Source organism: Lentzea flava (assembly GCF_014648475.1).
GTDB lineage: Bacteria > Actinomycetota > Actinomycetes > Mycobacteriales > Pseudonocardiaceae > Lentzea > Lentzea flava.
The window spans coordinates 1-53026 of the sequence record NZ_BMRE01000018.1 but is presented as its reverse complement, the minus strand read 5'-3'; the positions used below and the strand labels follow the sequence as shown (position 1 = coordinate 53026).

The window sequence follows — 53026 nt, the reverse complement described above, 5'->3', positions numbered from 1 at the left end:
GTTGTCGAACGAGCGACCGAGTGCGACCAGCGGTGCGCCGAGGTTGCGCAGCAGCCGCGTCATCGCGGTCACGCGGCGCCCGAGCTGGTTCACGCCGGAGGTGTTGAGCTTGACGTCGAGTTCGACGTCTTTTGCTTCCAGCCGCTTGCGCAGCGCGGCCATCTCGGCTTCGGCGCGCGTGGGGTCAAGCTCCACCGGGAGCTTGATCTTGTACTTCTTCTCGATCTCTTCGAGCTTGGGCTTGAGCAGGTCGCCGGTCTCGGAGGTATCCGGAACAACGTCAACGGATACCTTGCCCACGCTGCGCTGCGCGCCGGGTCCCTTGCTCACTGGTGCGGTTCCTCCTCGGGAGTGCGGGCGGCCTTGGCTCGGGCGACCATCGCGGCGAATGCCCCGGTCTTCTTGCGGGTGGTTTTCGCCGGGCGCGGCACCGGCTCGGGTGCTTTCGGGCGGCGTGTCGAGTTCGCCGACACGAAGGCGTAGGTGTTCTGAGTGACGGCGTCGACAAGCAACGCGGCCAGGTACCGATCAGGTCCCCAGCCGCGGAACTGCTCCCCGCCGCGCATTCCCGCGGCAGTGCGGGACTCGACGGGCAGCTGCCGGATCAACGCCAGGAGTTGACGCGGGGAGAATCCCGAGCCGGCACGCAGTGCCGACACGAGATTGACGCCGTAGTACTGCAAAAGATCCGCGAAGACGCTCTCGCCGTGCTGCTCGATCAGGACGGCGAGGCTGTGGCTTCCCCCGGCTGGGTACGCTCCGCCCAGCGTTCCAGCAGCTTCATGTTGACCAGCAGGTCAGAACCGATCGCCTTGAGCAGCCGGGCGCCGCGCTTGTCGTCGGTGACGGTGGACAGGACGAACTGGCACGCGGCGAGCGTGGCGTCTTCCTGTTCCTCGGACTCGTCGGTGTCGTTGAGCGCTTCCAGTTCCTTGAGCCGGGCGATCACGGCCTGGCGTTCCTTCTTGTTGCAGCGCAGCAGATTGCGCAGCACGAACCGTTCGCCGCCCGCCTCGAACGCGACGGGAGCGAACTCGTTCTCCAGCTCCTCGTGCAGCGATTCGAGCGTGAAGACCTCAGACACTAAGCAGAACACCCTTTCAGTGGCACACAACAGGAAACGCGATCAGCCGGACTGCGCGGGCGGCGCCGGAGCGGGGTTGACTCCGGTGTCGTCGCTGATCCACTCGTAGAGGTCGCCAGGACCCTTGAGGAAGGTGGCGCGGATCGGGAGCGCGGCGAAGTTCTCCGTGTCCATCGAGATCGCGGCGTCACGGCGGATGCTGGTCTTCGCGGCGTGGAACCCGACCCGGACCCCACCGTCCACGATGATGATCAACAGGGCCTTCTCGATCGGACGGCCCGCGTTGTCCGGCACGGCGAACACTCCGGCCGTTGAGCCGGGGTTGGTGACGCTGTAGTAGAGACCCAGCGCCAGGCGGTCGAACTGCAAAAGCTGGACGGTCACATAGTCGGCAGGGACCTCGGTGACCACCTCGCGCAGCGCCGCGCGCTGCCACGAGCCGCGGATCTCGGTCGATCCGCCGTCGTAGCCGAACTCGGGCAGCTCGTCGTCCGCGGTGTGGCCGACCGATTCCCAGCCCTGCATGGTGCCGATCTCGGGATCGAAGGCCTTGACCTGGGCCGGTGTCGGCCGCGCGGTGCCGGGGTCGGCGACGAAAACAAATCCTCGGGAGGCTGTGATGACAGCCTGGTCGTTCAGTGCCAAATTGGGGTAGTCCTCAAAGTCGTGCGGGGCGAAGCCCGAGTTGAATCAAGCCCTGAATGCGCCAGGTGTCGTCCCACGGGCTGTCGAACTGCGTCGGCCCCATCGACTCTTTCCACGAACTCAAGTGCCCGTAGCGAGTCACGGTCTGGTGCTGCACCGCGGACCACAGCGCATGCCGCGCGTCGAGGTACAGATCCTCAGCAGCGACAAGGCCTTCGTCGTGATAGACGGTGAGTTCGAGGGTGGCGCGATCCAGCCAATCGGGATGGCGGCCGAAGCCGCCCAGGCGCCGGACGTTGATGTAGGGAAAGACGCGGTGATCGACATCGGCACCCCAGGAACTCACTTGAACGCCGGGAAGTGCCTGCCGCAGAAGGAGAAGGACGACGTCCTGAAGCCGTGAGATCCGGCGGGACGCCACGCGAATGCCTTCCTGTTTCTAGATGAGCCCGGCGGCGCGGTGAATGATGTAGAGGCCCTTGGCGAACACGACCTCGTCCGCTTCGGACAGGTCGACGAAGTGGCCGTACTCGATCGACACCGCGGCCTCGTCCACCAGGGACACGGATGAGTCGGTGTCACGGTGCTCCACCTCGATCTCGGCCTTGCCCGTCTTGCGGTGCGAAGCGAGATCGGCCTTGGCCTTGGCCGCGATCGTCTCGGCGGCGGTCTTCACCGCCTGGCGCACGCCGGGAAGATGCGCGATGGTGTCGGCGATGTCGTAGTAGATCTCGGCCAATCAGGTTCTCCTGATGACGTATTCGACGTGAGCGGTAGCCGGTGAGCCGTTGTAGATCCGGGCGTCACCGATCACCGACCACCAGGCCCCGCGCCACCGCACGCGCGCCTGCGCTCCGAGAATGAATGGGAACGAGCGAGGCAACCGCATCCGATAGCCGGACTCGGTCTCGAAACCCTCGTTGTCCTGTTCGGAACGCCGGGCGCTGGTGCCGGACTGTGCGAGAAGCTGAATGGTTGCCCTGGTGGTCACACCGGTGGTTCCGGCCTTGGTGATGGTGTTGCCGTCGCGATCGGTGGTGACGATTTCCTGGTACACCACAACGGTGTCCCGTCCGCGGTCCAAGAGACTCAGCCCCGCCACCCCTCGAACTCCGAGCGTCCCGGCGGAAGCCGGAACGGATCGAACGCCGGACGCAGAAGCGGGCGGATGACGTAGGCACCGCGGCGGATTCCCAGCAGCGACCACTCGTCGGCCAGAATCTCTAGCCGGCCGGACGCGACTTGCTCCGACAATGTGTAGGAGTACGAGCCGTCCGTCTCGGAGGCGAACCCAGAGGGGTTGCGCACCAGCCGAAGCACGGCTTCGGCCTCGATCATGCGCACGGTCATCACGTCGAGCCGACCGGAGGTGATCCGCGCGTCCAGATCGGGAATCCGGCTGCGGATCAGCAACTCCGCGTCGTTCAACCTGGTGTTGACGATCCGTGCTTCCTGGTCGTCCAGCTCACGGCCCAGCCGGTCCTCGACATCGTCGACGGTGGCGTAGGCCATGCGATCACGCCTCGTTCACGTCAGCCGTCGCCGACTTCGGCGGACGGCCTCGCCTGCGTGGCTGCTGTGACAGAGGCAGCGCGGGCTGCTCGTCAACCGCCTCGTCCTCGTCAGCCTGTACAGGCTCGTCGAGGTAGAGGTAACCGTTGGCGTACAGCCGTTCCGCCTTGCGAGCACTGACCAAGACGTAGACGCCGGTCGGCGACTCCATGCGAATCTGCAAAGTGAGTTCCCCCAAACAACGCACCGACGCGTGAGCGTCGGTGCTGTGCGAAACTGATGCTGTGCGCCCCATCGCGGACCTCCAGTCCACGTGGAGTTGGCGCGAAAGACGTCAGAGCCTCTACTCCAGCTCTGCTCAGACGCGAAATTCGCTGCTGTGCAAGGAAAAATTTGACCCTGCGGTGCCCGCGATCCACAATTGCGTTCATGCCCACCGGCCCGACTGTGCTGAAGCTGAACCACCTGATCGTCGGAGCGGAACCGAATCCTGAATTCGGCATCTCCAGGCGCTACATCTACGGCGACTGGATCGCGTACACCTCAAGCGATCAGCCGTTTACCCGCTTCACCGGCAGTGCCAATTGGACCTTCGAGGAGGTGAGCCGGGCCTGTGACGGGTGGCTTGAATCAACAGAATTTCAGCGATCTAGCGAGTGGGATCGGGACCTGTCGGGCGAGTACAAGTGCCGTATCAAGCGACGGCCGGAGATCAATACGTCCTGACGTGGCCAGATCTCCGGCCGATCCACCAAACTGCTGCTATGCGGCAACGGGCGTGGGCGGCGCCTGCTTGAATGCCACGAACGCGTCGGGCTCACCGAGAATCCAGCCCATCGTCACCTCGATCAGCAACGCGACCTGGTTGGTCTGCCAGAGGTTCACGGTGTTGCCCGCGCCATCCGTCAGCGTCGCCTGATCGGAGACCTTGACCCGGATTTCGTCGGCGAAGCCGTAGCGCAGCTTGGAGAAGTCGCCGCCGATGACCTTGATGCCGGAGTTGGTCGCGGCGCCGAGGTCTCCGGCGACAGCGCGGCCGTACTCGGAACGGATTCCGAGGATGTTGCCGGACTGCGCGTTGAGGTTGATCTCCGCCGGGTTGACCAGGTTGCCGTTCACATCACGCTCAGCACCATCACGGATGAGCCGAGCGCGGAAACGCGGGTCGACGGCCCACGCGGTGAAATCCTCGTCCTCGACGACGATCTCGTAGCCGGTCAGCAGCGACTCGTACACCGACGCGCGCCGGTCCGCCGGAAGCGTCACGACGTTCGGGGTGTTCGCGAGGACGTTGCTGGCCTCGATGCCCAGCAGCGGAGCACCGTTGATCGGCTGCTTTCCGTGGAACACAGCCAAGTCCACACCGCGGCCGATCGCGAAAGCGAGGTCGCCCTGCATCTTGGTGTAGAGCCCCAGCGGGTTCTTGCGCACGAACTCATCCGACGCGGTGACGATCGTCGCCAACTTGATCGGAGCGAACGTCTTGGTGTCCCACGCCGAACCGGACACCGGCTTGCGGTAACCCTCTCGGTCCTGGTTTCGGGTACCGACACCGACCTGACCGACCTCGGGCCGCGCGGTGGTGACGGGAATGCTCGTCTCGCCGTAGTCGACCTCGATGGGCGTACCCATGCGCATGACAAGCGAAGTTTCCTGCGCCTTCTCAAAAATCGGCCCCACGAGCGTCGGCGGAAGAAGATCGTCCGGCACATAAGCCAGACGTCCCTGGTGCCGCGCGGGGGTGTTCGGCGCAAGCTCATTTTCAAAAGCCAAAGCGGTGCAACGTCCTTATCTGTGAAGCTGACTGCGAATGAATGCGCCGAACGCCTCCGCGGGCGAGGCAGCCACGTCCTCGCGGCCGAGACCCTGCGAGTGGTCCACCGGCCGTTCCGGCTGCTGCGTGCCGATCACGCCGAACATCGCCTTGACCTTCTCCGCGTGATCGCGCAGCTCGTCCTCGTCGCTGCCCTTGAGCAGCGCGGCGAACTCCACAGCGGACTCACCGGGAATCCCGGCGTCCAAAGCGATCCGCAGACGCGACAACGCGAGCCGGGTTTCCCCCAGCTCCAACGCGATGTCGTCCTTGTCCGCGGTGAGCGCGGAAATGCGCTCCTCGAACTCCGCGGTGACCTCCGCGCGAGCGGTCTCGCCCGCTTCGCGGGCCGCGATCCGATACCGGGCGGCCTGGTCGTTGGCGGTGGTGATGGCGTCTCGTGCCCACTGCGGAAGCGCCTGCACGTCCTGCTCGACAGCAGGAGCCTGGTCGCCGTTCAGCGTGGTGTCGGACAAAGGAAATGCCTCCAGGGCAACAAAAAGAGCGCCCACCAGGGGCGCTCACAGAAACGGGAAAGAGGGGTTGCCAGCTAGGCCGCGGCGGCGAACCGCTCGAAATCCACGCGGCCGTTGTCGACCTCGCGGCGCAGGGCGTTGAGCGCGTCGCGGCCCCGCTTGCCCTTGGTCGTGGACTTCCACAACTGCAACGCTGCTGCGGCCTGGTCGCGGCCCGGCCAGTTCCGCGTGTCGAAAATCGGCACGACCAAACAGTCACAGCCGGTGTGCCAGCGGTGCATCAGTTCGAGCATCGCCGCTTCGGCGCGCTCACGCTCGGAATCGGTGTCGGCGTGCTCGATCTGCCGCCACAGCTCGACCGCCGTGGTCGTGTCGGTCTGCAAACCGGCCGCCCGTTGCGAGCGGTACCGGTGACTTCGGACCAGGCCGCGGGAGATCATCATCAGGCAGAACGCGCAGGTTTCCCTGCCGGTCGCGATCCGCGCCCACCCGACCGTTTTCGGGTCGTTCTCGACCGCGCGCAGCACCGTGCGGCGCGAGCCGGCAACCGCCTCCTTGGAAACGCGGTGCGCCACATCGGTCAGCACCGTATCCGTGACGCCCTCGCGGGCCACCGTGTCTTCTACCGGCTGCATCGCCTCGTCGAACCACTCCGGGTCATAGCCCGGCAGATCGATATCACGACGTTCACCGCCGTGGCGTTCGCGTTCTGCGTCGTAGTAGCGGCGGCCCAGCTCCGCGGACTCCCGCCGGGCCTGCTCGACCGCGGGATACAGCGTGGCAAGAATCGACCGCCACACCCCCGGCAGGATCACCAAGCCCCGGAACGGGAACAGCACCCGCAACACCAACGCGACCAGCGCGGCCACGATCAGCCGCTGCTCTTCGGCGTACTGGCTCGGGGTCACGCCGCCTCCGCCGCAGGTTCACGAGCCGGAAGCCGAGGACCGGAGAGCAGGGCATTGAGTTGCGCGGTCGGGTTCTGGTTGTCCCAGTCGCGCATCTGGCGCCGCTGCTCCGCGCTGTAACCCAGATCGATTCGCGCCTGCTCCAGCGGAATCACACCCATGCCGGCTGCGTAGAGCTTGCCAACCGCATCCGCCTTCGCCGAGTACGTAGGAGTCGACGGATCACGCCAGATCGTTTCCATCCGGTAGGCGTTCTTCGGAATCGCCTGGTCCATGATCAGCATGGCCACGCGCATCACCTCTTCCCACGCCGACCCGAACATCCGCGCCTTGCGCTCGGACTTCTTCACCAACCTGGATTCGCTGCTGCGGATCGCTTCCGCGGACGCAGGATTGTCGGACTGGAAGCTCAAATACTGTGGCGGCAAACCTGTGTACGACGCCACGTGCTTCGCCAACTCGCCCAAGGCCTCGACGAAGTTGCGCAACTCCGCGGCCTGGAACTGTTCCGCGCGCCCGGCCTCGTTCTCGAACGCCAAGATCCGCGCGTAGTACGCCTCCAAGACCGCGCCAGGGTTCTCCGGGTTCGCGGCGAACTCATCTTGTGCGACACCGAACAGCAACCGCTGCGGCACCGCCATGAGTTCCGCGGTCGCCTGGAGATTCATCATGATTCTCGCCGCCGCGTCCGTCATCGACCTGACCTCGGGCGTGATCTCCGAGCGGCCGACCCGGTCCGAGAGCCGTTCCCGGTTGATGATCGGAATCACCGGCACGACACCGAGCTGGTGCCGCACCCGCGACTCGATCCGCCACCGCGCGGCACCGGACCTGCGGACGAAGTAAATCGTCTCGTTCGGCAGGTACAGCGTCGCCGCGTCCTGCGTCGGGTCCAGCTCGTCCACATACAGCCGAAGTGCGCGGCGCACCTTGCGGGTACGCGGGTCGATGTCGGCGACCATGCTGGTCGGTGACTCGACGCGGATCACCGGCATGTCCGGGTCGTCGAGCTTGCCCGGCGCGGAGATCGTCACATAAGAGACGCCGTGAATCAGCGCTTCCAGATGCGCCAGGCTCGACTCCACGTCGAGGTTGTTCGCCTGCCACCACGACCACAACCGCTCGTCGGTGTAGGACTCCCCAGCGAGCCGGAAACCCTCGACGTCCAAGCGCTCTTCCAGCGCGTCCACATACACACGGGGCCAGCCGATCGCGGATACCAGCATCCGCATCTCCGGCGGAGTGCCGACACCGATCGCTTTCAGCCGGTGCTCGGACTCGTAATACGCGGAGTTCTCATCGTGTGCCGGCTTCGCCAGGGACAGGCGGTTAGAGAGCGCGTCGACGTGTCTTTCCAGTACGTCGGCTATTTCAAGATCACCACCTTGCGTCCCCTGCCCTTCTTGCTCATCAAAAAGTCCATGCGTGCCGCGTAGGCGAGCACCGCGCACACCGCGGCGTCGATCTTGCGATCGCTGTCCTTGGTGACCTTGCCGATCGACACGCCGTGCTGGTTCGGGCGACGGTGCGCGTTGAGGATGTGCTGCCGCAGAATCGGCGACCCGTCGTGCACGACCTCGCCTTCCAGCACCGCGTCAAGAAAACGCTCAGCGTCGAGCGTGAAACCCTTGACGTTGCTGCGCATGTCGTAACCGACCGCGTGTTTCGGTGTCGCCTTGACCTTCAGCCTGCGACCGAACTTCACCGCCCACTGATCGACGTAGCTCTCGAACTCGCGCACATCGGCGCGCATCGCCACCACGTCGTAGCGGCCGAACATCCACTCGACCGTGCGGGCCACGTCCTCGCGCGGGATCTCGCCGCCGTAGCGGTCCGGATTCCACGCCCGAACAAGGAACAAGGCGCCATCCTCGACCCGGCACGCCACCAGGGCGGTCCAGTCGCGGCCCTTGCTGCCGTCGAACCCGAGCGTGATCCGATCCTGCCGCGAAAGCGGCCGAAGACCAGGGTCGTGGCAGAAATCCCACTCGTACGGCGCGATCCAGCTGTCCTCACTCGCGAGGACCTGGTTCAAGAACTTGCGACGCGACTCCGTGATCGGGTTACGGATGTCCAGAATGGACGCGATCAGCGTCTCGATATCGAGCCATACGGCGTCCCCGCGGGCGATCTCCAACCCGGCGCGCAACTGCGCGACTCCGGCCTCGAACCCCTCGGGGTCGGTGTCCGGCGGCGGGATCTCGGAGACCGGCGTGTCCGCCGGGGCCTCGATCGAGTCGTACAACAGGCCGGTGTCGATCGCCTGGCCGGCAAGCACTTTCTGGAATGCGTCCCAGTCGCGTTCCGCGTCGGACTCCAGGCCCGGCACGTGCGCGTTGCAAATGCTCAGCACGCGACAGCCGCCGTAGGCGGCCTTGTCCACGTTTCCGGCGATCACACCGGCCATCGCGTGACCGTTGTTCGCCTCAACCCACCACTGGGTCTCGTTCTTGATCACCATCGTCGGGCGCTTGCCTTCCAAGGCAAACGGCGACGCGGTGACCGCCTCGATCTGCCCGCCCGCGCGGGTGTAGATCACCGTCTTGTTGACGTCGAGGCCATAGTCCTCACGCAACTCCCGGCTGATCATCGCCGGGAACAGCGACATCGTGTTCTTCGTCTGGTCGAGGCTGACCGCGGCAACCTGCACCCAGGCCGCGGAACGCGTCTTGCCGACCGGCTCACCGTCAACACCGAAGTGCGAGAACTCCACCGGCCCGCACAACTCGACGAGCGCCAGGCACGCGGCGATCGGGTCCTTGCCCCAGCCCTTGAGCCTGCGCAACACCGCCTTGCGGTAGATGAACCGGCCGCGCGAGTCGACGGCGTACCACCACACGATCCAGCGCGCTTGCTCGTCGGTCGGCAAGAACGGCTCACCCGCGCGAGGCCCGGAAGGCTGCCGCACGTACTTGTAGAGCCAGTTCAAGATCGCCCAGCCGAGCGAGCGCTGCGGCAGATACCAGCCGCCGGACTTCCGGCGTCGCCAAGTCGGCCCGATGATGTGGCTGGGAGCCGGTACCAGGTCGGATTCCTCCACCGGCACCGTGCTCCCTATTTACTCGTCGTCAAAGTCCTCGTCGTGCTCGTCGCCAGGCGCGAAGCCAAACGGCAATTCCTCGCTCAGCTCGAATTCGCCATCGGTGTTGTCCACGAACTCTGGATCGAATGCGTCATCGCGAGTGATCGCGAGGGTGAAGAGGCGGATGCCGAGGATCTGCAACTCAATGGTCATGTCGACATCCCTCTCTCCAGGTTGGTGGGCAGCCAAGTAAGTGCTGCGTGACCAACGCTTCCAGCACATGTGACCACCGTCACAGGCTTGAAGATGGGCGTGCATTGGTCTAGTCGAACTGCGCGATATTTTTGCGCGGAATTTTGGGCGCCGCAGGTCGTAGAGAAGTCGGGGGCGCAACAAGGGGGCTTGTGTTGTAAGCCGCCTTACGACTTTACCCAGCACTGGTTTGGCTGCGGCGCAGTTCTATTGTGCTAGCATAGACAGCGCGGTCTGGAAACAATCGCGCTGTCGTGCATACTCGGCCGCATGACCGCTTTTGTCGAGGCCGTGTCGTCATGGCCCGCAGTCGCCGCCGTGGCGGTGGTGTTCCTGTCCGTCGCGTTGATCGTGTTCGTGGCGTGCAAGTCCACCGGCAAGTCTCGCGTGCGGATCTTTAAGGGCCTGGTCGAGATCGAGCACGAAGGCAACCCCGAGAACACGAACGGCGTCGCTCGTCAGTAACCAACGTACCCGCGGCCGGCTCGCATCCCGACCACACCAGGGACCCGACTCTCCGAGCCGTACCGCCCCCGCGCGTAGCGGACGCCCGCGATGATGCTGTCGACCGGATGGTAAATCTCGTTGTAGCCAGCCAAATGCCAACGCTCGAACGTCGGATCGATCGCCTGAATCAGGCCCTTCGACGGCGTCCCGGCGTAGAAGTTCGAGTCCCACAGGTTGATCGCACACGGATCACCGCTGGACTCCTTCTCGATGATCAGCAGCACTGCGGCACGGTCGGTGATCGCCCGTTCGCCATTCCACGCCAACGCGGCTGACGCCTGGTCGATCCACCGCTCCCGCGACTCGTACGACGCGACACCGCACGCGGGCATCGGGTCCCGCGGCGGAGGCAGCGGCGGTGCCGGGGCCGGTGGCACGGGGACCGTCGTCGACGAGGTCACCGGAGGTACCACCGGCCTCAGCGGGGCCACGGCGGGCAGCTCGGCCGCCGGGACGGCGACGAGCACCGGAGCGGACGAGCCGAGGAGCAGCACTAGTACGGCCGCGACCGCAGGCACGCGCGCGGTCACTTCAGCAGTTCCGCCCAGTCGTCCCACCAGACCTGACCCCAGTACTGGGTGTGCGGCATGTGGTCCCGCTGCCACGCGGCGACCGAGTCCACGGTCTCCTGCTCGTACAGGCCGTCCGCCCACGACGGGTAGCCCGGCGCGTATCCCTTGCGCTGCAACGCCTGCTGGATCAACTTGACCCACGGACGCTCGTGCTCGTAGTAGCCGCCGTGCGACTGCTCCGGGCCGTCCTTGTGGCCGAAGTACTCCGAGCGAGGAAGGGGGAACGCCGGTACAGACGGCGCAGAACCGCCGCCACGCCCCAGCACCAGCCGATCCCAATCCCGCGGACCGCAATCACCCGTGACCGGGAAGCCAACCGACCGCTGCCACGCCACCATTGCGTCGGTAGTCGGCTGCTCCCAGATCCCGTCAGCCCAACCGGGATGCGCGGGCGCCTTTCCAGCGCGCTGCAACGCCTGCTGAACCTGCCGGACCCACACCATTTCCTGTGCGTTGATCCCGCCGTGCTCGTTGTCCGGCCCCTGGATGTCGCCGAAGTAGTGCCCGCTGGCAAGCGGGAACTCGACTGCCGGAGTCGGCACCGGACCCGGCGCCGGAACGTTGCCACCCGCGACTCGCGGAATGATCACGTTCTGCGTCTGCGGAATCCGCTGTGGACCCGGACACGTCCGCGGACCACCCGCCCACTCGGTCGGAAACTGGTTGTGCCAACCGATTCCCGAGCCGTACGGACCGTTCGCGACGCGCTTCGGGATGCCGTGCACATCGCAGATCCACGCCGTCAGACGCGTGATCGCGTCCAGCTGCGCATCCGTCCACGGGATCGTCGGGTCCCCGCCATCCCACGTCTCGATCGACACCGCGAAGCCGTTCGCGTTCACGTTCGCATCGGCCTGAATGGACGTGTCGATGTACTGGTAGATCACGCCGTGCTGGCTCACGTAGAAGTGGCTCTCGACGACGACGCCGGGGGAATTCCAGTACCCCTCAAGGCTTTCCGCGGAACTGACCGCGGTGTGAAGGATCACCAGACGCGGCGTGATGCGCGGCTGCTGGTAGTTCTCCGGGATGAGTCGCTGAACGGCAAAAGGGCAAAGCGCCAAGCTGAGGAACCTCGTCTCTGGGAAAGAAGAAGGCCCAGGCGAGGAGCACTGCGTGGAAGCGCGATCAGACGCACCCCACGGCTCAACCCGCCTGGGCCAAGAAAAGAACTGGTGCTGCTACTGCGCGAACCGGTCCTTGAAGATCGACGCCACATCGACGACCTGACCGGCCGCGTGCTCCCGCTCGATCTCCAGCCGCACCCGGCGGCGATGTCCTTCCGCGACAAGCAGATCCGACAACGCGGACGTCACCGCGGCGAACATCTGCGCGGACGGCCGGCCACTGGACACCAGCGTGTTCGCGTGATGCAAGACGAACCGGGCGTAGGCCCAATCCGAAGGCTCGTAGTACCTCGCCTGCGCGGACTCGCGCAGCGAGCGGTAGAAGTCGGTGACCAGCGGGTGCGGGTTATCGATCCCCAACTCCGGTACGACAACCGCGCCCAACGCGGTGACCTTCTCCACCTCGACCTCGTCCTTGTTCCGCCGCACGCGCTGATCACTGCGCTTCGGCACGGGACCGCGGGAACCGATGACCCTCCACCTCCTTCGGCGACTCTGTGTCTTCTCGATGAGGAAGCGCGCGGCGCTGCCCCGGATGACGCTCGGTAGGACGTCGACGAAGACCTTGAAGACGGCGACGAGCCGCCAGGCCCTCCGCCGAACTCTTGATCCCGTGGCACGTCGAGCACGCCGCACGCAGGTTCACCGGCCGGTGATCGTCACCAGCCCGGATGTGGTCAACCTCGGTGGCCGAGCTGGTGCACCGCGGCCCGCGGATCTGGCAGCGGTACCCGTCGCGGTGCAACACGAGCTGACGCAATCGCGGCCAGTCCGGAGGTAGCCGGCGGCCCCGAGACGAGGTGTGCCAGGACAAGCCACACCTCCGTTCAGCCCACAATGGGCCTGACGAAAAGACGCAGCGGCCTCGTGATCTTCGTCTCGCGCACGTGCGCGTTTGATTACTAACAACCATGTCGGCCTCGGGGCCGACAGATGATTGTTTGATCGTTAATGGTCGCCTTGCGGGGCGACCAAATGATGGGAGAAGTTGAAGCTACAACTAGAAGTTCTTGTTGTAGCCCCCTCCGTAAGGTTCCCCCGCTGACAACCGTCCTTAGGGTGACCAGGCCCCAAAGCGTCACACGCAGAGCCGGAAAGTGGTCTAGCTCACAGCCCAGGTGGGATCGAATACGGGCCGTCACCGGCTCGTTTCCCGACGTATGGTGGATGACTCCGGCCGATCGTCGGGTTGACATGGGGGGCGAAAGTGGGTGCGCAGTGGGCGCGGATCAGTCTGCCAACGAGTGCTGGCGGATGGCTGCTCGGCATCAACGAGGACGGCGTCTGCATCGAGGTCGACGGCTGGAACGCCTACACCTCCGGGGCCGCTGAGCCACCGAAGGAGGGCCTGTTCGTCGGCCACCGCGGATTCAAGATCCCCCTCGTAGAGGTGCCCAAATTCCTCATCGCGCTCAACGCGGCTAGCAGCCTCGGATTCGCGCGTTCAGAGAATCGTGAAGAGGGGATCTGGAAGGTTGAGCAGGTTCGCGACCAGGTCTTCGTCCACGGGCCGCTGCGCGAGAGCACAGCAACCGACGGCATGGTGCGCGCGGGGACGCTCTTGTTGCCGTGGCTCGGGCTGTGTGAGCTAGGAACGCTATTGGCAGCACTACTGCCCCAGGTCTGACGAGCCGAGTCGGCCGACCGCGACAGGGGCGGAATTGACTTTCCACGCCGCGCGCCGATGTTCAGACTGGCAGGTGACCGCCCGACAAGGGAGCGAGACAGTGGCGAAGCGCCCGTTGACGCCGACCGAACTTGATCAACTCGGCCAAGCAGCCCTCAGCAACGCACTCGAACTGCTTGCTGACGCCCGTCTCTTGTTCGAGGCCGAGCGCTGGCCGCGCGCTTTCGCTCTCGCCACTCTCGCAGGCGAAGAGGTAGGCAAGTACGAAGCCTGTCGTCAGGCGGCGAGCAATCCGCCGGCTGACGACGCTGCTTGGAAGACCTTCTGGAAGGACTTGAGGGACCACAAACCCAAGTTCGCGACGATGTCCGGCCCGCTGGTGGACTCGATCTCTGCGCACTACCCCGCGTACAGCGCCGAAGGTCGTAAGCGTTGGGATTGGGTGCGCACGACGCTCACCGATCGCAACAGCGATCTGGCAAAGCTCGCTGACAAGAACAAGATGGCAGCGTTCTACGTCGATTTCGATGACGACAGCGTGTCGGTGCCAAACGAGATCGTGCACAGAGTCAACGCCGAGAACATGATCAATATGGTTTCCCGCGCCATCGCCTACCTTCCTCCGCAGTCCTCATCCGCGGGGCTTGAGCCATCTACGGCCGCGCTGCCGGCGTGGTGGATCAACGGCCCGACGACCTGAAAACCCGTACAGAACCGCAGGACCGCTATACGGTCCGGTCTAGGTGCCGGGGGTAGGGGTTACCCCCTGGGCTCTGACCAGGGGTGTTGTTGTTAAAGCGCAGGTCAGACGCGCTGTGCGCGTGCGTTGCTGTTGTTGTTGTGTGCCAACGGGTGCAGCTGCGTGCACGTGCGCTGACCAGTGTGGATGTGCTGGTGTAGGTGTGCTGATCAGCAGGTGAGGGTGTGCAGCTGCACCACGGGGTGCGCGTGCTGGCAGGTGTGCGTGTCCTGGTGTCCACGTGGGACGTGGTGTGCGTGCTGTTGTGGTTGTGCGCCAACACATCCGCGCCACGTGTGCAGGGCTGAGAGCCGCTGTGCGGGGAGATGTCCGCGCGGGGGAGCTGCGGCACCACGCGGTAGGGCTTGAGCGCTCACAGGACGCACCAGGCGGGGACCTTTGGGGTTGCCCAGGACGTCACCGGCAGGCCGTTGGACTGTTGGCGACCTGGGAAAACAGTGCGAATGCTGTGATCGGGGCCACAAATCATTCGGTTATGTTGCGTGGAACGAGAGTTCATGAGTAATGTTTGTCGTGTCGCCAGGAACGGCGGCGAAAACTTCAGACCAGCACCACTCGGGTTCTTGAGAATCAACTGCGACGTTGACTCGGAATGGCTGAATGGCTAAGGTCGAAGAAAGTTCGGCGCAGGGCGCGCCACTTAAACGCCCGTCTGCGGTGTCCTAACGTCAGTGGACTTTGAGAGCAACGACAGTCAATCGACGCAGGCGATAATGTTAAGTGGAACGATCTTGCTGTGGCAGTTCAGTAAGTAGCTAGGCCCCTCGGAGAGATCCGAACCGCATGGCTCCCTCGATACGGGTCATGGGGCATTGAAAGACGTTCTTTGAAAACTCCAGACGGTAGGAAGCGTGCCGAGAGATGGCCTCGTGATGGCCCGCCGCTGTAATGGGACAAACCGTTCCCGCCTACTGCAACCCGCTGAAAGCCCCGGCGGAATCCACTCTGAGGGTGGGCGTTACAACTTTCGAGCTTTGACCGTTGGGCAGAGGTTTCCTCTGCTCTTCGGTGAGATCTACGAGAGAGGTTTGACTTGGGAATGTTGCCGTTGGGACTGGCGTCTGTCTCCGTGTTGGAAGACGGTCGGGTGTCCCTGTATTTCGAGAGTTCGGCGCTAGCTTCGCGTTTCGTGTCCGCTATTCAGCGGGTATGTGAGGTTCCACTTCAGCAACAGGGCGAAATCGTGCGGTTCTGCAAGGCTTGAGCTGCAATCGAGAGGTGCGGACGTTGAACGTCAATGATCTAAGCCTGGACCTTTTCCTGATCGATCGGTGCAACACGTTGTGGATGTACCACTCCGCCGAACGAGACAAGGTTCGGGAAGTGGTGCTAACGCCAGAAGGTGTTCAGTACTCCGGTGAGCGCTGGTGGCACCGTTGGGACGCGGGATTCATGCGTCCGGCCACACGTGAGGATCTGGAAAAAGATCTGCAATACCAGGCCGACAACGCCTGAGTGATTATCGAGGGGCCACCTTGTGTGGCCCTTCTGTTGGCTACTCAGACGGAGGGTTGAAATGAAGGTCAAGCACCTCGTTGTGTGCTGCCTGCTCTCGGCCGCTCTTTGGGCAGGGCTGGGTTATCTGGCTGGCTCGATCCTCTTTGCGGAGGAAGGCGACATGTTGGCGAACTGTCACGTTTACGGCAACCGTCAATGTGGAGAGTCTGCCCCGTGGCACGGGTTCGTGGGGAAGTAGCCTGTCTTCTCTTTTCCGAATATGTTAAGTGGAACGAGCCATGATCATTGACGATATTGGTGTTGACGCTGCGGCCTACTACGTGGGGATGCGTCGGCCGTTTCGAATCGGCGTGAGTCTCTGGGCAACCAGGTCACCGGAGGAGTCATCAACGGGTGACCTGTCGCTGTCATGGGCTCACCGGTGGAAGCGAGATTTCGAAGAGATCGCCTACGTCGTGGTGGCGGAGGGGACTCCGGTTGCATGGATTCTGTGTGACGGGACTCCGGTCCTGCCTGATTGCAAGCTTTCGCCATCGGCCCACAGGTTTCAAATGATGATCGCTCCGGCCCTGTAGATCGGCGTAATTGGGGCAGAAGGGATCGGAATCCTTCGTTGGTTCCGTTAGCAGTTGATTTCCAGTCCGGGGCACGTCACGTACGTGCCTCGTATCGGGAAATCAAAGGCATGGGAGTGAAGTCATGATCAGCACCGTGACGCGGTGGACTGAAGAACAGATGGAAATCTTCTTTCAGCAGTACGTCACCACGGCTCTGTGGTCGAGCCTGGACGATGACGGGGAACCGCTGGACGCGGTTTTCTCTGTGGACGATTTCGAACGTGAGTCTGAGCAGTCGCTTTGGGAGGACTGCCACGACTTCGTGGTGTCGAACTGGCCTGATCTGTCTCGGCTGGACCCCGGACAGTGCGGACACGACTTCTGGCTTTCCCGGAATGGTCACGGGACCGGTTTCTGGGACCGGGGTAACGGTGCAATTGGTGACCGGTTGCACGCGGCGGCAAAGGTCTACGGATCTGTGCATTTGTGGGCGGATGACAACGGCTGGGTTCACGCCGAGTAGGGCACGGCTCACAAAAGACAATGGAACAAGTCTGAGGAGTGTTGGTGAGCGCCGAAGAGATCAAGATCAGTTGGACCGAAGAATGGACGTTCGAGCACACGGTGTCGCTGGCTCAAGCTCGTGAGTGGGCGGGGCTGGACGAAAGCGCTACGGCTGACGAGGTGGCGAATGCCCTTATGGGTGACGACTCGGAACTGGCGGACCAACTCGCCGAAATCGAGATCGAGAATCGCGACGACGCCGAGGTGTACCGGGAAGACATCGACGTAGAGGTGGTGTGATGAGCGACTTCGACGTGATCGAGTTCGAAGTCTGTTCCGTGTGCCTCTACCTCGTCGCTTACGGCGAATACAACGACGGGGAAAACACGGCGGAAGAGAAGTGGAAGGCATGGGAGGAGTCGGGTAACGCCGACTTCGTCCAGTACATGTCGCCTGCCTGCAACTGCGAAGAGGAATGCGGAGGATTCACCCACTCATCGTGTGACCTCTGCGGGGTGACCGGATTCGAGCCCCACAAGGCAGTAGCGCTCATACCTAAGAGCGCTGCCTGTTCGAGTTGAACTGATTCGGTCGGACACGGTTCCCGTGTCTGCGCCGTGTTAGGCCAAATCGAACGTGAGGAAGCAATGAATAAGGACTTTGATGCGTTGCTGAACGCTGTCCGGACCACAATTGACGAACTTCGCGTTCGTGGTGCGAACCGGCAGGCAAACGCCGAGAACCTGACTGGTTGTGCTGCCACCACGATGCGCGAAAAGGGGCTTGCGCTGACGCACGCAGCCGCGTGGCTGGAGATCGGAGCCAAGGAGGCACTGGGGATTGCCCCCAAGATTGGGGGAGAGTGGGAGTGAGCGCGTTTCAGGTTGGAGACTTCATCGCTCCTAAAGACGTGTGGCACCGGAGCGGACTGTTCGAGAAGAAATTCGTCTATCAGGTTCGTGACACGCGGTCGGATCACTTGGCGGATATCAAGGTTCGGCACGTCGGGGAGATGAATCGCGACGGCACCGACTTTGATCCTGGCATCAGGACCACGGTCGGTGACCTGTGGTCGTACTCCTCGGACTTCGAGCTGGTCTCTGTTGATCCGGAAACCCCCTGATTTCCTCGCTTTGATCAGGGCGCGAATGGTCGCGCTCTGGTCATGGTGAGCAAATCAACCGAATGGGGAAGAGTTGAAGCCGCTGGTTGCTATGCGCTTCATTAGGCGGTACGTGGCGGAGTGGGATCGGGCAGCGGAATTCCTCCCGGTGAAGGCTCGGAACACTCAGCGATTGATAGTCGCTCCGATGGTGGTTGACGGTGCTGACCACCTTCGGAAATGGCTAGATCTGAGGATCGTGGAGTTCCGCCACTGTATTGATCTCGTGTCGGCTGCTGAGTCGAAAGGCATCGACCCCGGACCCGCGTTGTTTGTGCTGCGGGATTCGGTTCGGAGCTTCCTCGCGGAGATCGAGGAAGCGGAGATCTCGGAAGCTAGCTAGTTCCGTTCGGCACGATTCTATTCGTGCCGCTCGGTGCTCGCTAACAATCCGGCAGAAGGAAGATATGGGTAAGCCGAACGCGCGCCAGGCAAAGAATATCGAATCGCTGTTGGCACTCATCGAACATCCGCGAACGAGCGAGGAAGAACGAGACGCGGGACGGCGGGCGCTCAAGCGAATCTATGACGCCCTGAAAATGCATGATGTCGACGAAAGCTCAGAGGATCGTTGGCTGTACAACCCTGGGGCGTGGAAGGGCAGCAAGTACGACGAAGCGAAGGGGTTGAGCCTGCCCGAGATCGCAAAGCTGATTCGTGCCGATCTGAAGCTCGCCCGGAAAATCGGGCAGAAGATTACCGACCCGGCGGCGCTGGCAGTGATCGATCCGATGGCGGATGCCCCGGCGGAAATCAAGATCAGTGTTAGGTCGCAGTACTACTCCGGCGGCGGAGCGATCGACGTGACGATCAAGAACATTCCGCAAGAGTGGGGGTGGACGGTGCAGAAGGATGACTGGGGAAACGACCAGCGGATCGCAACCCCAGCAATGACCGCGCTGTACCGCGAGGTGGAGACGATTCACCAGGCCTACAACTACGACAACTCGGACGTCCAGTCGGACTACTTCGAGAGGAATTACGCGGGCCACGTCAGCACCGAGCCGAACATACGTATCAAGCGCTGGTGACCAACTGATTCCGTTCAGCACGAAGGCTTCGTGCTGCTCGGTGTCCGTTCGTCGAGATTGTAGGTGGCTGTATGCCTATCGCTGTTCGATTCGAGTTCACGCCGGATGACGGTGGTGAAGGCAAGAAGGAGGTTCGCAGGTTCGATCGAGAGCACTTCTTGGTTGGTCCTGAGTCTGATGAGAACGAGATGACGAGCTGGGCACGCGAAGCATTCGTGTTCCTCGACGAAGAGTGGCTGGGCAATTATCGGGGTCTCGGCTATTACTGCGTGGTAATTCAGGAAGAAGAAGGGTTGGACGTCAAGATTCTGGGCGAGTGCGGTTCGAGGGTCGAGACGGTTCCCGCCTTCGCGGAAACCCGCGGATGGGTCAACGTCCATCAGAACAACAGCGGCGAGCCATGCGTTCACTCGGGCTTGTGGGTTAGCTGCGCTTATACCTCGCCCAACTGTCCACAGAACTGCCGGGCTTCGGAGATTCTGGCCGAAGAACCCAGCGGTAAGTAGCTGGAGTCTTCGACAGATTCCGTCCTGCACGAAACGGTTCGTGCAGTGCGGTGTTTGTGAGAAGCCTTGATATTCGAGAACGGAGAAGACATGAGCACGCGCAAGGTCGAGTTCGTCATCCGGGAAGTCTTGGAGACCAAGCTCGTCGTGGAGTTCGACGTCGAGAACATCGACCTCGACGACCTGAAGTCAGAAGAGGACCCGACTGGCCTCAAGACGCTGGTGTGGGACGAGTGGGAGCAGTTTGACCACCTGCTCGGGGACCGCGACCACCTGTCGAACCGGTCATTTCTGGAGCCCATCGAGAGCCAGGTGATCAGCGCGCAGTTGGCGCCCGACAGCGTTCCCGTGACGCGGACTCGAAACGAAGGTATGGCCACCGTGCACGCCCTCGTGCCGCGCGGTGAGCGTCAGTCCTGGCGGATGGTCGCGCGGCACGTGCCCCCGTCCACCGCGGAACTGCTGACGCAGCACCTGCCGTACGAGACCCGCGTGTGGGCGTAGCCGCAGTTCTGTTCGCAGGGCGTCTGATCGTGCTCAATCAGAAGGCTTGAGCACCGGTCATGGTCCAACGAGCAAACCACAGCGGGAGAACAACATGGCCACGGTGACCCAGACCTACTACGCCGACGACACCGACCCCACGATCGAGGCCCACTACCGGGTCCGCATCGTGGTGAACGGCATCGAGTGGGAACTCGACCTGTCGCGCGACAACCACGACGAGTTCAACGCCGACATGAAGAAGTGGACCCAGCACGCCAGGAAGGTCGGCGGGCAGCGGATCGAGCCCAAACCGCTGAAGGGCCGGAAGTTCTCGGTTGAAGACGAGGACGAGCGCAAGCAGATCCGGGCCTGGGCGGTGGCGAACGGAAAGGACGTGTCGGAGCACGGCGGAAGGCTGGCGGACGACTACATCCGGCAGTACTGCCAGCCGAACCGGCCGGACAAGCGCACCACTGCCCGTCCCGATCCGGATGTCGCGGTCGTGGCTTCGAACCCCGGTCCCGTTGATGCGATGCCGGAGCCTGAGGCACATGAGCCCGAGGAACGTTTGATCCAAGGCCTGATGACCCAGGAGGGTTGGTTCTACGAGTCCTACGACGACGCCCTCACGGTGGCCAAGCGGATGGGCAGGCACGCGATCCGCAAGGACGGCGGAGGCCTGGTTGTCATCGAGCTGGGTGTCTCCTATCAGCAGTCCTTGAAGGAAGCTGCTGCGAAGGAGAAGGCCGCGCCCGGCACTCAGGCTCCGGTGGTCGCTGCGGTGAAGACGAACAGGAACGCCACGCGGGCGGTCATGCGCAAGCTCTTCTCCGAGGTGAGCATGTGGCGCACCGCTGCTGACTCGATGAGCCTGGACACCAAGGAGGACTTCGTCCAGCAGGCGAAGGCTTGGCTGGGCGACAAGACGAACCTCAGCCACAAGACGCTGGAGACGGCCGACTGGGACGAGGTCTACAAGTACGCGGTGTCCACCAGGCAGGCCGAGGCCTCCGCGGAAGTGGGTTCGAGGACCGAGCCGGCCGGAGCTGCCAACGTTCAGAAGACCGCTGAAAGCGCTGGCTCCACGCCGAAGAGCGGGCGCCGCACCAAGGCCGCGCCTCGCACCAACGCCACCGACAAGAAGCCGGAGACAGCGGGGACGAACGCCAAGCCGGCCGGGGGTCGTGGCGCGGCGAAGGCTTCGCCTAAGGCGGCCTCGTCTCCGAGCCCGCGCCGTCAAGCTGCTGCTTGAAAGCCCACCAGGGTGTGACTGAAAGGCAGGGGAGCGAGAGCCCGCTCCCCTGCAAGAAGGCTTGAGCCCGGCAGGCAACACGAGAGATGTGCGTAGTTGTACGGATGCCTGCCGAACCGAGGCACGCCAGAGTGATTGTTGATCATGTGGGTAACGGCGTCGCAGCAGCGACCGCAGACCAGGGGCGAGAGGGGGTATGTTGCGTGGAACGAGCGATCTCGTTAACCTACGGCCGTGCATATGGTCGCAGGGGGGTGGGTCCGTTGACGCGCATGGGCAGGCCTAACGGCGGTGACTCGGGCGCTACGCCTGAGGTCATCATGGCTCTGAAGAGGGCTGGGAACAGCCAGCGTTCGATCGCACAAAGATTCGATGTTTCCGAGGCGGCTGTCAGCCTGCGGCTGGGTCGAGCAGGGCTCATCGACTCCACCCCTCGTAGCGACGCGATGAAGCACTTCCCGTGGAAGCTTGGCCGTGCGTTCCATGACGCATCCCTGGGCAAGCTCGTGAGAAACCATCTGGAGTTCGTGGCGACGAATGGCCACGGGATGAGCGAAGACAAGCTCAAGCGACTACGCGCGCTCTATAAGAAGCTGCTGGGCGAAGAGCAGTTCGCCGAAGCTTTGGAGAGGGGGAAGCTCGACCCGACCACGCCGCCGAAGTTCGTGGTCGAGTTCGACCCGGCGATACCGCCGGGCAAGGGCAACAAGACCGGCGGGTTCGCCCTCGTCCCTTGGGAGGAAAGGGACGGTGACCTGTTGATCCGAAGGAATGAACACGCGGAGTTGTCCGACGACGCGCTCATGGTGTTGAGGTTCCCGAAGCGTCTGCCATGACAACTTCACTCTGGGGGGCTTGTGAAAGGAAAGTGTGATGCACCGAGACAGACTCACCTGGTTTTCCGACAGCACTTCTTGATCGCGTCGATGGTGGAGAGTGACTGCACCCTCTACCTAACGGTGTACCGAAGCCCGGTCGTCGAGGAAACCGATCCGCTGTATCAGCCGGTGAACGAGGTGCTGGGGGGGCTCCTGTTTCACAATGGAGTTCGAATCCGTCGTTGAAGACCCGCAGTTCTACTACCGGGAAGCCATCTGGACCCTCGCGGTGATCCATCAAGAATGCCCCGGTGACGGAACGCCCCACGTCTGCGCCGCCGAGCGGCGCGAGGGGGCCGTGCGCAAGGCGGCGTGACAATTGCAGAAAAGATCTGTCAGTCAGATCAAGGAATACCGGGCCTGTCCAGCCCGGTATTTTTTGTGCCGAATCGAGAAGGTATGGCAGCGACCGGCCGCCTGGCTCTCCCAAGGAACCGCGGTGCACGCTGCTGCGGAGGCGTGGGAGAAGTCCGGACGGACGATGTCGTTGGCCGCGGTGCAGGAGGTGTTCCGGCGGGTGTACGCCGAGGGCATCAACGCGATGGCCGGGGAGACACCGAACTGGAACTTCTGGTTCGCGTCGGGGCCGTACCGCGGCGCGGTTGACGTCGAACGAAGGTATGGCCTAGGGCTCGACCAGGCTGACCGGTACTTGCGCTACTACACCGAGCGCGCACCGCGTGAGGTCATCTGGATCGCGCCGGACGGAACGCCCGCGGTCGAGCTGGGGTTCGAGATCTGGCTTGGCTCGGTGCCGGTCCGCGGATACCTCGACCAGGCGGTGATCGACCCGCGTGAAGGGTTGATCGTCCGCGACATCAAGAGCGGCAACAGCCCCGGCGACGCGTTCCAACTCGCCGTGTACGCCGAGGCGATTCGCCAGGTCTACGGCCAGGAAGTCCACAAGGGCGACTACTGGATGGGAAAGTCAGGCAAGCCAACGCTTTTCTACGACCTCACGGAGTGGCCGGCAACCCGGCTCGTGGAGGAGTTCGAGGAAGTGGACGAATTGATCAAGGCCGAGAAGTTCGACCCGACCCCGGATGAGAAGACCTGCATGTTCTGCCCGGTGCGCACGTCCTGCCCGATCTTTCAGGCCTAGATGTTAAGTGGAACGAAGGAGGTTGGTTGAGCTACCTGGTGATCACCGCGGTCGTTGTCGTGTTGCTGATGGTCTCGTGGCGGCTGGTTCGGTCGAGCCTGCGCATGATCAAAGAAGGCTTGGCAGGGCTGGGCACCGTCCTGTTCACCATCGGCGCACTTTCGCTCGTCGGCATGTTCGCTGTGTTGGGGCACCGCGACGAACGGCCGTCGCCGACGAACGGGTGCTACGAGGTGACCCGCGATGCCGGCCGGTTCCACAAGGTGCCGGGCTCGCTGGTCGTTGACGGCGTCGGGTACCTGCCGATCCGGTGCCCCTGAATTCGAAAGGACGAGTGAGGAGGGGAGGTTTGATTCATCTACACCCTGTTGCAGAGTTCGAGAATCCGCGGTGCCGCGGGTGATCCGCTGCCCACGGTGTTCGAGAGCCTTGAGGACGCCGACACCAGGTTGTTGCGGAGCCAGCTCACGCTGATCGCGGGCGGTCCTGGCTCGCTCAAGTCCACGCTCGCGCTGAACATCGCGCTGAAGTCCGGCGTGAACGCGCTCTACCTGTCGGCCGACAGCGACGCATTCACGCAAGCGTCGCGTGGGATGTCGGTCCTGACGGGGTCCTCGCTCAGCGCGTCCGGCTCGTCGGTGCGCAACAACGCACTCGACGCCGTCCGGGCGGAACTGGCGGGTGCGCCGATCCGGTTCGCCTACGACCCGGCTCCGACCCTCGACGTGATCGAGACGCAAGTTGAGGCCTACGAAGAGGTCTACGGCGCGTTTCCAGAGCTGATCGTGGTCGACAACGTCACCAACGTCCGCATGGACGCGGGGCAGGAGAGCGATCCGTCCAACGGCCTGGAGTGGCTGATGGACTATTTGCATGGGATGGCCAGGCACACCGAGGCCTGCGTCATCGGCCTGCACCACGTCACGGGCAGCTTCAACGACTCGGACAGGCCGATTCCGCTGTCCGGCGTCAAAGGACAGATCGGCAGGGTCCCCGAACTGATCCTGACCCTGCACCGGCCAGCCCCGGACATCCTGGCCGTGTCCACGGTGAAGCACCGAGGGGGCAAGGCGGACGCCTCCGGCATGACGTTCGTCGAGCTGGAGTTCGACGCCGACACCATGTCCATCCGCGACCTCGCGCCCACCACAGGGCACGGTGGTCCGTGGAACGAGGCGGTCTTCTGACCGCGAAACGGCGCCGCTGCCGGGACTGCATCGCCGAAGGCGTTGGTACGCAACGCAACGCGCCTCACCCAGGGCCGCGGTGCGCCACGCATCACCGTCAGGTTGTGCAGGCTCGACGGGAACGAGACCGCAGTGCGCGGATCGAGCGCACCTACGGAATCAGCGAGGCGCAATACCAGGCGATCTACCGCGCACAAGGTGGCGTGTGCGCGATCTGCCGCCGTGCCAAGGGAAACGGCCGCGTCCGCCTGTCGGTGGACCACGACCACACGTGCTGTCCCGGCTCGACGAGCTGCGGAAAGTGCGTGCGCGGGCTGCTGTGCAAACCCTGCAACCGCAACGTGCTCGGGCACCTGCGCGACGAGGTCCAGGCCCTCATGCGGGCGATCGACTACCTCACCACACCGCCCGCTCAGGCGGTGCTCAACACCTGACCACACAACAGAAAAGGGGAATGTGTGCAGGCAGACAAGCTGCTCAGTCTGATCGACATCGCCGGACAGGTGCAGGGATCACAGCACCTGATCAAGACCGGCGGCTGGTTGTCCTGGTCGATCCACCTGGAAAACGGCGACTGGGTGCTCACCGCGACGTTCGAGGACTCCGAGACCAAGCAGGTGTCCCAGCAGTCATGGGTGCTCACCCCGTACCTGCCGCGAACGAAGTGGGGTGTGCGTCGGACGAGCCCATTGCGACGCTGATCCGGCACTGGTTTCCGCTGTGGACACCACCAGCCGGCAACGCCCGCTGGCTCAAAACCCGGTGCCCCTTCCACGACGAAGCCCACGCGTCCGCCTCGATTTCCTATGAATACCAAGCCTTCCGCTGCCACGGGTGCGGCGTGAAGGGCGACATCATCGGACTGATCCGGGAACGGGAGGAACTGGCTTTTGGCGCCGCTCAGCGCCGCGCAGAAGAAATTCTTGGGGGAAGCTACAAGCCGGTACCACGCGAGTCTGCCAGGGTCACCCGCCGCAGAGCATTTGGAGAGCCGCGGACTGTTGGCTCCGAGCGTGCGGGACCTGGTCGACAAGTACCGCCTTGGCTTCGTTGACGATCCGCTACCAGGCCACGAGCAGTACCAGGGCATGTTGGCGATCCCATACCTGCGGTGGGCGCCACGGATCGGCTGGTCGGTCGCGACCATGCGGTTCCGCTGCCTGCTCGCCAACTGCGACCACGGCGGCCACCGCGGCGGCAAGTACGCCTCAATGCCAGAGCACCCGCCGCGGATCTACAACACGCTGGCCCTGCTCGACGACACCGACGACATCGGCGTCACCGAGGGCGAGTTCGACGCCATCACCGCCTCCGTCAGCGGGATTCCCACCATCGGCATCCCCGGCGCCGACGCGTGGCGCAAGCACTTCCGCGAACCCCTACTCGGATACCGCCACGTCTACGTCTTCACCGACGGAGACCGAGCCGGCAACGCCTTCGGCGAATTGCTGATCAAGGAACTACCCAACGCCCTGATCGTCCCCATGCCCACAGGCGAGGACGTCAGCTCACTCGTGCTCAAGCACGGAAAACACGCCCTTCTGGAAAGGACCCGCACATGACCCGCTACACCCCCGGAACCCCGGTCATCATCACCAGCAGCCTGTTCCGCGGCTTCTACGGCGTCGTCGACTCCTGGCAGGAGAAGAAGCAGCGCTACATCGTCGCGATCGACGGCGGCACCCGCCTGTCCCTGCTGGCGGACTCCATCACCCCGATCCCCCAGCCGAAGACCGCCACGACCGACCGCGCCAAGACCGAGCGGGCCAAGGCCGCGGAAGCCGAGCTGGCCGCCGCGCTGCTCCTGCTGCTCCTGCTCACCGCCCCCGCTGACAAGCCCACGAAGAACAACTGAAAGAGGCCTCTTGGGCAAGCGCATCGTCGTCATCTCGGATCTTCAAATGCCCTACGAGAACCGGAAAGCGCTCAAGGCCGTGATCCGGTTCATCGGCCAATACCGCCCGGACGAAGTGATCCAGATCGGTGACCTCGTCGACTACCCGCAACCCAGCAGGTGGAGCAAGGGCACCGCCGCGGAGTTCGAGGGCAGCGTGCTCAAGGACTCGAAGTACGCGCAACAGCACTTCCTAGAGCCGCTGCGCGAGGTCTACTCAGGACCGGTTTCCGTGCACGAGGGGAACCATGATCTCCGGCCGCGGACGTACCTCGCGAAGCACGCGCCCGCGCTCGCTGACAGCAACGCGTTCGACCTTCCGGTGCTACTCGATTTCCCTCGGTACAACGTCCGGCTGTTGCCGGACTTCCACCAGATCGCACCTGACTGGCTCACCACGCACGGCCACGTCGGTGGAATCACGCTCTCGCAGATCGCCGGAAACACGGCGTTGAACGGGGCGAAGCGGGCGGGCAAGTCCCTTGTCATGGGCCACACCCACCGGCAGGGAATTGGGCGGCACACCACCGGCTACGGCGGCAAGGTCACCCGCACCGTGACCGGCGTCGAGGTAGGACACCTGATGGACATCCGCCATGCCGGCTACCTCAACAGCGCAACACCGAACTGGCAAACCGGATTCGCCGTCTTGCACATCGAGCGCAGCACCGTCACGCCCGAGCTGGTGCCAATCACGAGCCGTCGTTTCATCGTCGACGGCGACACTTTCAAGGTCTAGATGTTAAGTGGAACGAGTGGAGAGCTGTTGCAGGACAAGGTTTTCGAGCTTCTGCCACTGATCAAAGAAGCCGCTCGGGTCGTTGCCGCACAGTGGCCGGACACGGTCGACGCTGACGATGTCGAGCAAGAGATCGCGTTGCGGCTGCTGGAATCGCCGCGCTCAGTGGACCGGCTGGTCGACGAGATGGAACCGGCCCGCCGCAAGACCGCGCTCATCAAGATCGGGCACCAGATCGCCGCACGGGAACGCGTCGAATACGAGGTGTTCAGCGGTCAATACCGCTACGGCACAAGGGAAATCACGGACCTGCTCAACAGCGGCGCCCTGGGTGCCGAGCGGACCGAGGTCAGCGCAACCCTCATCGACCTCGACGAGGGACTGAACATCGTCAGCGAGCGCAACCCCCGCTACGCCGGGCTGCTGGTCGCGGTGTTCCGCGACGGCGACGGCACCGCCCACCGGCAGAGCATCGCCCGCGCGGTCGAGCTGCTGACGGAGTCGATGAACCGCGTGTCCCTGCGCCGCGCACGCGAACGCGACGGAATCGGATCACGAAAGGTCGGACGGAATGTGCACACCGAAACGGCGGATTGGCTCGATGGGATCGCCGGTGATTTCGAGTAAGGCGGTAGCCGGCCCGCGGAACCGGGGCGATCGAACAACCAAGCCTCGAACCCGAGGTCACGGGCCGCCCTGAACACCCTGCATCACAACGCATCCAGCATCACCAGCACGACCAACACGGGGGATTCTCAGTGACCGTTGATCCGTTCGCGGATGACGACAACGACTTCAACGATCAGCAGTACGACGAGCCTGGTTCGGGCGCGTCCAGTTCGGAGTGGAACGGCTCGGTGTCGGCCACTTTCAAGGGCAACGGCGAGTACTCGTCGGCCTGGTACGTCTTCCGCGCCCCGAGCGTGGACGTCCTGGCGGACATGCTCGAAGGCGTCGGCGACATCAAGCGCCTGGTCACCGCGGGCGCGCTCGTGGACCAGTTCATCAAGCAGAAGGAACCCGCGGGCAAGGCCCGCACCGGCTCACCGAACAACAACGGCGGGCAGCGCCCGAACAACAACAGCAGTGGCGGGAGCAACCAGCAGCGCCGCGGCCGTCCGCAGGCCGCGACCGAGGCACCGAACGGGGAGAAGCGCTACTGCGACCACGGCGAAATGCGGTGGCGCTCGGGCATCTCCCAGGCGGGCAACACCTACGCCGGGTGGTACTGCACCGCGCAGAACCGCGACCAGCAGTGCAGGCCCGAATACCCGTAATCCGCCGCGCTGACAACAACTTCACCACGAGGAGGGCGGGCCGCCGGCCCGCCCTCCTCTCGTCATTTCCGGGAGGAACAACACACATGCAAGCAATCGTCATGCTCACCGTGCTGATCGCCATCTTCATGGCGATCTTCAGCCTGCCGACCGAGTAACCGCCGTGACCACCTTCCGCAATGGCGACCGCGTCCGCTACACCGCCCCGCCTGGCCACAACCCCGCCATCACCACCGGCACGGTCGGCCGCGTCGTCCAAGTCCTCGAACAAGGAAAGCTCGTCGGAGTGCGATTCGCCGGGCACCTCTGGGCCTGGGCCATCCCCGCCGGCCACCTCGAACACGCCCACACCATCGACCCCGAAGTCCACCACGCACTCGTCGAAGAACTCCGCACCACGAAACAAGAACTCGACGAACTCAAGCGCGCTCTGCGCGTGCTGGCCGAGTAGGAAGGAAAAGCTTGCCCGTCCGGCGAACCGTGACGATCGACGTTGAAACGCACAGCGCAGACCAGCTCTACAACATGGCGCCGAACGAATTCGTCCGGCTCGCCGGATACGCGTGGGACAACAGCGACCACGTCCACCTGAGCACCGACCTCGACGAGCTGCGCGAGGCCATCCGCTCCGCCCGCTACATCGTCGGGCACAACATCCACGCCTTCGACCTCACCGCCATTTTCGGTGCCGACTCCATCGAACCCCTCGAACTCGCCCGAGAAGGACGGGTGATCGACTCCTGGACACACAGCACGCTCGTCCACCCCGCGCCGCGGAACTACATCGACCGCCGCGGACGGCCACGGCACGTGAAAGGACCCGAGCAAGCCAAGCTGTGGCACGGCCTCGACGAGCAGGCGCACCAGCTCGGTGTCCAGGGCAAGGCCTACGACCTCACCGAGCTTGCCCGCGAGTTCGGCGGCTACGACAAGATCCCGCTCGACGAACCCCGCTACGAGGAATACCTGCGCCAGGACGTCCGCACCGGCCGCCTTGTGCTGCAAGCGCTGCTGCGTAAGGGACCGCTGGACAAGTACGCGATCCGGGAACAGCTCGTCGCAGCGATCGCGGCGCAGATCTCCCGCAACGGGTGGCGCGTCGACGTTCCAGCCGCGCAAGCACGCATCAAGGAACTCGACGCGATCCGTGACCGGTACATGGCCATGCTCGTCGAGAAACACGGAATGCCCTCGGAGGGCAAAGCCCCGCTGCGCACGAACGCAGGCAAGGAAGCCGTTCTCGCCGCGCTCAAGTCGGTCGGTGTGCGCGCGGACGACCTAGTCCGCACGAAGAACGGTGCCCCTTCGCTCGGGGGCGACTCCGTCAAGGAAGCGGCACGAGGGAAAGGGGAAGAGGCCGAAGCGCTGGCGGAGGCGATCGCGGCCATCGGCGGAATCCGGCCGCTGGCCGAAGGCGCGCTGCGGCACCTGCACGCGGACGGCAAGGTCCACCCGCAGATCACCACACTCCAGCGCTCCGGCCGATGGTCGACGCAAGATCCCGGACTCACAGTGTGGACCAGCCGCGGCGACGGAGCCGAGGAGAAGCGCTACTACATCCCGAACGCGGACGACGAAGTCCTGGTCGAACTCGACCTCAGCCAGGCCGACGCGCGGATCGTGGCCGCGTACTCCGGAGACCGCAAATTCGCCGAACGCTTCCGGCCCGGCGCGGACGCCCACATGATCACCGCCTACGCGGTGTGGGGAAAGGAAGAAGTCGACACCAACCCGGCGCACTACCGACAGACAGCGAAAGCCTGCGGGCACGCCTACGCCTACCGAGCTGGCGCACGCACGATCGCCACGACCGCGGGCGTTGCGCACAGCATCGCGAAGAAGTTCGTCGACGGAATGCAGGCCGCTTATCGGCAGGTGACCCGCTGGCAGGACAAGGTGACCCGGCTCGCTCGCAAGGGCTACGTCGTCAACGCCTGGGGGCGTAAGATGCTCGTCGACGAAGGCCGCGAATGGACCCAGGCACCCGCCCTGTACGGTCAGTCCGGCACCAGGGAAATCGTCTGCGACGGCCTTATCAGGCTGCCGAACGAGATCCTGCGCATGGTCGTCGCGCAGGTCCACGACGCGATCGTGCTCTCCGTGCCGGCTACCCGCGCCGAGGAGATCATCGCCATCGTGAAACGCGCGATGACGTGCGACTGGCAACCACCAGACGGAACAGGTCAGCGCGTCCACTTCCCTGTCGGCGTCGGCCCTTTGGGCAAGAACTGGGCCGACGCAGCGCACTAGAAAGTGGCGTAGACCTCAATCGAGTGATAACACGTATGTCGCTTGACTTCGCGATCTACCGTCACATATCTATAGACGCTCGTGAAACACTGAAGTTCCTGGGGGGCACATGGCACAGCAGACGGTTGTCACGCTCATCGACGACCTCGACGGTAAGAAGGCAGACGAAACGGTCGGGTTCGGACTCGACGGCGTCCTGTACGAGATCGACCTGTCGAAGAAGAACGCCGCCAAGCTGCGTACAGCGCTGGCGGACTTCGTGGCCAAGGGGCGCCGCGAAGGCGGTCGCAAGAAGGTTGCCTCCAAGCGGGTCGGCGGCGTCACGCCGAAGGCGGACAAGGAGCAGGCCCGCGCGATCCGCGAATGGGCACGCAAGCAGGGACACCAGCTGTCCGACCGAGGCCGTATCCCGGCGACCATCGTGGCCGAGTACCACGCGCAGAACTGAAGCCTGAAAATGCCCCCTCCGCCTTTCGGTGGAGGGGGCATTTTTGTATCCCTGCTCAAGCTGAACGGAGCGTGACCGCCTTCAAACTGCTGGGCGGGACCTGCTTCACTACCGGGCGTTTGTCTTCGGGTTCAGGCCCGTCGAGCACGACATCCACGAACTGCGGTGGTTCGGGAATGAGAGCATCACCGTCCGAATCCCACTTGAGCATGCCGCCATCATCACGGCGGGGCTTTGCAAACTTCCTCGACATCGCGTCGGCGTACTTGGTCGCGAAGAGGTAGCTCATGTCAGCGGACCGTATCCGGTTGTCCGCTCACGTGCGCGAGTTTCGATGCAGGTCACAGCCGTGCCCACCGTCCGTAATGGACTGTGCTCAAACGACTTTCGAGCCTCCTGGGCGCTGGCGTGATCGAACATCTGTTCGTATCCTTGCGCTATGTCGCTCATTCCTACCCACCGCTGGGAAGACGGTGACCCGGTTCACGGCTCGCGGCTCAGGGTTCGGCCCGTCAAGATCAACCTGCGCGGGTTGTTCCAAGAGAACCTGGAATCCGGCGTCAAGGTGGTCGACGGTCTGGACGTGGATTGCATCGTCGACGGGCTCACATCTGGATGGTGGGATAGCTTGAACAACTCACAGCTGGTCCTGGTGAACTACGCCATTCCGTCCGCGGACCCCCACGGGCAGGCACTCCAGCTCACCGATCAGGTCGTGTCCTCCCGCTGGGTGCGCACCGTGCGCTAGCGGTCCGTAGAGGTCCGCCGACGCCACGGCGCCCACCACCGACGAACCGGCCGCGGGCGCTCGATCCAGCGACCCGACAAGTCCGTCTTGATGCCCCAGTACGAATCGAGCGTACGAGCCGCACTCTCGAACTCCGCGAGGGTGAGCTTCTTCTTACGCGTCCACGGCCACATGCCGATACCGTAGTCCGCATGGAACATGGTGCAGCCAACGCACTACGACCTGTGGCCGTCGTGCGAGTACCGATGCCTCGCACTCTGACCGCCAAGGCCTATCTCGCCGCTGCCGACGCTGCGGCCGGCAACCCCACCGTGGAGACCTTTCGCGCAGCCGAGATCGCGGCGTTCCACCTCGCGAACCTGTACCACGGCCTTGCGATGATCTCTCCGGGCGCATACGGATCTGGGGACTACCGATTGGCCGTCGAATTGAACCAGCGGTATCACCAGTACCGGAACGCCCGCCTTAGCGTGACCGTTGCTAAAGAGCAGATTGACGAAGCCCGATGATCCCACTCATCATCCTCGTTTTCGCCTGCGTCATCATCACGATTCTCGTGTGGGGATACCTCGATGGTCAGCCCTGGCGGCGATACGCCAGGCCTGACGAGTTCACCTTCGCGGTCGACGCGATGCTGAGCAGCGAGACGGAGGGCGGTGTCAAGATCGCTCACCGCGACGGAATCCCTTGGGAGCAAGCACCGTGCCCGCCGCGCTGGCACCACTGCCGAACCCAGACGATAGGGCGCGTAGCGAGGCTGGGAATCGTAGAACGGTGTCCCTGCGGCGCCATTGCGCGCGACCCGTTTCCGAGAGAGTGGATCGAGCGCAACAGCCGCCGCAAGTCCTGATAATTAGTCGAGTCCCGGCAGACGCGTCGTCCGCAGTGGCGTCATGAACCACTTCTCCTCGATCGGCACGTTCATGACATCGCTCAGCAACGCCAGGCACGCGGCCTGAACGTCCACATCGGACCAAGCAACGCGAGTCACCCACTCAGGCACGGGATCACCGCCTCCCGTTCCACCACCAGCCAACGACAACGCGTCGAAGTCCGCGACTACATCCCCGTTGACGATGTACAGGAACGGAACACCTCCGGTCGCGCTCCACTTGACGCTGCCGAACCGCGCACGCTGCGTCAGGGCCTCGATGCCCCCCTCGATCGCGGACCCAAGGTAGCCGTTGTTCTCGATGGCGACGATGCATGAGCCCACCGTGAGGGTCTGCACCCAGAACGGGGCGCCCGGCTCGAACGAGTTGAACGCCTCGTCGAAGGTCGCGGTCTCCGACGACCGCGGGTCGCCGCCGTAGGCCCGGATCACCTCGTCCTCGGTCACCCCGTCGAAGAGCGCGACCGTGACCGCGGAGTAGCGCTGATCAGCGATCCACTGGTACTGCTGCACGTCGAGCATGTTCACCCCTTGTACGGTCCCGGCGCGATGCTAGCGGTATTGACGAGGACGACGACGTACTTATCGCCATCGACCATCTTGTGGGTCGAGTAGAAGCCGCCGATCACACCGCCCTGGATATCTTGCTCACGCCTCGGTACCTCCTCGATCCGGGAGCCGGCACCGCCCTCCTCAGTAGATTTGAACGGGAATTCATCGCAACTTCCCTTTTTGCCCCGCTCAGGCGGATCGACGGTGCGCACGAAGGTTGCGCAACCGGAGTCCTTGTAGTTCTGTGCCTGCTTGTAGCTGGCCTTCGTCAGGGCCGCGGTCTGCGGGTGCTGTTTCCAGTGCAGCGAGATGTTTCGGGCGATGTGCGGCATCTTCTTGGCGTCGATCGGCAGAACCTTGTCGTCGCCGCACCGCTTGTCGTTGACCACCTGCGCGGCGGTGCACGTCTTGTACCGATCGTTGTACGGCGGAGGCACCTCCATGCCCACCGGAGCGTCGTCGGGCAACAACTCCTTGATCGTCTCGATGGCGTTGCTGGTTTCCTCGGGGTACTCCACGGCGGAGTACAAGCCGGCCACGATCAGCAGCACCAGCGGCACGCCGATCTTGGACTTCACACTCACGATTCCCCCACACGTTCGACCAACGTGATCGTTCCATGAAACCTGGCCATTCCAGGCTGTACGCGCTGCATTCGCTCAGTCGGACCAGTCATTGAAGTACGCCGTAGCTGAGAGCGACGATTTTGCCGCAGGATTTCCGAAGACCGCCCTGCGGGATGCCACTGAATGCTATTCACATAGCCGCCGGTCGAAAGCGGCCCCGCCAGAGCTGACGGGGCCGCGGAACTTCGCGGTCGTCGAGTTCTGTGACTACCAGGCGGGAACGCCGGGGACGCCGGTCTCGTCCTCGGTCAGCATCCGTGCCTGCTCGTCTGGGGTGAAGATGCCGAGCTTCCTGCGGTCCTCGAAGGTCATGAAGTCGAGCGCGAGGCGGCGGAACACGTAGTCCATGACCGACGATGCCTGCGGGATCTCGGGGTCGTCGGTCATCCCCATCGGTTCGTATCGCGTGTTGGTCAGCTTCTCGACCAAGACAGCCAGCGGCACGCCGTATTGGAGCCCGATCGACGTGAGAATGGAGATCGCGTCCATCAGGCCGGCGAGGGTCGAACCCTCCTTGGCGAACTTGGCGAAAACCTCGCCAAGGCTGCCGTCATCGCGCGCGTTCCCCGTGACGTAGAACTCGCCTCCGCCGATGGTGAACGACGTCGTGTGTCCGTCCCGGCTCCTTGGCATCCGCTCACGTTCGGGAGACCGCGAGGTTCCACACGTCGAGCACGTCATGAATGACCCCAATCGCAACATGTAGTAGATCAACGAAGACGCCCACCCTAGATGTGGGTCAGCCTGGAGTGTCGACCGGGACGGATCAAGCCGCCACGCCGACACGGCGAGGTGGTCAGTACCGCAGGTGGCGCACGATGGCGTCTACGTCCGCGACCGCCCGAGCACGCTGCTTGGCGTACTCCTCGATCTGGGGACCCCATGCCCGAAGGCAGAACGCGGCATCGCGTAGACGGGCGGCGAACTCGCGCACCACGTCGAGTCCGACCGCGAAGTTTCCTCGCAGCACGAACGAACTGTCCGGGTCGTCGCGCCGGTAGCGATAGCCGAACAGCTCGCCCGGAAGCATGGCGATACCCGTGTCCTTGTTGTCTTCGCCGTAGTGCAGCAGCACTGAGAACGCGTCCACGCTGCTCTCAAGCTTCGATGAGAACACCTTCGGCGAGACGCGCAACGCCGCATACCAGCCACCCTCGGGTGGCTGCAACTGGAACGCTTCAAAACCCAACGCGCTGTTGATATTGCTTATCTCGGCTTGGAGAAAAGCGAGTCTGTTGCGGTATTGCCTGTTCCAGTCGTCGATCCAGGACTGCGGGGTCAGGCATAGCGCGGCGATTCCAGTCAACTCGTCGATCTGCGGAACACGTCCGTAGCTGAACACGGTGCGATAGTGGGCGAGCGAAGCTCGGAGCGCTTTGTTCGTGGTGGACGCGTAGGCGATCCGGCAGGTTGGGAACGCGACGGTCTTGCTCGGGGTGGTCACGGTGACGGTGTAGTCGCTCATCCGGCCCAGGCGCGCGTCTCCGAGGTCGTCTCCCGTCACAGCTCCGATGGGCTGTGGAGAGACGTCCTCCGTCAGGTAGCTGCCCTCGTAGACGTCATCGCCGAGAACGTAGACCGGACTGTCCGGGTGCCGCTGGTTGTAGGTCAGCACGGCTTCAGCGATGCCGAGAGCACGATCGCGACTCAATATTCGGCCGTTGGCGTTGTTCACGATCGGCACGTACACCGCACGACCGGGATGGCCCGCGGTCGAGTGCAACCAGCACGCGACGGCTTCCCCAGTTAGGTCAGGCGTCACCGACAACTCTGCGGCGAGTAGTGGTGGTACCAGGCGCAGGCTCTGGTAGTACCCCTCGGGTACGAGAATCCTGCCTCCCAGAGGGCGCAGCTCCTCGTAGTCGCGCTCGCACAGCAAACTCGAACAGAACCCGAAGAACACACCCTTGAACCCGCCGCAGAACACCATCACGTCATCCATCGACACAGAAAAACCCTGCTGACGGAAATATGCTGCGGCGAACGCCTGCGCTTCGTCGCCGTACCCACTCGAACCACCGCGGTAGCCGCCGAGGCTGTGTTCTCTCTTCGACAGATAGTTGAGGAAGTCGTCTGCGGACTCATGGGGGCGCCGCCGCTCGTCGGCCAGCAGCTCGAACGCCGCCCGCGCCGATACCCGCGGTCGATGGCTCAGGTCGAACGAGTCTAAATTCTCCGTCAGTCTCGACCTGCCGGCTACGCCTTGAGCGCATATGTAGGAAAACAAGCCACGTTGCTCGCGGAAAAAGAACTCTCCAAAGTCGGTCACGATGTCGTGCGGGTTAGCTGATGCATGGCTGCCCTTGTAGAGCTTCACAACATCGTGATCGGATTTCGCGTCGTCCAGGATGGCGTACACCGACGAGTAGAGATCGACGAATCGGTTCTTCAGATTGGCTGAGGTGGTCATAATTGAGACACGGCTCCAATCTATCTAGCTTCCTGGCAAGTCCTGTTTGTGCCCCCGAGCTGGATTCGAACCGCCACTGTGACTCTTTTAAGGAGCCTGCCTCTGCCATTGGGCTACAGGGGCTTGCTGTTTAGCAGGTAACGCCCCGGCGAGGGGGAAGGGGCCGGGGCGCTCCCGCTATCGCGCCAACTTGCGAAGCCAGCGCGAAGCTTGATTCTATTTGTTTGCTGAACCGACCTCGGAGTCGGGGGAATCAGGGTCCTCGCATTCGAGTCGGAGTCGGCTCCGGGTGTTGCCGTAGTGGATGACGACCTTCTTCCGTTCAATCCTTAGCGTTCGATACAGGAAAAGTCCGTACCAGAGCACGTGGTGGACCGCTTGGGTTTCCGTCAGGCCCTCGCGCGCCATCAGGTCTTCAATCCCGGACCAGTTCCCCTCGCTGACGTTCACTGTTAGGCGGACGCCCTCCGTCATCCCTGATTCCACCACCTGTTTTTTCGTTCTATCTTTGCGAAGAACGGTGCCAGTGCTGCGGCGCCAGGGATGTCATTGCACAACGAGCGTGCAACGTCGTAGTCGCTGCTGGTCAGCGACCCGGTCAACAACCCATGTCGAATAAGGCTCGAACAGCGAGCGAGCTGGACCACCGGGACATCGAAGGTGCTTGTGATCGTGTAGTACAGCCTCGATGCTTCGCGTGGATCGTGGCGCATGAGGTCCATGTACACGCGGTGTGCGTGAATAGCCTCCTTCAGAACCAGTAGATCCATCTTGCTCGTCCGGCCGATGGTTCTCGTGAGGAAAAACAAGCGAGCCCGCGGAACCGCGGTTGCCGCGTAACGCAACGCGATGTACCAGTGCAGGGGCAGGTTAGGGCTGATAGAGAAAGACACGGCTTCCCTCGGCTCGGCGGCCAGTCTGGAACGATTGGGCGGCGTGCCGGCTAGGCGGCCAGGGTTTTGCCCAAAGGGCCGTGCTGCCTGTACCACCTCGGGTGTTCGGCCTTCAGGTAGCGGTTCGCCTCGCGGTAAACGTCGACGTTGTCAACCCACGTCGATGGCGTGGGAACTCGGTCGATTTCACGAAGCGCTTCCCTGTTCACGCCTTTGTGGTCGCCCTGGAAGATCTCCTGAAAGTGGTTCGCCTGGTGCCATCGAATGCTGATGTTCAGCTCCTCCACGTATAGCCAGGAGATTGCATAAACTTGCTTTTTTCCCATCGCTCACCACCTGGCCCTCAAGCCCACTTCAGGTTCTTAAGCAACTCTTGCTTGGCCAGGCCTGAGAGAAACGCCGTTTCCTTGGCCTCGCCGCCGACCAATCGCGACATTCGCGTGGACGACCACAAGAACGCAACAGCTTCCGGAACGTCGACGACGTCACCGACCCTGAAATCATTGACCGGCAACAACATCCGGACCTTCATCGTGCTCCCCGACTCATTACGGCGTATTGCATCGCCTCAGTGCTGGCTTTGGGCTGAGAACTACGGTCTCTCGTCGATCGCAGCGGCAGGCGCATTTGCACTGCCACCATTCGAGATCGCAATGAGCCGTCTCGACTCTCCGTAATCCAAGCCACTGGTGGGCGCCGACGTCACAAGCCCGGCACCTGCTGCTGCCAGCCGAAACTTGCGACCCAACGGAGATTCGCTGTACGGGCGCGGTGTCCGCTTCAAGGGAGCTGGCAACACTGCTCCCGGCAGATCTTCCAGGATGTCCAAGATCCGACCAGCGGTCGTCGTCCCGACCAGCACCAGGCACAGCCAACCCCACGACGTCACCTCACACCCCCTGGAGTGGAAGGCGGCGGGGTCGACCGTCGGGGACTAGCCGACCCCGCCACCGCTGTGGGGCGGGCGGACGGTGGAGCGCACGCCGCAGTGCTACTCGAAACACCGCCGCCCGCCAGGAACTCCGGAACCGCGCCTCCCGGAGGTGAAGACACAAACGGAAGCTTGCAGGCACTCACCTGCACACTTCGAGACCGCCGAATCAACCTGCGCCCAGCCGGCATCCTGATCACGCCCCAGATTCCCGAAAGCTGTTGTCATCCGGGACCACGAAGACCTGTCTCGTCGTTGCGGTGATCCGGTCGAGTCGCATGCTGACCACGACCTTGTCGGTGGAAAGGTGGTCGAGATTGGGCATGACCAGGTCGATCCGGTCGTTGGTCAGCCACTCGACGAGTTCCGCGAACGTCGGACAGTCCACCGCGGAGTGATCCGGGCAGTGATCCTCGACCGTTCGCACCAGCTCGTAACGGTTGTCGTCGCAGAACCGAGCGATCGACCTCAGCTCATACGCGCGCTGGATCGGGTTGAGAGCGTGGACATAGCCGATAACTCGCCGTTCAGTTGACGGCCGCTCGAAGTCGGGCTCGATGAAGGCGGAGTCGACGGTCATGACGTCGCCGCCTTGGCGTGCTCGCTGACGAAAGCGCGATCAACAACTCGCGCGGATATGTCCCACAACGCACGGCCGACCAACGTCCGGATCAGCGTCCAAGCGGGGTTCAACAGCGAGCGCCGATAGCAGTCGTCACAGCCTGCGGAGGCGTGCCCGATCCACGAGAGGTAGATCGCTGCGGCGGTGAGCAATCCGAGCACCGCTGCAAGCAGGAGCCACAAGGCCATTGCAACCTCCGCACGCTTCCGATGGGGAGCAATTTCGGAGCCCTCGTTGGCCCTGCTCCACGTTGGGTGACATGGCCGACGAGAACGCTCTCCGCAGTTCGAGGTGAGATTCGCTCGCCATGCAGGCAGGCCTACCATGTCGTACGCCTCACACAGTAACTCGCGTACTGTACATCTCGTACTGTCCATACGGGTGAACCTGCGGGTCTACTGTGCGTAGCTGGCGTTACCGTGATCGCATGCCAACAGGCTCAACTCGACGCAAGCGCAAGTTCGGCAAGTACATGCGCTATCTCCGCACCACACGCCGGCCTGACCTGAAGCCGGAGACTTTGGCGGACTTGACCGAGGTCAAGCGTCCAACCATCAGTCGCATGGAGACGGGTGTCTCTTTGCCAGGGTTGCACCTGTTCAAGGCTGTGCTTGATGTCCTCGGAGCTGATGAAGAGCAGCGCATAAGGGCGCGACAGCTCTGGGATCACGCGAACGCCGACAAGGGCCAGGGGAGCGATGCGCAGCGAGAGTCTTATCGCGCGTTCAAGGCTGACGAGGCTGATGCCGTGTGGGAGAAGAACTTCCAGCACTCGTACGTGCCTGGCATCGCGCAGGTTGATTCGTACGTCGCGGCCCTCGCGCCAGACGGTGAAGCGGTCACGGATGAACATCTCGCCGAGCGTCGTGAGCGGCGTAATCAGGTCAGGCCGCCGCGGTCACTCGCGCTTCACTTGCTGCTTGACTAGGCGGTGGTTGAGAAGGTCGTCGGTGGCGTCGACACCATGATCGAACAGCTCTTGTATCTGGTTGAGATCGCCGCATTGCCCAACGTGACATTGCAGATTGTCGAGCACAGTGCCGGTGCCTACAGCCTGCTGACTGGCAGCGTCGTCCTGCTTGGATATGAGGACGATGGTGATGACGAGTCCAAGTCGGCATACGTCGCGTCACACGGTGGTGGCGTGACGCTGGAGGATGCGGACGAGGTGGAAGCGCTCGCTGCTCAGTTCGAGGCAGCCGCCAACATCGCGCTGTCACATGATGATTCGGTCAAGTTTGTCGAGAGGCGGATTGAGGTACTTCGTGGTGCAGCCAGACAATCTTGAGTGGCGCAAGAGTAGTTACAGCTCGAAGCACAACGACGAGTGTGTTGAGGTCGCCCTGCCTGGCGATGCCCTGGTGCGGGACTCGAAGAACCCCAAGGGTGCCGTACTGGGCTTCACTTCGGCCGCCTGGGCGACGTTCCTGCACTCGATTCCGGGGGCAGAAGGGTCTGTTGCAACCTGATGTCAGCGTGTGACGTGGGGCACGCTAGCAAGCGGCCCCCGTTGCATATTCGCAGCTCAAGGCACCTTCGACGACTTTGGTGAATCTTCCAAGTACAGCTCGTCGAACGGGTCGTAGAAGCGGCGCAGGTACACCGTGAACGCCGTCAGCACGCCGAGCTCGAGCGACCCGCCCGCGACCCGGTACGCGCCCCACGCCAGCACGATGGCCAGCGAGACGTTGCCGATCGTGCGGATCGTCGCGGTGAACGTGGCCATCACGCCCAGCGCGTCGGTGTTCGCGTCGCGGAACTGGGCGTTGAAGCCCTTCATGATCTGCTCGTTGCGGGGCTGGCGGCGGAACGCCTGCACCGCGCGGATGCCGTTCATGGACTCCACGAACTGGACGATGATCTTGGCGATCGCGCCGCGCGTGCCGCGGTAGGCCTCCATCGAGCGGCGGCGGAACCAGCGCCAGATGAGGTACGCGGGCAGGAAGCCCGCCACCACGACGAGGGCCAGCGGCGCGTCCAGGTAGACCAGGATGATCGCGATGCCCGCCACCGACAGCGCGGCGTTGAACAGGCTGTCGAGGCCCTCTTCCAGCAGGTCCTGCAACGCGTCGACGTCGCTGGTCAGCCGGGAGATGACCTTGCCGGACGTGTAGGACTCGTGGAAGCCGACCGACAGCCGCTGCGAGTGCCGGAAGATCCGCCCGCGCAGGTCAAGGAGCAGGTCCTGGCCCACGCGGCCGGAGATCCGCAGGAACGCCCAGCGCAGGAACGTCGTCAGTCCCGCGCAGACCGCGTAGCCGACGACGCACCACACCAGGATCGACGCGCCCCCGTCCAGCGCGGCCGGGATGCCGCGGTCGATCGCGGCGGCGATCAGCAGCGGCCCCGCGAGGTTCGCGAGGTTGCCACCGATCACCGCGGCGATCGCGAGCGACGTGCGGCCGACGTGCGGGCGCAGCAACGACCCCAGCAGCCTGCGCGAGCGGGCCTGCAGCCGCAGGCCAGTCGAGTACGAGATCTCCTGGATCTCCTCGGCGGCGACGCCGCGCCACTCCTCTTCCTGTTGCACCACAACCTGATCACTCACGACGCCACCTCCTCTTCCACGATCTCCTCACTGTCCATGTTGGACAGCAGACGCCGGTATTCCTCGTTGGTCTCCAGCAACGTCCGGTGCGAGCCGATCGCGGTGATCTTGCCGCCGGCCAGCATCGCCACGCGGTCGGCGAGCTGCACCGTGGACGGCCGGTGCGCCACCACGAGCGCTGTCACGCCGCGCAACACCCTGCGCAGCGCGGCTTCCACCTCGGCCTCGGTGTGGACGTCCAGCGCGGACAGCGGGTCGTCCAGCACCAGCACCGCGGGCTTGCCGACCACCGCGCGGGCGAGCGCCAGCCGTTGCCGCTGACCACCGGACAGCGACAGGCCCTGCTCACCGATGCGGGTCGCGAGCCCCCACGGCAGCGCGTCCACGAACTCCTCGGCCTTCGCGACCCGCAACGCCTCGCGCACCGCGGCCTCGGAGACGTCCGGGACGCCCAGCCCGACGTTCTCGGTGACCGACGCCGAGAACAGCACCGGTTCCTCGAACGCCGTGCCGACCACCCGCCGCAGGTCCTCCAGCGCGAGGTCGCGCACGTCGACGCCGTCGATCGTGACGCGGCCACCCGTGACGTCGGCCAGCCGCGGCACCAGCGCGGTCAGCGTCGTCTTGCCGGAGCCCGTCGCGCCGACCAGCGCCACCGTCTCGCCGGGACGCAGGTCGAGGTCGATGCCCGAGAGCACCTCCTTGCCGTCCTCGAACGCGAACCGCACGCCCTCGAAACGAACGTGCCCGCGCAGCGGCGTGGGCAGCGGCGCGGGCTCAGCGGGGCTGGTGATCGTCACGGGGGAGTCGATGACCTCCCAGTAGCGTTCCAGCGCGGAAGCGGCCTGGTTCGTCTCCGCCAGCAACCAGCCGATGGAGTCGATCGGCCAGCGCAGGTACGCGCTCACCGCGACGGCCGCGATCAGCGTGCCGACCGTCATCGAGCCGTTGATGATGCCGATCGCACCGACGCCGAGCATGCCCGCGATCGACAGCTCGGGCAGCACGATCAGCACCGACCACAGCGCCGCGAGGATCGAGATCTTGTTCAGCTCCGTCGCCCGCAGCTCCCGCGCCTGCGCCAGGAACCGCTTGGACAGCTCCGGCCCGCGCCCGAACGCCTTGAGCACCCGGATGCCGAGCACCGACTCCTCGACGGTCGTGGTCAGGTCGCCCGCCTGGTCCTGCGCCCGCCGCGCGACGACCTTGAACTTCTTCTCGAAGAAGTACGAGATCACCATCAACGGCAGCGCACCGCACAGCGACACGATCAGCAGCCACGGCGAGAGCGCCGCGATGATGCCCAGCCCGATCAGCACGACCAGGCTGTTCACGATCAGGAACACGATCGCGAACGCGACGAACCGCCGCACCGTCGTGAGGTCGTTCGTCGCGCGGGACAGCAACTGCCCCGACTGCCACCGGTCGTGGAACGCCACCGGCAGCCGCTGAAGGTGCTGGTAGAGGTCGAACCGCATGCGTGCCTCGACCTCGGCAGCGGGCCGGGCGACGATCTTGCGGCGGATGTAGAAGAGCGTCGCCTCGCTGATGCCGAGCACCAGCACGCCGAGGATCAGCCACGGCAGCAGCTCGGTCTGCTTGTTCTGAATCGGACCATCGACGATGCGCTGCGTGAGCAGCGGGATGCCGAGACCGCACAGCATCGCGAGCATCGTCGCCGAGACCACGACAGCCATCCGTGCGCGGTGCGGCCGCACGTACGGCCACAGCCTTCGCAAGGTGCGAATCGTCGAGTTACGTTGATCGCTCACGCGATGAGCCCCCTCCAGGTCGTCTCCAAAGTACGAAGGACGACCGACAGTCAGCATCCGGTTTTTCTCCCCACCGGAGCCTGCTGTCTCGACTTAGGTCGAGGTCAAGGGCACGATGACCACCATGACGCGGTTTCTGCGAACCGAGCAGACGATGGCGTTTCCACACGGACGGCTCATCGCCTCACACGATGGAGCGAACTACGTGCTGGCCCCCGACGGCTGGGACCACCTGGCCGGCCCGCGGCCGCGGCACGCGATGTACCTCTCCCGCGAGGAGGCGGAGGACTGGTGTGAACGCGAGGGCTGGGACCTGAACCTGCTCGACCAGGTTCCTACGACCTCTTGAAGGTGACCAGGCCCACGAGCCCGTAGGCGACGGCCGCGAGCAGTGCCTCGGCGTGGTGCCGGTTCGCGAACCACCCGAGGAACGGCTCGTGCACCTTGAAGTAGAGGCCGAGCCCCAGCACGACCGGCCCGAGCAGGATGATCGGCCACACCGGCCGCACCCCGAGGACCCACAGGACCGGCCCGGCGAGCACGAGCGACGACACCAGCGCGAGCGGCAGCCCGATCAGCACGAGCAGCAGGAACGTCGACATCGACGTGCTGTCGAGCCACGACTTCAGGAAGCCCGACTCGTACGCCCACGTCCAGCCGAGCACGAGCCCTGCTCCGACGGCCATCGACAGGACGACCCGGAACAGCAGCCGGCGTCCCGTCCTACCCGTCCTGCCCGCGGTGCTCTGTTCCGTCACGCCGACCACCGTAACGAGCGGTCAGCACGCCGGCCAAGGCGTACCCGCCCGCCGCCGCCAGCGCGACCACGAGGACCCCGCCCTCGCCGGAGACCTTCACGTTCAGCGCCTTCAGCAGGTGTCCGCCGCCGAACATCAACGCCACCGCGCCCGTGGTCCCCAGCGAGGCGGTGAGCAGGGCACCGGAGAACCGCACCGCCGCGAGCAGCCCCCACCCGACGAGCATCCACGCGATCGCCAGCGCCGGAATTCCGACCACGATCACCAGGAGCGCGCACCCCAGGCCGCTGCCGTCGCACACCACGTCGCCGAGGGGCTGGATCGACATGAGCCAGCCCGCCCCGCACAACGCCCCCACCAACGCCGCCGTGACCGCCCTCATGCGGTCGATCATGGCGTCGCGGCGACCTCGTCACCATGAGCAGAACTACGCGGCTCGCGTCCGGTGAAGACGGCCCCGAGCAGGTAGGACACCACCGGTACCCCGATCAGGCCCGCCTCCCTCCACACCGTCATGACCATCGCGACCAGCACGAACACGAACCACAACGGCACCCAGAGCGCGCACCCGAGCCCGGCCGCCGGCCAGGGGCTGCGCCGTTTCAGCACCTTGAGGGTCAGGAACACCAGCGTGCTGCCCACGAGCATCCAGCCGCAGAGGAACACCGGCAGCATCGCGATCACCGCGACCCCGCAGCCAGGTCCGTCGTCCGGTTCGCACAGCGTCGGGAACCAGATCCACCAGCTCAGGTAGAAACCGGCGCCGGCGATCGCACCTGCCACCGCCCCCACCAGCGCGCGGATCATCGCGCTCTCACTCCCGTGCACAGCGCGGCGATCGCGTAGGCCGCACACGACACGGCCAGCGCCACGGGTGGGAAGGGGAGGTCGTTGTGCTTCGAGAACGCCCCGCCGAACACGAGTGAGACGATCACCACGACCCACACCGCGCCGCCGGCTCCGGTCGCCCACCAGGCGCGGTTCTGCCCGGCCAGCCGGAACCCGCCCGCGATCAGCCCGCCGGCCACCGCCATCCAGAACGCGAAGATCACCGGAATCGACATGGCGATCACGATGATGTCGCCCTGGCGAGGAAGCAGGTGCAGGCTCATGAGGAAACCGGCGCCGACGACCGCCCCGGCGAGGGCTCCGATGATCACGCGCAAGAACATGCGCCAAGAGCTACCTGATCAAGGAATGACGCGGGCCGATCTCCACAACTCCTCCACAGCACCTTCACCTGGTGAGCACGGCGAGCAACGCGTACAGCGCCGCGAACACCGCGAAGGCCAGGTGGGGCAGGCCGAGCAGGAGCACCATCGCCACCACGGACATGAGGGTCGCGGGCACGGCGACCAGCCCTGCCCGCGACTCACCCAAAGAACGCAACGCCACCCACCCGAGCGCCGCCGCCACCACCGCGAAGACCGGCACGGTCATCACGAAGGTGCCGAGGCAGCCCCAGTCCTCGAACGAGCAGACCGCGCCCGTTGAGATGAGTGCGAACACTCCCCACCAGGCGAGACCGAGGAATGCGCCCACTCCGGCAGCCAGCGCGACACGACGTCCCACGGCGTCAGCCGATCAGTCAGCGGTTCGACCGCACGCCCAGTAAAACGTCCTCCCACGAAGGGACGATGGGGTGGTTCTTCTTCCCCCGCTTCGGAGGAGGGTCCTTGCGCACCGGCTTCTCCGCTGCGGGCTCCTGCTCCTTCTTCACCGGCGGTGGAGGTGGGGCAGGAGCGGGCTCCGGCTCCGGCAGCTTCTCCTGCACCGGCTTCTCCGCCACGACGGGAGCCGGAGCGGGGGCAGGTGCCTGGACCGGCACCGGTGCCGGCTCCTCCGCGACGGGCGCGGGAGCAGGCGTCACCGGAGTCGCCTCCAGGGCCTGCCGCGCCAGCTGCGTCACCGGCCGGACCGTGCGCAGCGTCCGGTTCGGGTTCGGGTCCATGAGGTCGACAGCAGCGTCGTCCAGCGCCGTCACCGTGCCGCCCTGCGCACCGGGGTGGAACGCCCAGTGCGCCCGGTTGTCCGAGCGCCCGGTCTTCCAGTGCAGCTGCACGATCCAGCGGCCGTCGTCACCGCGCCACGAGTCCCACGAGGTGTCGGAGAGGTCGTGCCCGCGCAGGCCGAACGAGTGCGCGACGACCTCACCGAGCGTCTGCACGTCGGGACCGTCCTCGCGGACCGGGTGCGCGCGCTGGGCCAGCTCCGCCGTGCGCGAACGCTCCAGCAGCACCGGGTAGGCGAAGCGCTCGATGCGGTGCGTCGGCATGCCGGCGGCGGCCGCGACCTGCTCGATCGACTCACCGGCGCGGATGCGCGCCTGGATCTCGCGCGGCCGCATCTGGGCCTCGCCCGACTCGATCTGCATCTGGCCGAGGCGGGCCAGATCACCGCGCAGTGCCGCCCGCAGGCGCTCGTCGGCGGGGAGCGTGAAGCGCTCGCCGCGGTTTTCGGGGTCCTCGAGGATGACGGACTTGCCGTCCTCGTCGAGCCCGATGACTCGCAGCGCTCGCATCGTGGCCTCCCTGAATTTGCACCTCGCCAGCAGACAACGTTAGGACAACGAGCCACCCTGGGGCGGGAGGCGCGCCGATATCTCAACGTGATCTTGCCAGTTCACGAGGGCTGTCGCACGCCGGTTTCCGGAAGGTTCACCTGTACCACCAGGCCGCCTCCCCCGTTCGGACGAGCCTTCACCGAACCCTGATGAGCCCTGGCGACGGACTGCACGATCGACAGACCGAGGCCGGATCCAGCGGTTCCGGTGCGATCGCGCAGCCGCCGGAACGGCTCGAAGAGGCCGGGCACCGCCTCCGCGGGCACGGTCGGTCCCGTGTTCGAGACCACGAGTTCCCGATCGAGACGGACCGACACGGTTCCGCCAGGTTTGTTGTAGAGCACGGCGTTGCGCAGCAGGTTGCCGACGAGCTGCGCCATCAGCACCGGGTCGCCCTCGACCAGGTACGGCCGCACCGACACGTCGAAGGTGACCTCCTTCGACGCCGCCAGCGAGGTGCACGACTCGACCTCGTCGTCGATGATCTCGTCCAGCCACATCAGCTCCCGCGTCGCCAGACCGCGATCACTGCGCGCGAGCAGCAACAACCCGTCGATGAGCTTCTCGCTTCGCTCGTTCGTGTCGAGCAGATGCGCTCCGAGACGGCGCATCTCGTCCGACGCTCCGGGGTCGGCCAGCGCCACCTCGATCAACGTCCGTTGCACGGCCAACGGCGTGCGCAGCTCGTGCGACGCATTCGCGACGAACCGCTTCTGGCTGTCGAACGACGACGCGAGCCGGTCGAGCATCCCGTCGAACGTGTCCGCGAGCTCCTTCAGCTCGTCCGGCGGCCCTTCCAGCTCGATCCGCTGGTCGAGCCGTTCCGCCTCCAGGCGGTTCGCGGTCGTGGTGATCTCGTGCAGCGGCGCCAGCACCCGCCCGGCGACGACCCAGCCGAGCCACACCGCGAGGATCGCCGCGATCACCAGCGCGATCACCGACTGCCAGAGCAGCCTGCCCAGGATGTCCGACTCGATCTGCTCCGCCGGCACCACCAGGGTGTCGGCCGGCAGCTGCGTCACCAGCAGCGCGTCCGTCGACCCGAGCGGAAGGGGGGCGCGCGCCACCGCGATTCCCGCCGTGGCCGGCCGGAGCCACTCGGCGAGCAGGAAGTAGTTGAGCCCGATCAGCGCCACGCCCGCGATCAGGAACACCCCGGCGTACCAGGCCGTCAGCCTGGTCCGCAGCGTCACGAGCCGAACCGGTAGCCGGCACCGGGCACGGTCTCGATGACCTGCGGCGAACCCAGCTTGCGGCGCAGCGTCATCACCGCCACCCGCACGGCGTTGGTGAACGGGTCGGCGTGCTCGTCCCAGGCCTTCTCCAGCAGCTCCTCGGCGCTCACCACGTTGCCCTCCGCCCGCATCAGCACCTCCAGCACGGCGAACTCCTTCGGCGAGAGCGGCAGGAACCTGCCGTCGCGCATCGCCTGGTGCCGCGGCAGGTCCAGCGTGACGCCCGCTCGTTCGAGCACCGGTGGCAGGGCAGGACGAGCCCGGCGGCTCAACGCCTGCACGCGCGCCACGAGTTCGGCGAACGCGAACGGCTTGGTCAGGTAGTCGTCGGCGCCGAGCCCCAGCCCGGCCACCCGGTCGTCCACCTCGGCCGCCGCCGTCAGCATCAGCACCCGCGCCTCACCGCCGCTCGTGTGCACCGCCTTGCACACCTCGTCGCCGTGGACGAGCGGCAGGTCGCGGTCGAGCACCACGACGTCGTACGCGTGCACCCCGACGCGTTCCAACGCCGCTTCGCCGTCGTAGCAGACGTCGACCGCCATCGAGAACCTGCGCAGCCCTTCGGCGATCGTGTCCGCGAGCAGCTGTTCGTCCTCGACCACCAGCACGCGCATGACGCCCATTCTCCGCGAGCGGCGGATAAGCGCCGGATAAAGGCTTTCGCTTAACGCCGCCGAATGACGGCCTCCGTAGACCTGTCACCGTGAAATCCACCATCGCAGTGCTGCTGGCCCTGCTCATGGCGCTCACCGCCTGCGGGTCGAAAGAGCAGCCGAACGAGGCCAAGAAGGACGACAAGGGCGACATGGTCAAGTTCGCCCAGTGCATGCGGGAGAACGGCATCGACATGCCGGACCCGAAGCAGGACGACAAGGGCGGCGTGATGATCGAGGCACAACCCGGCGACGGCGGCCCTCCCGACGAGGAGAAGATGAAGTCCGCCCACGAGGCCTGCAAGAAGCACCTGCCCAACGGCGGCGAGTTCAAGCCACCGTCGCCCGAGGAGCAGGACAAGCTGCGCCAGCAGGCGAAGTGCATGCGGGACAAGGGTTACAACTGGCCGGACCCGAAGTTCGAGGGCGGCGGCGCGGCCGAGTCGATCGAGCTGCCGAACATGGACGACGACAAGGTCAAGCAGGACATGAAGGACTGCGGCCTCGGTGAGGGCATGGTCGCGGCGAGGCCCGTCGGATGAAGCGCCGCGTGAACAGGAAGATCCTCATCGCCGCCCTCGTGGCTGCGGTGGTGCTCGGGACGGGTTCGGTCGTGGTGCTCACCAGAGTCGCGGCCGACCAGGCCAACGCCGCACCACTGCAGAACGACCCGGTGAAGACCGCACCGGTCAAGAAGACGAACCTCGCCGACCAGCAGTCGGTGAACGGCCAGCTCGGCTTCGGCGCGGAGCGAGGCGTGGCGGGCCGGAAAGGCGGCACCATCACCGGGTTGCCGAACTCCGGCGCCGTCATCGAGCAGGGCAAACCCGTGTACTGGGCGGACGCCAAGCCGGTGCCGCTGTTCTACGGCTCGATGCCGCTCTACCGCGACCTGGAAGCGGGCATGTCGAACGGCCCCGACGTCAAGGTCGTGGAAGAGAACCTCGCCGCATTGGGGTTCAAGGACTTCGGTGCCCCCGACGAGAAGTTCACCTCGTACACGGCCTCCGCGCTGAAGAAGTGGCAGAAGGCCAACGGCCTGGAGCAGTCCGGAAAGCTGGGCCAGGGCGACGTGATCGTCCAGCCCGGCGCGATCCGCGTGTCGTCGCTGACCGCCCAGCTCGGCGCCCCCGCCGGCGGCGACCTGATGAAGGTCACCGGCACCGACCGCGCGGTGACCGTCGAGCTCGAGCAGTCCAAGCAGCGGCTCGCCAAGCAGGGCGAGAAGGTCGAGCTGTCGATCGTCGGCGGCAAGCCCACCACCGGCACGATCACCGGTATCAGCCGCACCGCGGGCGACCCGAACCAGGGCCAGAAGCCGAAGATCGTGCTGACGATCTCCGTCGACGACCCGAAGGCCGCGGAAGGGCTCGAGACCGCCAACGTCACGGCCGTCTTCACGGTGGCCAAGAAGCAGAACGTGCTCGCGGTCCCGATCGGCGCGCTGCTCGCGTTGAACGAGGGCGGCTACGGCCTCGTCACCGAGGACGGCAAGACCATTCCCGTCACCGTCGGCATCTTCGCCAAGGGCCAGGTCGAGGTGCAGGGCGAAGGCCTGCGCGAGGGCATGAAGGTGGTGACCACCGAGTGATCACGGTCGACCACGCGAGCCGCACCTATCCCGGTGGCGTGCAGGCGCTGCGCGACGTCTCCCTGACCGTCGGGGGCGGCGAGATGCTCGCGATCGTGGGCCCGTCCGGCTCGGGGAAGTCGACGCTGCTGCACCTGATGGGCACGCTCGACAAGCCGACCACCGGCCGCGTCGAGATCGACGGCCACGACGTGTCCTCGTTGTCGGACAACGCCTTGTCGGCTCTGCGGGCCCGCACGATCGGGTTCGTGTTCCAGCAGTTCTTCCTCACCGAAGGACTCTCGGCGATCGAGAACGTGGCCTCCGGCCTGGTCTACGCGGGCGTGCCGCGCTCGAAGAGACGGGCGCTGGCGATGTCCGCTTTGGACAGAGTCGGGCTGCTGCACCGTTCGCTGCACAAGCCGCACGAGCTTTCCGGCGGTGAACGCCAGCGGGTCGCGATCGCGCGGGCCGTCGTGAACACGCCGGGCATCCTGCTCGCGGACGAGCCGACCGGGAACCTCGACACGCAGAACGGCGCGGGAGTGCTGGAGTTGCTGGAGAAGCTCAACTCCGACGGCACGACGGTCGTGCTGATCACGCACGACCGCGACATCGCGGCGTGGGCTCCGCGTCGCATCGAGGTGCGCGACGGGGTGATCGTTTGACTTCGCTACGAACCGATTTTCCCGGCGCGTGCTTCCTGTTTCATCGCCGATCGCGGAAGGGAGGACCCTTGCCGTCTGACATCAGCTCCGCAGGCATCGCCCGAGTCGCCTCGGGCTACGGCTCGACCAGCCGCAAGGATGTTCTTCGCCGCGTTGAGGTCCCGGTCGTGCCGGGTGCGGCAGCCTGGGCACGTCCAGTGCCGGGCGGAGAGCTTCAGCTCGGCGAGCAGGTGCCCGCAGCTCGAGCAGGTCTTGCTGGAGGGATACCAGCGGTCGATCACGACCAATGTGCGGCCCGCGCGTTCGCACTTGTACTCCAGTTGCCGCCGGAACTCGCCCCACCCGGCGTCGGAGATGGCGCGGGACAGGTGACGGTTGCGGACCATGCCGGAGACGCTGAGATCCTCGATCGCGATCATGTCGGCCGATCGCACCAGCCTGGTGGTGGTGCGGTGCAGGAAGTCCTGACGGGCATTGCGCACCTTGCGATGAGCGCGGGCGAGCTTGATCTTCGCCTTGCCGCGGTTGTTGCTGCCACGCTGGCAACGAGCCAGTCGGCGCTGGTAGCGGGCCAGATTTCGGGCTTTGCGAGCCAGGTGCTGAGGGTTGGTGATGTGCTCGCCGTCGCTGGTGACCAAAAGAGTCTTCACGCCGAGGTCTACTCCTATGGCGTGATTCACCGGCCGGGCGGTGGTGCCTGCGATGTCCACAGCGAAGCTCACGTACCAACGGCCGTCAGGTTCCCGCGAAATCGTGACGGTGGTCGGATCGATGTCGCGGACGTCGACGTCATCGAAAGACCACGTGAACCGCAGTGGCGTGCTGGTCTTGGCCAGGGTCAGCGATCCGTTGCGCATCCGGAACGCCGATCGCGTGTAGTGCGCAGTCTGGCGGCCCGTCCTCGATTTGAACCTCGGATATCGCGCGCGCCCGGCGAAGAAGTTCTGGAACGCCGTGTGCTGGTGGCGCAGTGTCTGCTGCAACGGCACACAGGACACCTCCGACAGGAACGCGAGTTCCTCTCCTTGCCTCCACCTGGTCAGCGCGGCGTCCGTCTCTCGATACGAGGTACGCGTGTTTTCGTTGCGATACCGATGAGTCCGTTCGTGCAGCGTCTTGTTCCACACCACGCGCACACATCCGAACGTGCGGTTGAGCGCCGCAGCTTGTTCGGCAGTCGGGTAGGCCCGGCATTTGTAGGCCGTTCGCACGGCAACCAACGTACTGGGACCGGGATGACCAGTTGTACGCGGGCTTTGGTTCGGAGGGTGTCGTGATCGACCTGCTGCGCCTCGGCTTCTTCGGCATGCGCACCCGCCCGCTGCGGGCGATCCTGTCCGCGCTCGGCATCGCGATCGGCATCGCCGCGGTCGTCGCCGTGGTCGGCATTCCCGCCTCCAGCGCGGCGGCGTTGCACGAGAAGATGTCCAAGCTGGGCACGAACCTGCTGACCGCCGCGCCGGGCCAGGACTTCTTCGGCCAGGACGCGAAGCTGCCCGAGACCGCCGTGCCGATGGCCAAGCGGATCGGCGCGGTGTCGTCGGCCAGCGCCACCGGCAAGATCTCCGCGAACGTCCGCAAGAACGACCTCGTGCCGTCGAGCGACACGCTCGGGCTGCAGGTGCAGGCGGCCGAGCAGGACCTGGTGAAGGTGCTGAACGCGGAGGTCCGCGAGGGCAGGTGGCTGTCGCCCGGCGAGAAGTCGGTGGTGCTCGGGGGCACCGCGGCGTCGCGGCTGGGCGTCGACAGGCCGGGCGTGCAGCTGTGGATCGACGGTCAGTGGTTCACGGTGGTGGGCATCCTCGGCCCGCTGCCGCTCTCGCCGGAGATCGACAGGTCCGCGCTGATCGGCTGGGAGGCGGCGAAGGAGGCGTTCGGGTTCGAGGGCCACGCCAGCACCGTCTACGTGCGCACGGCCCAGGACCAGGTCGAGAACGTCCGCAAGCTGCTCGGCCCGACGCTGAACCCGCAGCAGGCCAACGAGGTCAAGGTGTCGCGGCCGTCGGAGGCGCTGGAGGCCCAGCAGCTGGTGGAGAGCTCCTTCAACGCGTTGTTCCTGGGACTGGGCGGGGTCGCGTTGTTGGTGGGTGGCGTCGGCGTGGCGAACACGATGGTGATCTCGGTGCTGGAACGGCGCAGGGAGATCGGTCTGCGGCGGGCGCTCGGGGCGACCCGGCGGCAGATCAGGTGGCAGTTCCTCACCGAGTCGGTGTTGCTGTCGGGCCTCGGAGGGCTGGTCGGCGTGATCGTCGGAATCGCGGTCACGGCCGGGTATTCGATCAGCCAGAAGTGGCCGGCGGCACTGCCGTGGCCCGCCCTGCTCGGGGGAGTGGGCGCGGCCATCGCCATCGGCGCCATCGCCGGCGTCTATCCAGCGGTCCGGGCGGCCCGTCAGTCGCCGACAGAGGCACTCGCCTGAGAGAGGGGGCGCACCGATCCGCACGGGTGCACCCCCGGCTGGAAACGATGAACGGCGCTTTTGTGCACCTGAGCCCGGATCCACCGATGAGTTAGTGGTTCGGTCCGTGTCATAGACACGCAGATGCCCT

The 53026-nt window shown here is 64.8% G+C and carries 82 protein-coding genes and 1 tRNA gene (1 of these 83 cut by a window edge); 44 read left to right on the top strand and 39 right to left on the bottom strand.

What is annotated here, in order from left to right; genetic code table 11:
* From IEZ09_RS21350 to IEZ09_RS21310, 9 genes are all read right to left on the bottom strand, one after another.
* Window positions 1–330: the start of a phage tail protein gene (locus IEZ09_RS21350; protein ID WP_189255495.1), read on the bottom strand. The gene continues 2712 nt to the left of window position 1, outside the view; only the first 330 of its 3042 coding nucleotides appear in the window; it begins with the start codon at window positions 328–330; its stop codon lies beyond the left edge, outside the window.
* A complete protein-coding gene (locus IEZ09_RS21345; RefSeq protein ID WP_189255494.1) occupies window positions 327–659 on the bottom strand; it encodes a hypothetical protein in 333 nt (110 codons plus the stop codon). The genes IEZ09_RS21350 and IEZ09_RS21345 overlap by 4 nt, the downstream gene beginning before the upstream one ends.
* A gap of 59 nt (window positions 660–718) precedes the next feature.
* Window positions 719–1084 carry a phage tail assembly protein gene (locus IEZ09_RS21340; RefSeq protein WP_189255493.1) on the bottom strand — a complete coding sequence of 122 codons (366 nt, stop codon included), beginning with the start codon at window positions 1082–1084 and terminating at the stop codon, window positions 719–721.
* 42 nt (window positions 1085–1126) lie between these two features.
* Window positions 1127–1729 (bottom strand): phage tail tube protein, encoded by a 603-nt coding sequence (locus tag IEZ09_RS21335; protein WP_189255492.1) that lies wholly within the window; start codon window positions 1727–1729, stop codon window positions 1127–1129.
* A gap of 13 nt (window positions 1730–1742) precedes the next feature.
* Entirely contained in the window at window positions 1743–2075 is a 333-nt protein-coding gene (locus tag IEZ09_RS48290) for a phage tail termination protein (RefSeq protein ID WP_502255046.1), read from the bottom strand.
* Between the two features lie 93 nt (window positions 2076–2168).
* A complete protein-coding gene (locus IEZ09_RS21325) occupies window positions 2169–2468 on the bottom strand; it encodes a DUF5403 family protein (protein ID WP_189255490.1) in 300 nt (99 codons plus the stop codon).
* Entirely contained in the window at window positions 2469–2813 is a 345-nt protein-coding gene (locus IEZ09_RS21320) for a hypothetical protein (RefSeq protein WP_229812804.1), read from the bottom strand.
* A 5-nt stretch (window positions 2814–2818) separates the two neighbouring features.
* Window positions 2819–3241 (bottom strand): Gp19/Gp15/Gp42 family protein, encoded by a 423-nt coding sequence (locus tag IEZ09_RS21315; RefSeq protein WP_189255489.1) that lies wholly within the window; start codon window positions 3239–3241, stop codon window positions 2819–2821.
* 4 nt (window positions 3242–3245) lie between these two features.
* The gene (locus IEZ09_RS21310; RefSeq protein ID WP_189255488.1) at window positions 3246–3464 is read right to left on the bottom strand and encodes a hypothetical protein; all 219 of its coding nucleotides are present in this window, start codon (window positions 3462–3464) and stop codon (window positions 3246–3248) included.
* Between the two features lie 206 nt (window positions 3465–3670).
* Here IEZ09_RS21310 and IEZ09_RS21305 point away from each other — a divergent pair, with 206 nt between their 5' ends.
* A complete protein-coding gene (locus IEZ09_RS21305) occupies window positions 3671–3967 on the top strand; it encodes a hypothetical protein (protein ID WP_189255487.1) in 297 nt (98 codons plus the stop codon).
* A gap of 36 nt (window positions 3968–4003) precedes the next feature.
* Here the strand turns inward: IEZ09_RS21305 and IEZ09_RS21300 are convergent, their stop codons facing one another.
* From IEZ09_RS21300 to IEZ09_RS21275, 6 genes are all read right to left on the bottom strand, one after another.
* Complete coding sequence (locus tag IEZ09_RS21300; protein WP_268247638.1) at window positions 4004–4951, bottom strand: phage major capsid protein; 948 nt, start codon at window positions 4949–4951, stop codon at window positions 4004–4006.
* A 78-nt stretch (window positions 4952–5029) separates the two neighbouring features.
* Complete coding sequence (locus IEZ09_RS21295) at window positions 5030–5530, bottom strand: hypothetical protein (protein WP_189255485.1); 501 nt, start codon at window positions 5528–5530, stop codon at window positions 5030–5032.
* A gap of 74 nt (window positions 5531–5604) precedes the next feature.
* Window positions 5605–6399, bottom strand: coding sequence for a VG15 protein (locus IEZ09_RS21290; RefSeq protein ID WP_189255484.1), 795 nt, complete (start codon window positions 6397–6399; stop codon window positions 5605–5607).
* 35 nt (window positions 6400–6434) lie between these two features.
* Complete coding sequence (locus IEZ09_RS21285) at window positions 6435–7889, bottom strand: phage portal protein (protein WP_229812802.1); 1455 nt, start codon at window positions 7887–7889, stop codon at window positions 6435–6437.
* Window positions 7805–9226: a terminase large subunit domain-containing protein gene (locus IEZ09_RS21280; RefSeq protein WP_229812801.1), complete on the bottom strand. Its 1422-nt coding sequence runs from the start codon at window positions 9224–9226 to the stop codon at window positions 7805–7807. Before IEZ09_RS21280 ends, IEZ09_RS21285 begins: the two co-directional genes overlap by 85 nt.
* Window positions 9227–9496: 270 nt before the next feature.
* Window positions 9497–9673 (bottom strand): hypothetical protein, encoded by a 177-nt coding sequence (locus IEZ09_RS21275; RefSeq protein ID WP_189255482.1) that lies wholly within the window; start codon window positions 9671–9673, stop codon window positions 9497–9499.
* A gap of 309 nt (window positions 9674–9982) precedes the next feature.
* Between IEZ09_RS21275 and IEZ09_RS21270 the strand changes: the two genes are divergently transcribed.
* Window positions 9983–10177 (top strand): hypothetical protein, encoded by a 195-nt coding sequence (locus tag IEZ09_RS21270; RefSeq protein WP_189255481.1) that lies wholly within the window; start codon window positions 9983–9985, stop codon window positions 10175–10177.
* On the opposite strand, the gene IEZ09_RS21265 is transcribed toward IEZ09_RS21270, so the two are convergent.
* From IEZ09_RS21265 to IEZ09_RS21255, 3 genes are all read right to left on the bottom strand, one after another.
* Complete coding sequence (locus IEZ09_RS21265) at window positions 10171–10749, bottom strand: transglycosylase SLT domain-containing protein (RefSeq protein ID WP_229812800.1); 579 nt, start codon at window positions 10747–10749, stop codon at window positions 10171–10173. The two genes, IEZ09_RS21270 and IEZ09_RS21265, sit on opposite strands and share 7 nt — an antisense overlap.
* Entirely contained in the window at window positions 10746–11855 is a 1110-nt protein-coding gene (locus IEZ09_RS21260; RefSeq protein WP_189255480.1) for a peptidoglycan recognition protein family protein, read from the bottom strand. The genes IEZ09_RS21265 and IEZ09_RS21260 overlap by 4 nt, the downstream gene beginning before the upstream one ends.
* Window positions 11856–11972: 117 nt before the next feature.
* A complete protein-coding gene (locus tag IEZ09_RS21255; RefSeq protein WP_229812799.1) occupies window positions 11973–12371 on the bottom strand; it encodes a phage terminase small subunit in 399 nt (132 codons plus the stop codon).
* A gap of 754 nt (window positions 12372–13125) precedes the next feature.
* Between IEZ09_RS21255 and IEZ09_RS21250 the strand changes: the two genes are divergently transcribed.
* From IEZ09_RS21250 to IEZ09_RS21105, 31 genes are all read left to right on the top strand, one after another.
* The gene (locus IEZ09_RS21250) at window positions 13126–13545 is read left to right on the top strand and encodes a hypothetical protein (RefSeq protein WP_189255479.1); all 420 of its coding nucleotides are present in this window, start codon (window positions 13126–13128) and stop codon (window positions 13543–13545) included.
* A 100-nt stretch (window positions 13546–13645) separates the two neighbouring features.
* Complete coding sequence (locus IEZ09_RS21245; RefSeq protein ID WP_189255478.1) at window positions 13646–14245, top strand: AbiV family abortive infection protein; 600 nt, start codon at window positions 13646–13648, stop codon at window positions 14243–14245.
* Between the two features lie 224 nt (window positions 14246–14469).
* Entirely contained in the window at window positions 14470–14592 is a 123-nt protein-coding gene (locus IEZ09_RS47480; protein WP_268247637.1) for a hypothetical protein, read from the top strand.
* Window positions 14593–15532: 940 nt separating this feature from the next.
* Window positions 15533–15760, top strand: a complete 228-nt coding sequence (locus IEZ09_RS21240; protein ID WP_189255477.1) for a hypothetical protein — start codon at window positions 15533–15535, stop codon at window positions 15758–15760.
* 702 nt (window positions 15761–16462) lie between these two features.
* A complete protein-coding gene (locus tag IEZ09_RS21235) occupies window positions 16463–16843 on the top strand; it encodes a hypothetical protein (protein WP_189255476.1) in 381 nt (126 codons plus the stop codon).
* Between the two features lie 44 nt (window positions 16844–16887).
* Window positions 16888–17124, top strand: coding sequence for a hypothetical protein (locus IEZ09_RS21230; protein ID WP_189255475.1), 237 nt, complete (start codon window positions 16888–16890; stop codon window positions 17122–17124).
* Entirely contained in the window at window positions 17124–17405 is a 282-nt protein-coding gene (locus tag IEZ09_RS21225) for a hypothetical protein (RefSeq protein WP_189255474.1), read from the top strand. Before IEZ09_RS21230 ends, IEZ09_RS21225 begins: the two co-directional genes overlap by 1 nt.
* A 66-nt stretch (window positions 17406–17471) precedes the next feature.
* Window positions 17472–17696 (top strand): hypothetical protein, encoded by a 225-nt coding sequence (locus IEZ09_RS21220; RefSeq protein WP_189255473.1) that lies wholly within the window; start codon window positions 17472–17474, stop codon window positions 17694–17696.
* Window positions 17693–17947 carry a hypothetical protein gene (locus IEZ09_RS21215; RefSeq protein WP_189255472.1) on the top strand — a complete coding sequence of 85 codons (255 nt, stop codon included), beginning with the start codon at window positions 17693–17695 and terminating at the stop codon, window positions 17945–17947. The genes IEZ09_RS21220 and IEZ09_RS21215 overlap by 4 nt, the downstream gene beginning before the upstream one ends.
* 73 nt (window positions 17948–18020) lie before the next feature.
* Window positions 18021–18329, top strand: coding sequence for a hypothetical protein (locus IEZ09_RS21210; RefSeq protein ID WP_189255471.1), 309 nt, complete (start codon window positions 18021–18023; stop codon window positions 18327–18329).
* A gap of 64 nt (window positions 18330–18393) precedes the next feature.
* Window positions 18394–19017, top strand: a complete 624-nt coding sequence (locus IEZ09_RS21205) for a hypothetical protein (protein WP_189255470.1) — start codon at window positions 18394–18396, stop codon at window positions 19015–19017.
* A gap of 71 nt (window positions 19018–19088) precedes the next feature.
* Window positions 19089–19523 (top strand): uroporphyrinogen decarboxylase/cobalamine-independent methonine synthase family protein, encoded by a 435-nt coding sequence (locus IEZ09_RS21200; RefSeq protein ID WP_189255469.1) that lies wholly within the window; start codon window positions 19089–19091, stop codon window positions 19521–19523.
* Between the two features lie 90 nt (window positions 19524–19613).
* Window positions 19614–20027, top strand: a complete 414-nt coding sequence (locus tag IEZ09_RS21195; RefSeq protein ID WP_189255468.1) for a hypothetical protein — start codon at window positions 19614–19616, stop codon at window positions 20025–20027.
* A 94-nt stretch (window positions 20028–20121) separates the two neighbouring features.
* A complete protein-coding gene (locus IEZ09_RS21190; RefSeq protein WP_189255467.1) occupies window positions 20122–21261 on the top strand; it encodes an Lsr2 dimerization domain-containing protein in 1140 nt (379 codons plus the stop codon).
* A gap of 263 nt (window positions 21262–21524) precedes the next feature.
* Window positions 21525–22097, top strand: a complete 573-nt coding sequence (locus IEZ09_RS21185; RefSeq protein WP_189255466.1) for a hypothetical protein — start codon at window positions 21525–21527, stop codon at window positions 22095–22097.
* Window positions 22098–22187: 90 nt separating this feature from the next.
* The gene (locus tag IEZ09_RS47935; protein WP_189255465.1) at window positions 22188–22325 is read left to right on the top strand and encodes a hypothetical protein; all 138 of its coding nucleotides are present in this window, start codon (window positions 22188–22190) and stop codon (window positions 22323–22325) included.
* A complete protein-coding gene (locus IEZ09_RS21175; RefSeq protein WP_189255464.1) occupies window positions 22303–22455 on the top strand; it encodes a hypothetical protein in 153 nt (50 codons plus the stop codon). The genes IEZ09_RS47935 and IEZ09_RS21175 overlap by 23 nt, the downstream gene beginning before the upstream one ends.
* 3 nt (window positions 22456–22458) lie before the next feature.
* Window positions 22459–23241, top strand: coding sequence for a RecB family exonuclease (locus IEZ09_RS21170; protein WP_189255463.1), 783 nt, complete (start codon window positions 22459–22461; stop codon window positions 23239–23241).
* 26 nt (window positions 23242–23267) lie between these two features.
* Entirely contained in the window at window positions 23268–23561 is a 294-nt protein-coding gene (locus IEZ09_RS21165) for a hypothetical protein (RefSeq protein WP_189255462.1), read from the top strand.
* A gap of 48 nt (window positions 23562–23609) precedes the next feature.
* On the top strand, window positions 23610–24428 hold the full coding sequence (locus IEZ09_RS21160; protein ID WP_229812797.1) for an AAA family ATPase: 819 nt from the start codon (window positions 23610–23612) through the stop codon (window positions 24426–24428).
* Between the two features lie 104 nt (window positions 24429–24532).
* Window positions 24533–24862 (top strand): endonuclease VII domain-containing protein, encoded by a 330-nt coding sequence (locus tag IEZ09_RS21155; RefSeq protein WP_229812796.1) that lies wholly within the window; start codon window positions 24533–24535, stop codon window positions 24860–24862.
* A 24-nt stretch (window positions 24863–24886) separates the two neighbouring features.
* Entirely contained in the window at window positions 24887–25129 is a 243-nt protein-coding gene (locus IEZ09_RS21150) for a hypothetical protein (protein WP_189255461.1), read from the top strand.
* Window positions 25060–25482 carry a CHC2 zinc finger domain-containing protein gene (locus tag IEZ09_RS47930; RefSeq protein WP_189255460.1) on the top strand — a complete coding sequence of 141 codons (423 nt, stop codon included), beginning with the start codon at window positions 25060–25062 and terminating at the stop codon, window positions 25480–25482. Before IEZ09_RS21150 ends, IEZ09_RS47930 begins: the two co-directional genes overlap by 70 nt.
* Window positions 25442–25990, top strand: coding sequence for a toprim domain-containing protein (locus IEZ09_RS21140; protein ID WP_229812795.1), 549 nt, complete (start codon window positions 25442–25444; stop codon window positions 25988–25990). Before IEZ09_RS47930 ends, IEZ09_RS21140 begins: the two co-directional genes overlap by 41 nt.
* Window positions 25987–26283 carry a hypothetical protein gene (locus IEZ09_RS21135; protein ID WP_189255459.1) on the top strand — a complete coding sequence of 99 codons (297 nt, stop codon included), beginning with the start codon at window positions 25987–25989 and terminating at the stop codon, window positions 26281–26283. The genes IEZ09_RS21140 and IEZ09_RS21135 overlap by 4 nt, the downstream gene beginning before the upstream one ends.
* A 10-nt stretch (window positions 26284–26293) precedes the next feature.
* The gene (locus IEZ09_RS21130; RefSeq protein WP_189255458.1) at window positions 26294–27061 is read left to right on the top strand and encodes a metallophosphoesterase; all 768 of its coding nucleotides are present in this window, start codon (window positions 26294–26296) and stop codon (window positions 27059–27061) included.
* 27 nt (window positions 27062–27088) lie between these two features.
* Complete coding sequence (locus IEZ09_RS21125; protein ID WP_189255457.1) at window positions 27089–27688, top strand: hypothetical protein; 600 nt, start codon at window positions 27089–27091, stop codon at window positions 27686–27688.
* Between the two features lie 131 nt (window positions 27689–27819).
* A complete protein-coding gene (locus IEZ09_RS21120) occupies window positions 27820–28338 on the top strand; it encodes a D29-gp49 family protein (RefSeq protein ID WP_189255456.1) in 519 nt (172 codons plus the stop codon).
* Window positions 28339–28501: 163 nt separating this feature from the next.
* The gene (locus IEZ09_RS21115; RefSeq protein WP_189255455.1) at window positions 28502–28789 is read left to right on the top strand and encodes a hypothetical protein; all 288 of its coding nucleotides are present in this window, start codon (window positions 28502–28504) and stop codon (window positions 28787–28789) included.
* A 29-nt stretch (window positions 28790–28818) separates the two neighbouring features.
* Window positions 28819–30588 (top strand): DNA polymerase, encoded by a 1770-nt coding sequence (locus IEZ09_RS21110; RefSeq protein WP_229812794.1) that lies wholly within the window; start codon window positions 28819–28821, stop codon window positions 30586–30588.
* A gap of 109 nt (window positions 30589–30697) precedes the next feature.
* Window positions 30698–31036, top strand: coding sequence for a histone-like nucleoid-structuring protein Lsr2 (locus IEZ09_RS21105; RefSeq protein ID WP_189255454.1), 339 nt, complete (start codon window positions 30698–30700; stop codon window positions 31034–31036).
* 55 nt (window positions 31037–31091) lie between these two features.
* Here the strand turns inward: IEZ09_RS21105 and IEZ09_RS21100 are convergent, their stop codons facing one another.
* Complete coding sequence (locus IEZ09_RS21100) at window positions 31092–31325, bottom strand: hypothetical protein (RefSeq protein WP_189255453.1); 234 nt, start codon at window positions 31323–31325, stop codon at window positions 31092–31094.
* A 150-nt stretch (window positions 31326–31475) separates the two neighbouring features.
* On the opposite strand from IEZ09_RS21100, the gene IEZ09_RS21095 reads away from it, so the two are divergent.
* The 3 genes from IEZ09_RS21095 to IEZ09_RS21085 all read left to right on the top strand — a co-directional run bounded on the left by IEZ09_RS21095 (window position 31476) and on the right by IEZ09_RS21085 (window position 32634).
* A complete protein-coding gene (locus IEZ09_RS21095; RefSeq protein ID WP_189255452.1) occupies window positions 31476–31784 on the top strand; it encodes a hypothetical protein in 309 nt (102 codons plus the stop codon).
* A gap of 191 nt (window positions 31785–31975) precedes the next feature.
* Entirely contained in the window at window positions 31976–32293 is a 318-nt protein-coding gene (locus IEZ09_RS21090) for a hypothetical protein (RefSeq protein WP_189255451.1), read from the top strand.
* On the top strand, window positions 32290–32634 hold the full coding sequence (locus IEZ09_RS21085) for a hypothetical protein (protein WP_189255450.1): 345 nt from the start codon (window positions 32290–32292) through the stop codon (window positions 32632–32634). Before IEZ09_RS21090 ends, IEZ09_RS21085 begins: the two co-directional genes overlap by 4 nt.
* Window positions 32635–32637: 3 nt before the next feature.
* On the opposite strand, the gene IEZ09_RS21080 is transcribed toward IEZ09_RS21085, so the two are convergent.
* The 9 genes from IEZ09_RS21080 to IEZ09_RS21040 form a co-directional block, all read right to left on the bottom strand.
* Window positions 32638–33204: a DUF6461 domain-containing protein gene (locus IEZ09_RS21080; protein ID WP_189255449.1), complete on the bottom strand. Its 567-nt coding sequence runs from the start codon at window positions 33202–33204 to the stop codon at window positions 32638–32640.
* The gene (locus tag IEZ09_RS21075) at window positions 33201–33806 is read right to left on the bottom strand and encodes a NucA/NucB deoxyribonuclease domain-containing protein (protein WP_189255448.1); all 606 of its coding nucleotides are present in this window, start codon (window positions 33804–33806) and stop codon (window positions 33201–33203) included. Before IEZ09_RS21075 ends, IEZ09_RS21080 begins: the two co-directional genes overlap by 4 nt.
* A 255-nt stretch (window positions 33807–34061) precedes the next feature.
* A complete protein-coding gene (locus IEZ09_RS21070) occupies window positions 34062–34487 on the bottom strand; it encodes a TSCPD domain-containing protein (RefSeq protein ID WP_189255447.1) in 426 nt (141 codons plus the stop codon).
* Window positions 34488–34650: 163 nt separating this feature from the next.
* Window positions 34651–36264 carry an aminotransferase class I/II-fold pyridoxal phosphate-dependent enzyme gene (locus IEZ09_RS21065; protein ID WP_189255446.1) on the bottom strand — a complete coding sequence of 538 codons (1614 nt, stop codon included), beginning with the start codon at window positions 36262–36264 and terminating at the stop codon, window positions 34651–34653.
* A 49-nt stretch (window positions 36265–36313) separates the two neighbouring features.
* Window positions 36314–36387 (bottom strand) — tRNA-Leu (locus tag IEZ09_RS21060).
* An 820-nt stretch (window positions 36388–37207) separates the two neighbouring features.
* Window positions 37208–37444, bottom strand: coding sequence for a hypothetical protein (locus IEZ09_RS21055; protein ID WP_189255445.1), 237 nt, complete (start codon window positions 37442–37444; stop codon window positions 37208–37210).
* A gap of 56 nt (window positions 37445–37500) precedes the next feature.
* Window positions 37501–37689, bottom strand: a complete 189-nt coding sequence (locus IEZ09_RS21050; protein ID WP_189255444.1) for a hypothetical protein — start codon at window positions 37687–37689, stop codon at window positions 37501–37503.
* 595 nt (window positions 37690–38284) lie between these two features.
* On the bottom strand, window positions 38285–38668 hold the full coding sequence (locus tag IEZ09_RS21045) for a hypothetical protein (protein WP_189255443.1): 384 nt from the start codon (window positions 38666–38668) through the stop codon (window positions 38285–38287).
* Complete coding sequence (locus IEZ09_RS21040; protein ID WP_189255442.1) at window positions 38665–38898, bottom strand: hypothetical protein; 234 nt, start codon at window positions 38896–38898, stop codon at window positions 38665–38667. Before IEZ09_RS21040 ends, IEZ09_RS21045 begins: the two co-directional genes overlap by 4 nt.
* A gap of 239 nt (window positions 38899–39137) precedes the next feature.
* On the opposite strand from IEZ09_RS21040, the gene IEZ09_RS21035 reads away from it, so the two are divergent.
* Genes IEZ09_RS21035 through IEZ09_RS21025 form a run of 3 tightly spaced genes read left to right on the top strand, consistent with a single transcriptional unit; the run spans window position 39138 to window position 40179 of the window.
* Window positions 39138–39638: a helix-turn-helix transcriptional regulator gene (locus tag IEZ09_RS21035; protein ID WP_189255441.1), complete on the top strand. Its 501-nt coding sequence runs from the start codon at window positions 39138–39140 to the stop codon at window positions 39636–39638.
* A 3-nt stretch (window positions 39639–39641) separates the two neighbouring features.
* Window positions 39642–39998 carry a Scr1 family TA system antitoxin-like transcriptional regulator gene (locus IEZ09_RS21030; protein ID WP_268247636.1) on the top strand — a complete coding sequence of 119 codons (357 nt, stop codon included), beginning with the start codon at window positions 39642–39644 and terminating at the stop codon, window positions 39996–39998.
* Window positions 39931–40179, top strand: a complete 249-nt coding sequence (locus IEZ09_RS21025) for a DUF397 domain-containing protein (protein WP_308202404.1) — start codon at window positions 39931–39933, stop codon at window positions 40177–40179. Before IEZ09_RS21030 ends, IEZ09_RS21025 begins: the two co-directional genes overlap by 68 nt.
* Before the next feature lie 56 nt (window positions 40180–40235).
* Here IEZ09_RS21025 and IEZ09_RS21020 read toward each other — a convergent pair whose 3' ends face one another.
* Together IEZ09_RS21020 and IEZ09_RS21015 are read right to left on the bottom strand one after the other, a co-directional pair.
* Entirely contained in the window at window positions 40236–41258 is a 1023-nt protein-coding gene (locus tag IEZ09_RS21020; RefSeq protein ID WP_189255439.1) for an ABC transporter ATP-binding protein, read from the bottom strand.
* Window positions 41255–42997, bottom strand: coding sequence for an ABC transporter ATP-binding protein (locus IEZ09_RS21015; protein ID WP_229812792.1), 1743 nt, complete (start codon window positions 42995–42997; stop codon window positions 41255–41257). The genes IEZ09_RS21020 and IEZ09_RS21015 overlap by 4 nt, the downstream gene beginning before the upstream one ends.
* Before the next feature lie 157 nt (window positions 42998–43154).
* On the opposite strand from IEZ09_RS21015, the gene IEZ09_RS21010 reads away from it, so the two are divergent.
* Window positions 43155–43379: a hypothetical protein gene (locus IEZ09_RS21010; protein ID WP_229812791.1), complete on the top strand. Its 225-nt coding sequence runs from the start codon at window positions 43155–43157 to the stop codon at window positions 43377–43379.
* On the opposite strand, the gene IEZ09_RS21005 is transcribed toward IEZ09_RS21010, so the two are convergent.
* From IEZ09_RS21005 to IEZ09_RS20970, 8 genes are all read right to left on the bottom strand, one after another.
* Window positions 43366–43788 carry a hypothetical protein gene (locus IEZ09_RS21005; protein ID WP_189255437.1) on the bottom strand — a complete coding sequence of 141 codons (423 nt, stop codon included), beginning with the start codon at window positions 43786–43788 and terminating at the stop codon, window positions 43366–43368. The two genes, IEZ09_RS21010 and IEZ09_RS21005, sit on opposite strands and share 14 nt — an antisense overlap.
* Window positions 43754–44170 (bottom strand): hypothetical protein, encoded by a 417-nt coding sequence (locus IEZ09_RS21000; protein WP_189255436.1) that lies wholly within the window; start codon window positions 44168–44170, stop codon window positions 43754–43756. The genes IEZ09_RS21005 and IEZ09_RS21000 overlap by 35 nt, the downstream gene beginning before the upstream one ends.
* A gap of 8 nt (window positions 44171–44178) precedes the next feature.
* Window positions 44179–44595 carry a hypothetical protein gene (locus tag IEZ09_RS20995; protein ID WP_189255435.1) on the bottom strand — a complete coding sequence of 139 codons (417 nt, stop codon included), beginning with the start codon at window positions 44593–44595 and terminating at the stop codon, window positions 44179–44181.
* Complete coding sequence (locus IEZ09_RS20990; RefSeq protein WP_189255434.1) at window positions 44592–44948, bottom strand: hypothetical protein; 357 nt, start codon at window positions 44946–44948, stop codon at window positions 44592–44594. Before IEZ09_RS20990 ends, IEZ09_RS20995 begins: the two co-directional genes overlap by 4 nt.
* A 76-nt stretch (window positions 44949–45024) precedes the next feature.
* Window positions 45025–45360 (bottom strand): hypothetical protein, encoded by a 336-nt coding sequence (locus IEZ09_RS20985; RefSeq protein ID WP_189255433.1) that lies wholly within the window; start codon window positions 45358–45360, stop codon window positions 45025–45027.
* 16 nt (window positions 45361–45376) lie between these two features.
* On the bottom strand, window positions 45377–46309 hold the full coding sequence (gene sepH, locus IEZ09_RS20980) for a septation protein SepH (RefSeq protein ID WP_189255432.1): 933 nt from the start codon (window positions 46307–46309) through the stop codon (window positions 45377–45379).
* 101 nt (window positions 46310–46410) lie between these two features.
* Complete coding sequence (locus IEZ09_RS20975; RefSeq protein ID WP_189255431.1) at window positions 46411–47544, bottom strand: sensor histidine kinase; 1134 nt, start codon at window positions 47542–47544, stop codon at window positions 46411–46413.
* Window positions 47541–48200 carry a response regulator transcription factor gene (locus IEZ09_RS20970; RefSeq protein WP_189255430.1) on the bottom strand — a complete coding sequence of 220 codons (660 nt, stop codon included), beginning with the start codon at window positions 48198–48200 and terminating at the stop codon, window positions 47541–47543. The genes IEZ09_RS20975 and IEZ09_RS20970 overlap by 4 nt, the downstream gene beginning before the upstream one ends.
* Before the next feature lie 89 nt (window positions 48201–48289).
* Between IEZ09_RS20970 and IEZ09_RS20965 the strand changes: the two genes are divergently transcribed.
* From IEZ09_RS20965 to IEZ09_RS20955, 3 genes are read left to right on the top strand one after another with little or no spacing between them, the layout of a single operon-like run.
* Complete coding sequence (locus IEZ09_RS20965; protein WP_229812790.1) at window positions 48290–48781, top strand: hypothetical protein; 492 nt, start codon at window positions 48290–48292, stop codon at window positions 48779–48781.
* Between the two features lie 8 nt (window positions 48782–48789).
* The gene (locus tag IEZ09_RS20960; RefSeq protein WP_229812789.1) at window positions 48790–49830 is read left to right on the top strand and encodes a peptidoglycan-binding protein; all 1041 of its coding nucleotides are present in this window, start codon (window positions 48790–48792) and stop codon (window positions 49828–49830) included.
* Complete coding sequence (locus tag IEZ09_RS20955; RefSeq protein ID WP_189255428.1) at window positions 49827–50477, top strand: ABC transporter ATP-binding protein; 651 nt, start codon at window positions 49827–49829, stop codon at window positions 50475–50477. Before IEZ09_RS20960 ends, IEZ09_RS20955 begins: the two co-directional genes overlap by 4 nt.
* Window positions 50478–50482: 5 nt before the next feature.
* On the opposite strand, the gene IEZ09_RS20950 is transcribed toward IEZ09_RS20955, so the two are convergent.
* Window positions 50483–51688 (bottom strand): RNA-guided endonuclease InsQ/TnpB family protein, encoded by a 1206-nt coding sequence (locus IEZ09_RS20950; protein ID WP_189255427.1) that lies wholly within the window; start codon window positions 51686–51688, stop codon window positions 50483–50485.
* Between the two features lie 95 nt (window positions 51689–51783).
* On the opposite strand from IEZ09_RS20950, the gene IEZ09_RS20945 reads away from it, so the two are divergent.
* Window positions 51784–52896 (top strand): ABC transporter permease, encoded by a 1113-nt coding sequence (locus IEZ09_RS20945; protein ID WP_189255576.1) that lies wholly within the window; start codon window positions 51784–51786, stop codon window positions 52894–52896.
* The last annotated feature ends 130 nt before the right edge of the window (window positions 52897–53026 follow it).

What these genes read in the sequence shown, in the direction of transcription:
- IEZ09_RS21315 (WP_189255489.1), bottom strand. Translation starts at nt 3,241, where the DNA reads ATGGCCTACGCCACCGTCGACGATGTCGAGGACCGGCTGGGCCGTGAG.
- IEZ09_RS21305 (WP_189255487.1), top strand. Translation starts at nt 3,671, where the DNA reads ATGCCCACCGGCCCGACTGTGCTGAAGCTGAACCACCTGATCGTCGGA.
- IEZ09_RS21275 (WP_189255482.1), bottom strand. Translation starts at nt 9,673, where the DNA reads ATGACCATTGAGTTGCAGATCCTCGGCATCCGCCTCTTCACCCTCGCG.
- IEZ09_RS21270 (WP_189255481.1), top strand. Translation starts at nt 9,983, where the DNA reads ATGACCGCTTTTGTCGAGGCCGTGTCGTCATGGCCCGCAGTCGCCGCC.
- IEZ09_RS21235 (WP_189255476.1), top strand. Translation starts at nt 16,463, where the DNA reads ATGATCAGCACCGTGACGCGGTGGACTGAAGAACAGATGGAAATCTTC.
- IEZ09_RS21225 (WP_189255474.1), top strand. Translation starts at nt 17,124, where the DNA reads ATGAGCGACTTCGACGTGATCGAGTTCGAAGTCTGTTCCGTGTGCCTC.
- IEZ09_RS21220 (WP_189255473.1), top strand. Translation starts at nt 17,472, where the DNA reads ATGAATAAGGACTTTGATGCGTTGCTGAACGCTGTCCGGACCACAATT.
- IEZ09_RS21205 (WP_189255470.1), top strand. Translation starts at nt 18,394, where the DNA reads ATGGGTAAGCCGAACGCGCGCCAGGCAAAGAATATCGAATCGCTGTTG.
- IEZ09_RS21200 (WP_189255469.1), top strand. Translation starts at nt 19,089, where the DNA reads ATGCCTATCGCTGTTCGATTCGAGTTCACGCCGGATGACGGTGGTGAA.
- IEZ09_RS21195 (WP_189255468.1), top strand. Translation starts at nt 19,614, where the DNA reads ATGAGCACGCGCAAGGTCGAGTTCGTCATCCGGGAAGTCTTGGAGACC.
- IEZ09_RS21190 (WP_189255467.1), top strand. Translation starts at nt 20,122, where the DNA reads ATGGCCACGGTGACCCAGACCTACTACGCCGACGACACCGACCCCACG.
- IEZ09_RS47935 (WP_189255465.1), top strand. Translation starts at nt 22,188, where the DNA reads ATGGTGGAGAGTGACTGCACCCTCTACCTAACGGTGTACCGAAGCCCG.
- IEZ09_RS21175 (WP_189255464.1), top strand. Translation starts at nt 22,303, where the DNA reads ATGGAGTTCGAATCCGTCGTTGAAGACCCGCAGTTCTACTACCGGGAA.
- IEZ09_RS47930 (WP_189255460.1), top strand. Translation starts at nt 25,060, where the DNA reads ATGGGTGCTCACCCCGTACCTGCCGCGAACGAAGTGGGGTGTGCGTCG.
- IEZ09_RS21135 (WP_189255459.1), top strand. Translation starts at nt 25,987, where the DNA reads ATGACCCGCTACACCCCCGGAACCCCGGTCATCATCACCAGCAGCCTG.
- IEZ09_RS21105 (WP_189255454.1), top strand. Translation starts at nt 30,698, where the DNA reads ATGGCACAGCAGACGGTTGTCACGCTCATCGACGACCTCGACGGTAAG.
- IEZ09_RS21100 (WP_189255453.1), bottom strand. Translation starts at nt 31,325, where the DNA reads ATGAGCTACCTCTTCGCGACCAAGTACGCCGACGCGATGTCGAGGAAG.
- IEZ09_RS21095 (WP_189255452.1), top strand. Translation starts at nt 31,476, where the DNA reads ATGTCGCTCATTCCTACCCACCGCTGGGAAGACGGTGACCCGGTTCAC.
- IEZ09_RS21090 (WP_189255451.1), top strand. Translation starts at nt 31,976, where the DNA reads ATGGAACATGGTGCAGCCAACGCACTACGACCTGTGGCCGTCGTGCGA.
- IEZ09_RS21085 (WP_189255450.1), top strand. Translation starts at nt 32,290, where the DNA reads ATGATCCCACTCATCATCCTCGTTTTCGCCTGCGTCATCATCACGATT.
- IEZ09_RS21070 (WP_189255447.1), bottom strand. Translation starts at nt 34,487, where the DNA reads ATGCCAAGGAGCCGGGACGGACACACGACGTCGTTCACCATCGGCGGA.
- IEZ09_RS21065 (WP_189255446.1), bottom strand. Translation starts at nt 36,264, where the DNA reads ATGACCACCTCAGCCAATCTGAAGAACCGATTCGTCGATCTCTACTCG.
- IEZ09_RS21050 (WP_189255444.1), bottom strand. Translation starts at nt 37,689, where the DNA reads ATGAAGGTCCGGATGTTGTTGCCGGTCAATGATTTCAGGGTCGGTGAC.
- IEZ09_RS21045 (WP_189255443.1), bottom strand. Translation starts at nt 38,668, where the DNA reads ATGACCGTCGACTCCGCCTTCATCGAGCCCGACTTCGAGCGGCCGTCA.
- IEZ09_RS21040 (WP_189255442.1), bottom strand. Translation starts at nt 38,898, where the DNA reads ATGGCCTTGTGGCTCCTGCTTGCAGCGGTGCTCGGATTGCTCACCGCC.
- IEZ09_RS21035 (WP_189255441.1), top strand. Translation starts at nt 39,138, where the DNA reads ATGCCAACAGGCTCAACTCGACGCAAGCGCAAGTTCGGCAAGTACATG.
- IEZ09_RS21025 (WP_308202404.1), top strand. Translation starts at nt 39,931, where the DNA reads ATGATGATTCGGTCAAGTTTGTCGAGAGGCGGATTGAGGTACTTCGTG.
- IEZ09_RS21010 (WP_229812791.1), top strand. Translation starts at nt 43,155, where the DNA reads ATGACGCGGTTTCTGCGAACCGAGCAGACGATGGCGTTTCCACACGGA.
- IEZ09_RS21000 (WP_189255436.1), bottom strand. Translation starts at nt 44,170, where the DNA reads ATGAGGGCGGTCACGGCGGCGTTGGTGGGGGCGTTGTGCGGGGCGGGC.
- IEZ09_RS20995 (WP_189255435.1), bottom strand. Translation starts at nt 44,595, where the DNA reads ATGATCCGCGCGCTGGTGGGGGCGGTGGCAGGTGCGATCGCCGGCGCC.
- sepH (WP_189255432.1), bottom strand. Translation starts at nt 46,309, where the DNA reads ATGCGAGCGCTGCGAGTCATCGGGCTCGACGAGGACGGCAAGTCCGTC.
- IEZ09_RS20970 (WP_189255430.1), bottom strand. Translation starts at nt 48,200, where the DNA reads ATGCGCGTGCTGGTGGTCGAGGACGAACAGCTGCTCGCGGACACGATC.
- IEZ09_RS20945 (WP_189255576.1), top strand. Translation starts at nt 51,784, where the DNA reads ATGCGCACCCGCCCGCTGCGGGCGATCCTGTCCGCGCTCGGCATCGCG.